This window comes from Pseudomonas sp. IT-P12 (assembly GCF_949767465.1).
Taxonomy (GTDB): domain Bacteria; phylum Pseudomonadota; class Gammaproteobacteria; order Pseudomonadales; family Pseudomonadaceae; genus Aquipseudomonas.
Map to the genome: position 1 here is coordinate 1,068,464 of NZ_CATKPY010000021.1, position 54,968 is coordinate 1,123,431.

Annotated in this window: 57 protein-coding genes, 1 tRNA gene, 1 pseudogene and 1 riboswitch (2 of these 60 running past the window's edge); of the genes and pseudogenes, 29 read left to right on the top strand and 30 right to left on the bottom strand. The window is 62.4% G+C overall.

Features of this window, described 5'->3' with window-relative positions:
• The 3 genes in view from ACM6IM_RS13915 to rpoE are tightly spaced (at most 31 nt apart) and all read right to left on the bottom strand, a layout consistent with a single transcriptional unit that may run on beyond the window.
• Window positions 1–833, bottom strand: the 5' portion of a protein-coding gene (locus ACM6IM_RS13915) for a MucB/RseB C-terminal domain-containing protein (RefSeq protein WP_414865416.1). 124 nt of this gene lie to the left of the window's left edge; 833 of the gene's 957 nt are visible here — the first part of the coding sequence; it begins with the start codon at window positions 831–833; its stop codon lies off the left edge, out of view.
• Between the two features lie 8 nt (window positions 834–841).
• Entirely contained in the window at window positions 842–1,429 is a 588-nt protein-coding gene (locus ACM6IM_RS13920) for a sigma-E factor negative regulatory protein (protein ID WP_192302332.1), read from the bottom strand.
• A 31-nt stretch (window positions 1,430–1,460) separates the two neighbouring features.
• Window positions 1,461–2,042 carry an RNA polymerase sigma factor RpoE gene (gene rpoE / locus ACM6IM_RS13925; RefSeq protein ID WP_003172477.1) on the bottom strand — a complete coding sequence of 194 codons (582 nt, stop codon included), beginning with the start codon at window positions 2,040–2,042 and terminating at the stop codon, window positions 1,461–1,463.
• Between the two features lie 557 nt (window positions 2,043–2,599).
• Here rpoE and nadB point away from each other — a divergent pair.
• Window positions 2,600–4,216 (top strand): L-aspartate oxidase, encoded by a 1,617-nt coding sequence (gene nadB, locus ACM6IM_RS13930; RefSeq protein WP_201196153.1) that lies wholly within the window; start codon window positions 2,600–2,602, stop codon window positions 4,214–4,216.
• Here nadB and ACM6IM_RS13935 read toward each other — a convergent pair.
• Window positions 4,185–4,637: a protein YgfX gene (locus tag ACM6IM_RS13935; RefSeq protein ID WP_201196155.1), complete on the bottom strand. Its 453-nt coding sequence runs from the start codon at window positions 4,635–4,637 to the stop codon at window positions 4,185–4,187. The two genes, nadB and ACM6IM_RS13935, sit on opposite strands and share 32 nt — an antisense overlap.
• Window positions 4,621–4,875 carry a succinate dehydrogenase assembly factor 2 gene (locus ACM6IM_RS13940; protein WP_007898624.1) on the bottom strand — a complete coding sequence of 85 codons (255 nt, stop codon included), beginning with the start codon at window positions 4,873–4,875 and terminating at the stop codon, window positions 4,621–4,623. Before ACM6IM_RS13940 ends, ACM6IM_RS13935 begins: the two co-directional genes overlap by 17 nt.
• A gap of 149 nt (window positions 4,876–5,024) precedes the next feature.
• Between ACM6IM_RS13940 and ACM6IM_RS13945 the strand changes: the two genes are divergently transcribed.
• Window positions 5,025–5,966, top strand: coding sequence for a YgfZ/GcvT domain-containing protein (locus ACM6IM_RS13945; protein WP_414865417.1), 942 nt, complete (start codon window positions 5,025–5,027; stop codon window positions 5,964–5,966).
• 34 nt (window positions 5,967–6,000) lie between these two features.
• Window positions 6,001–6,822, top strand: a complete 822-nt coding sequence (locus ACM6IM_RS13950) for an HDOD domain-containing protein (RefSeq protein ID WP_192302336.1) — start codon at window positions 6,001–6,003, stop codon at window positions 6,820–6,822.
• On the opposite strand, the gene ACM6IM_RS13955 is transcribed toward ACM6IM_RS13950, so the two are convergent.
• Both ACM6IM_RS13955 and ACM6IM_RS13960 read right to left on the bottom strand, forming a co-directional pair.
• On the bottom strand, window positions 6,816–8,228 hold the full coding sequence (locus tag ACM6IM_RS13955) for a sensor histidine kinase (RefSeq protein WP_414865418.1): 1,413 nt from the start codon (window positions 8,226–8,228) through the stop codon (window positions 6,816–6,818). The genes ACM6IM_RS13950 and ACM6IM_RS13955 overlap by 7 nt on opposite strands.
• A complete protein-coding gene (locus ACM6IM_RS13960) occupies window positions 8,221–8,892 on the bottom strand; it encodes a response regulator (protein WP_192302338.1) in 672 nt (223 codons plus the stop codon). Before ACM6IM_RS13960 ends, ACM6IM_RS13955 begins: the two co-directional genes overlap by 8 nt.
• Before the next feature lie 420 nt (window positions 8,893–9,312).
• On the opposite strand from ACM6IM_RS13960, the gene ACM6IM_RS13965 reads away from it, so the two are divergent.
• The 4 genes from ACM6IM_RS13965 to ACM6IM_RS13980 are packed head-to-tail and all read left to right on the top strand — an operon-like array spanning window position 9,313 to window position 13,350.
• A complete protein-coding gene (locus tag ACM6IM_RS13965; protein ID WP_414865419.1) occupies window positions 9,313–10,290 on the top strand; it encodes a Bug family tripartite tricarboxylate transporter substrate binding protein in 978 nt (325 codons plus the stop codon).
• Window positions 10,291–10,348: 58 nt separating this feature from the next.
• Window positions 10,349–10,807 carry a tripartite tricarboxylate transporter TctB family protein gene (locus tag ACM6IM_RS13970; RefSeq protein ID WP_201196161.1) on the top strand — a complete coding sequence of 153 codons (459 nt, stop codon included), beginning with the start codon at window positions 10,349–10,351 and terminating at the stop codon, window positions 10,805–10,807.
• 1 nt (window position 10,808) lies between these two features.
• The gene (locus tag ACM6IM_RS13975; RefSeq protein ID WP_192302341.1) at window positions 10,809–12,323 is read left to right on the top strand and encodes a tripartite tricarboxylate transporter permease; all 1,515 of its coding nucleotides are present in this window, start codon (window positions 10,809–10,811) and stop codon (window positions 12,321–12,323) included.
• Complete coding sequence (locus tag ACM6IM_RS13980; protein ID WP_414865420.1) at window positions 12,316–13,350, top strand: AbrB family transcriptional regulator; 1,035 nt, start codon at window positions 12,316–12,318, stop codon at window positions 13,348–13,350. Before ACM6IM_RS13975 ends, ACM6IM_RS13980 begins: the two co-directional genes overlap by 8 nt.
• An 87-nt stretch (window positions 13,351–13,437) precedes the next feature.
• Here the strand turns inward: ACM6IM_RS13980 and ung are convergent, their stop codons facing one another.
• Window positions 13,438–14,130 carry a uracil-DNA glycosylase gene (gene ung, locus ACM6IM_RS13985; RefSeq protein WP_192302343.1) on the bottom strand — a complete coding sequence of 231 codons (693 nt, stop codon included), beginning with the start codon at window positions 14,128–14,130 and terminating at the stop codon, window positions 13,438–13,440.
• 132 nt (window positions 14,131–14,262) lie between these two features.
• Here ung and ACM6IM_RS13990 point away from each other — a divergent pair, with 132 nt between their 5' ends.
• On the top strand, window positions 14,263–15,375 hold the full coding sequence (locus tag ACM6IM_RS13990) for an enoyl-CoA hydratase/isomerase family protein (RefSeq protein WP_414865421.1): 1,113 nt from the start codon (window positions 14,263–14,265) through the stop codon (window positions 15,373–15,375).
• Between the two features lie 54 nt (window positions 15,376–15,429).
• On the opposite strand, the gene ACM6IM_RS13995 is transcribed toward ACM6IM_RS13990, so the two are convergent.
• Together ACM6IM_RS13995 and ACM6IM_RS14000 are read right to left on the bottom strand one after the other, a co-directional pair.
• On the bottom strand, window positions 15,430–15,903 hold the full coding sequence (locus ACM6IM_RS13995; protein ID WP_414865422.1) for a hypothetical protein: 474 nt from the start codon (window positions 15,901–15,903) through the stop codon (window positions 15,430–15,432).
• A 167-nt stretch (window positions 15,904–16,070) separates the two neighbouring features.
• Complete coding sequence (locus ACM6IM_RS14000) at window positions 16,071–16,313, bottom strand: hypothetical protein (protein ID WP_192302349.1); 243 nt, start codon at window positions 16,311–16,313, stop codon at window positions 16,071–16,073.
• A gap of 281 nt (window positions 16,314–16,594) precedes the next feature.
• Window positions 16,595–16,695: riboswitch (guanidine-I (ykkC/yxkD leader) on the top strand.
• A gap of 61 nt (window positions 16,696–16,756) precedes the next feature.
• On the opposite strand from ACM6IM_RS14000, the gene ACM6IM_RS14005 reads away from it, so the two are divergent.
• From ACM6IM_RS14005 to ACM6IM_RS14070, 14 genes and pseudogenes are all read left to right on the top strand, one after another.
• Complete coding sequence (locus ACM6IM_RS14005; protein WP_414865423.1) at window positions 16,757–17,824, top strand: putative urea ABC transporter substrate-binding protein; 1,068 nt, start codon at window positions 16,757–16,759, stop codon at window positions 17,822–17,824.
• A gap of 15 nt (window positions 17,825–17,839) precedes the next feature.
• Window positions 17,840–18,655, top strand: coding sequence for an ABC transporter permease (locus ACM6IM_RS14010; RefSeq protein ID WP_192302351.1), 816 nt, complete (start codon window positions 17,840–17,842; stop codon window positions 18,653–18,655).
• Window positions 18,652–19,440, top strand: coding sequence for an ABC transporter ATP-binding protein (locus ACM6IM_RS14015; RefSeq protein ID WP_414865424.1), 789 nt, complete (start codon window positions 18,652–18,654; stop codon window positions 19,438–19,440). The genes ACM6IM_RS14010 and ACM6IM_RS14015 overlap by 4 nt, the downstream gene beginning before the upstream one ends.
• A 13-nt stretch (window positions 19,441–19,453) precedes the next feature.
• Window positions 19,454–20,179 (top strand): urea amidolyase associated protein UAAP1, encoded by a 726-nt coding sequence (locus ACM6IM_RS14020; RefSeq protein ID WP_192302353.1) that lies wholly within the window; start codon window positions 19,454–19,456, stop codon window positions 20,177–20,179.
• An 11-nt stretch (window positions 20,180–20,190) separates the two neighbouring features.
• Window positions 20,191–20,832, top strand: a complete 642-nt coding sequence (locus ACM6IM_RS14025; RefSeq protein WP_192302354.1) for an urea amidolyase associated protein UAAP2 — start codon at window positions 20,191–20,193, stop codon at window positions 20,830–20,832.
• Window positions 20,833–21,112: 280 nt separating this feature from the next.
• Complete coding sequence (gene uca, locus ACM6IM_RS14030; RefSeq protein ID WP_414865425.1) at window positions 21,113–24,748, top strand: urea carboxylase; 3,636 nt, start codon at window positions 21,113–21,115, stop codon at window positions 24,746–24,748.
• A 24-nt stretch (window positions 24,749–24,772) separates the two neighbouring features.
• Window positions 24,773–26,539, top strand: coding sequence for an allophanate hydrolase (gene atzF, locus ACM6IM_RS14035; RefSeq protein WP_414865426.1), 1,767 nt, complete (start codon window positions 24,773–24,775; stop codon window positions 26,537–26,539).
• A gap of 204 nt (window positions 26,540–26,743) precedes the next feature.
• Entirely contained in the window at window positions 26,744–28,231 is a 1,488-nt protein-coding gene (locus ACM6IM_RS14040) for a sensor domain-containing diguanylate cyclase (protein ID WP_192302357.1), read from the top strand.
• 6 nt (window positions 28,232–28,237) lie between these two features.
• Window positions 28,238–28,432, top strand: coding sequence for a cysteine-rich CWC family protein (locus ACM6IM_RS14045; RefSeq protein WP_414865427.1), 195 nt, complete (start codon window positions 28,238–28,240; stop codon window positions 28,430–28,432).
• A 56-nt stretch (window positions 28,433–28,488) separates the two neighbouring features.
• The gene (locus ACM6IM_RS14050) at window positions 28,489–29,181 is read left to right on the top strand and encodes a pseudouridine synthase (protein ID WP_414865428.1); all 693 of its coding nucleotides are present in this window, start codon (window positions 28,489–28,491) and stop codon (window positions 29,179–29,181) included.
• A gap of 314 nt (window positions 29,182–29,495) precedes the next feature.
• On the top strand, window positions 29,496–30,380 hold the full coding sequence (locus tag ACM6IM_RS14055) for an alpha/beta fold hydrolase (protein WP_201196197.1): 885 nt from the start codon (window positions 29,496–29,498) through the stop codon (window positions 30,378–30,380).
• Window positions 30,381–30,531: 151 nt separating this feature from the next.
• Window positions 30,532–30,605, top strand: a tRNA-Gly gene (locus tag ACM6IM_RS14060).
• Window positions 30,606–30,942: 337 nt separating this feature from the next.
• Window positions 30,943–31,121 (top strand): annotated as a pseudogene (locus tag ACM6IM_RS14065) (type II toxin-antitoxin system HicA family toxin).
• Between the two features lie 32 nt (window positions 31,122–31,153).
• Window positions 31,154–31,561 carry a type II toxin-antitoxin system HicB family antitoxin gene (locus ACM6IM_RS14070; RefSeq protein WP_414865429.1) on the top strand — a complete coding sequence of 136 codons (408 nt, stop codon included), beginning with the start codon at window positions 31,154–31,156 and terminating at the stop codon, window positions 31,559–31,561.
• 306 nt (window positions 31,562–31,867) lie between these two features.
• Here ACM6IM_RS14070 and tam read toward each other — a convergent pair whose 3' ends face one another.
• Window positions 31,868–32,638: a trans-aconitate 2-methyltransferase gene (gene tam, locus ACM6IM_RS14075; RefSeq protein WP_414865430.1), complete on the bottom strand. Its 771-nt coding sequence runs from the start codon at window positions 32,636–32,638 to the stop codon at window positions 31,868–31,870.
• Between the two features lie 149 nt (window positions 32,639–32,787).
• Between tam and ACM6IM_RS14080 the strand changes: the two genes are divergently transcribed.
• Window positions 32,788–33,198: a low affinity iron permease family protein gene (locus tag ACM6IM_RS14080; protein WP_414865431.1), complete on the top strand. Its 411-nt coding sequence runs from the start codon at window positions 32,788–32,790 to the stop codon at window positions 33,196–33,198.
• A gap of 61 nt (window positions 33,199–33,259) precedes the next feature.
• Here the strand turns inward: ACM6IM_RS14080 and ACM6IM_RS14085 are convergent, their stop codons facing one another.
• The 6 genes from ACM6IM_RS14085 to yiaY all read right to left on the bottom strand — a co-directional run bounded on the left by ACM6IM_RS14085 (window position 33,260) and on the right by yiaY (window position 37,980).
• Window positions 33,260–33,763, bottom strand: a complete 504-nt coding sequence (locus tag ACM6IM_RS14085; protein ID WP_414865432.1) for a DUF4142 domain-containing protein — start codon at window positions 33,761–33,763, stop codon at window positions 33,260–33,262.
• 74 nt (window positions 33,764–33,837) lie between these two features.
• Entirely contained in the window at window positions 33,838–33,996 is a 159-nt protein-coding gene (locus ACM6IM_RS14090) for a KGG domain-containing protein (RefSeq protein ID WP_157712152.1), read from the bottom strand.
• A 117-nt stretch (window positions 33,997–34,113) separates the two neighbouring features.
• On the bottom strand, window positions 34,114–35,463 hold the full coding sequence (locus ACM6IM_RS14095) for a diguanylate cyclase domain-containing protein (protein WP_414865433.1): 1,350 nt from the start codon (window positions 35,461–35,463) through the stop codon (window positions 34,114–34,116).
• A gap of 3 nt (window positions 35,464–35,466) precedes the next feature.
• The gene (locus tag ACM6IM_RS14100) at window positions 35,467–36,105 is read right to left on the bottom strand and encodes a LysE family translocator (protein WP_414865434.1); all 639 of its coding nucleotides are present in this window, start codon (window positions 36,103–36,105) and stop codon (window positions 35,467–35,469) included.
• A 66-nt stretch (window positions 36,106–36,171) separates the two neighbouring features.
• Window positions 36,172–36,588, bottom strand: a complete 417-nt coding sequence (gene fos / locus ACM6IM_RS14105; protein ID WP_414865435.1) for a fosfomycin resistance glutathione transferase — start codon at window positions 36,586–36,588, stop codon at window positions 36,172–36,174.
• Between the two features lie 243 nt (window positions 36,589–36,831).
• Complete coding sequence (yiaY, locus tag ACM6IM_RS14110) at window positions 36,832–37,980, bottom strand: L-threonine dehydrogenase (RefSeq protein ID WP_192302369.1); 1,149 nt, start codon at window positions 37,978–37,980, stop codon at window positions 36,832–36,834.
• 156 nt (window positions 37,981–38,136) lie between these two features.
• Between yiaY and ACM6IM_RS14115 the strand changes: the two genes are divergently transcribed.
• Window positions 38,137–39,156 (top strand): DUF4917 family protein, encoded by a 1,020-nt coding sequence (locus ACM6IM_RS14115; RefSeq protein WP_414865436.1) that lies wholly within the window; start codon window positions 38,137–38,139, stop codon window positions 39,154–39,156.
• A gap of 39 nt (window positions 39,157–39,195) precedes the next feature.
• Here ACM6IM_RS14115 and ACM6IM_RS14120 read toward each other — a convergent pair whose 3' ends face one another.
• The 3 genes from ACM6IM_RS14120 to ACM6IM_RS14130 form a co-directional block, all read right to left on the bottom strand.
• Window positions 39,196–39,540 carry a YegP family protein gene (locus ACM6IM_RS14120; RefSeq protein ID WP_201196290.1) on the bottom strand — a complete coding sequence of 115 codons (345 nt, stop codon included), beginning with the start codon at window positions 39,538–39,540 and terminating at the stop codon, window positions 39,196–39,198.
• A 122-nt stretch (window positions 39,541–39,662) separates the two neighbouring features.
• Complete coding sequence (locus ACM6IM_RS14125; RefSeq protein ID WP_414865437.1) at window positions 39,663–39,968, bottom strand: ribbon-helix-helix domain-containing protein; 306 nt, start codon at window positions 39,966–39,968, stop codon at window positions 39,663–39,665.
• Window positions 39,969–39,982: 14 nt separating this feature from the next.
• The gene (locus tag ACM6IM_RS14130) at window positions 39,983–40,564 is read right to left on the bottom strand and encodes a DJ-1/PfpI family protein (protein WP_192302373.1); all 582 of its coding nucleotides are present in this window, start codon (window positions 40,562–40,564) and stop codon (window positions 39,983–39,985) included.
• A 286-nt stretch (window positions 40,565–40,850) separates the two neighbouring features.
• On the opposite strand from ACM6IM_RS14130, the gene ACM6IM_RS14135 reads away from it, so the two are divergent.
• Window positions 40,851–41,756: a DMT family transporter gene (locus ACM6IM_RS14135; RefSeq protein WP_414865500.1), complete on the top strand. Its 906-nt coding sequence runs from the start codon at window positions 40,851–40,853 to the stop codon at window positions 41,754–41,756.
• 61 nt (window positions 41,757–41,817) lie between these two features.
• Here ACM6IM_RS14135 and ACM6IM_RS14140 read toward each other — a convergent pair whose 3' ends face one another.
• From ACM6IM_RS14140 to ACM6IM_RS14155, 4 genes are all read right to left on the bottom strand, one after another.
• Window positions 41,818–43,032 (bottom strand): class I SAM-dependent methyltransferase, encoded by a 1,215-nt coding sequence (locus ACM6IM_RS14140; protein ID WP_414865438.1) that lies wholly within the window; start codon window positions 43,030–43,032, stop codon window positions 41,818–41,820.
• 114 nt (window positions 43,033–43,146) lie between these two features.
• On the bottom strand, window positions 43,147–43,764 hold the full coding sequence (locus tag ACM6IM_RS14145) for a TPM domain-containing protein (RefSeq protein ID WP_201196303.1): 618 nt from the start codon (window positions 43,762–43,764) through the stop codon (window positions 43,147–43,149).
• 28 nt (window positions 43,765–43,792) lie between these two features.
• The gene (locus ACM6IM_RS14150) at window positions 43,793–44,545 is read right to left on the bottom strand and encodes a TPM domain-containing protein (protein WP_192302376.1); all 753 of its coding nucleotides are present in this window, start codon (window positions 44,543–44,545) and stop codon (window positions 43,793–43,795) included.
• A gap of 34 nt (window positions 44,546–44,579) precedes the next feature.
• Window positions 44,580–45,185: a LemA family protein gene (locus ACM6IM_RS14155; RefSeq protein WP_414865439.1), complete on the bottom strand. Its 606-nt coding sequence runs from the start codon at window positions 45,183–45,185 to the stop codon at window positions 44,580–44,582.
• A gap of 251 nt (window positions 45,186–45,436) precedes the next feature.
• Here ACM6IM_RS14155 and bglX point away from each other — a divergent pair, with 251 nt between their 5' ends.
• A complete protein-coding gene (gene bglX, locus ACM6IM_RS14160; RefSeq protein WP_192302378.1) occupies window positions 45,437–47,728 on the top strand; it encodes a beta-glucosidase BglX in 2,292 nt (763 codons plus the stop codon).
• Window positions 47,729–47,882: 154 nt separating this feature from the next.
• On the opposite strand, the gene ACM6IM_RS14165 is transcribed toward bglX, so the two are convergent.
• The 5 genes from ACM6IM_RS14165 to ACM6IM_RS14185 form a co-directional block, all read right to left on the bottom strand.
• Window positions 47,883–49,040, bottom strand: coding sequence for a phospholipase D-like domain-containing protein (locus ACM6IM_RS14165; protein ID WP_201196532.1), 1,158 nt, complete (start codon window positions 49,038–49,040; stop codon window positions 47,883–47,885).
• 1 nt (window position 49,041) lies between these two features.
• Window positions 49,042–49,632 (bottom strand): YceI family protein, encoded by a 591-nt coding sequence (locus tag ACM6IM_RS14170; protein WP_414865440.1) that lies wholly within the window; start codon window positions 49,630–49,632, stop codon window positions 49,042–49,044.
• Between the two features lie 90 nt (window positions 49,633–49,722).
• Window positions 49,723–50,052, bottom strand: coding sequence for an amidase (locus ACM6IM_RS14175; protein ID WP_201196538.1), 330 nt, complete (start codon window positions 50,050–50,052; stop codon window positions 49,723–49,725).
• The gene (locus ACM6IM_RS14180) at window positions 50,049–51,143 is read right to left on the bottom strand and encodes a serine hydrolase domain-containing protein (RefSeq protein WP_414865441.1); all 1,095 of its coding nucleotides are present in this window, start codon (window positions 51,141–51,143) and stop codon (window positions 50,049–50,051) included. Before ACM6IM_RS14180 ends, ACM6IM_RS14175 begins: the two co-directional genes overlap by 4 nt.
• 177 nt (window positions 51,144–51,320) lie before the next feature.
• Window positions 51,321–52,199 carry an acyl-CoA dehydrogenase family protein gene (locus tag ACM6IM_RS14185; protein ID WP_414865442.1) on the bottom strand — a complete coding sequence of 293 codons (879 nt, stop codon included), beginning with the start codon at window positions 52,197–52,199 and terminating at the stop codon, window positions 51,321–51,323.
• Window positions 52,200–52,354: 155 nt separating this feature from the next.
• On the opposite strand from ACM6IM_RS14185, the gene olsB reads away from it, so the two are divergent.
• Both olsB and ACM6IM_RS14195 read left to right on the top strand, forming a co-directional pair.
• The gene (gene olsB, locus ACM6IM_RS14190) at window positions 52,355–53,110 is read left to right on the top strand and encodes an L-ornithine N(alpha)-acyltransferase (protein ID WP_192302384.1); all 756 of its coding nucleotides are present in this window, start codon (window positions 52,355–52,357) and stop codon (window positions 53,108–53,110) included.
• Window positions 53,110–53,901, top strand: coding sequence for a lysophospholipid acyltransferase family protein (locus tag ACM6IM_RS14195; protein WP_414865443.1), 792 nt, complete (start codon window positions 53,110–53,112; stop codon window positions 53,899–53,901). The genes olsB and ACM6IM_RS14195 overlap by 1 nt, the downstream gene beginning before the upstream one ends.
• 124 nt (window positions 53,902–54,025) lie before the next feature.
• Here ACM6IM_RS14195 and ACM6IM_RS14200 read toward each other — a convergent pair whose 3' ends face one another.
• Complete coding sequence (locus tag ACM6IM_RS14200; protein ID WP_201196547.1) at window positions 54,026–54,604, bottom strand: ACP phosphodiesterase; 579 nt, start codon at window positions 54,602–54,604, stop codon at window positions 54,026–54,028.
• Window positions 54,605–54,761: 157 nt separating this feature from the next.
• Between ACM6IM_RS14200 and ACM6IM_RS14205 the strand changes: the two genes are divergently transcribed.
• Window positions 54,762–54,968: the 5' portion of an ArsR/SmtB family transcription factor gene (locus tag ACM6IM_RS14205; protein ID WP_414865444.1), read on the top strand. Its footprint extends 114 nt past the window's final position; 207 of the gene's 321 nt are visible here — the first part of the coding sequence; the start codon lies at window positions 54,762–54,764; the stop codon falls past the right edge of the window.

Genomic DNA, 54,968 nt, shown 5'->3' on the forward strand with positions numbered 1-54,968 from the left:
GCGACGGTCGGACCGAGCTGGGTACGGGCATCGGTGACAGGTGCACCGTTCAACGGCTCCAGGAACACCGAGAAACGCGCCAGACCATCGTCGTACATGAGGCTGCTGACCTGAATCTTGGTCTGCGGGTCCTTGTGCGATGTGCTGCTGGTCAGTTCGAAACCTGCTGGCAGCCAGTCCGAGCGCCAGTTCTGAGCGGCCTTGACGGCTGACGGCTTGTCGCTGTCGAGCGAGACGGCCTTGCAATCCGGGCCCGCCTGCAACTCATTGTCGGACGGTACGCCAGAGGTATCGAGCTGCGTGAACTGGAAACGCTCCAGCAACTGCCCCTTGTCATTGAGCAACAATGACTTGAGTGGCAAGCCGGTGTCTTTGTCCAGGTGCAGTTCAAAACCGTAGCGGTGTTGATCGCGAGGCTTGAGGGAAACGATGACGGCCGGACGCCCGGCCACGCGCGACTTGCCAATGATGGCAATGTCATACCAGTTTTTCAGCTTTTGAGGATCGAGTGCACGCGCCGCGGAGTTGGGAGAATCCCCAAGCCCCGCAATCAGGATGCCGCTGACGCATTGAGTATGCCCGTCAATGCGCACGACTTCCTGGGCAGAGCCATCGAGCTGGAGGATACGCTCGCGGACCTTGCCATCCTGGACGCGGTGCCAGATGTTGTGGGTAGAAAAACTACCGTTGCGCTCGTAAACGAAAGTACCGTGAAAGCTTTGCTGTTGCTCGGCCTGGCCAAGACGGGTCAACCAATCCTGGGCTTCATCGGCGTGGGCTGGAACAATGAACCAGCCACCGAGCAGAAGCGAAAGTAGAGGTATGGCGCGCATGATCCTCCTTAACGGTTTTCCAGGCTTGCCGCACGAGCGTAAGGAAGCGCGCTCTCAGTTCCTTTCATTGCAGCCTGTTGAGCATGTTGGCGCAAGTAACCTGGCAAACGCTGATCGTGCCAGCCTGGTTGACCTTGCAATACGCCGTTGGCCATTGGGCCAGTGGCTTCCGAACTCTCACTATAGCCTGCCAATACGGCTGGACCTTTGACCTGAGGAACGGTCAGACCCGGCTGAGTGGATTGCTGGGCCAGTTCGACACCGGCGATTTCGTCCTGGTTGTACAGGCGAACACCGGCCAGTACGGCAACGGTGACCGACGCTGCAACCGCCAGTCGACCCAGGCTGCGCCATGGACCACGAGAAGCTTTTGCCGGTACGGCTTCGTCAGCCAGCGCAGCGGAAACTGCCGCGGCGATATCCAGGCGTGGAAGCAGCAGATCCTTGTGCATCGCTGCCCGAGCGATCTGATAACGAGCCCAGGTTTCACGGGTTTCAACATCGTCGATGGCATTCAATACCCGACGCAATTCCAATTCGTCCGCTTCGTTATCCATCACTGCGGACAGCGATTCCTGCAGGGCTTCACGACTCATGGCGTTCCTCTCTTGGCTATCGCCGCTGTCTTTAGTTTTCCTGCAACAACGGCTGCAGGGCTTTATCGATGGCCTCCCGAGCGCGGAAGATCCGGGAGCGCACGGTACCCACCGGACATTGCATGACGCTCGCAATATCCTCGTAACTCAGACCATCGAATTCACGTAAAGTTAACGCCGTACGCAAATCTTCTGGCAGTTGCTGAATGGTCCGATGGACGGTGCCTTCGATCTCATCCCGCAGCAAAGCCCGTTCTGGCGACTCGAGATCCTTGAGGCCATGATCGCCATCGTAGAACTCTGCATCTTCGGAACTGACATCGCTATCCGGCGGCCGGCGGCCGCGTGAAACCAGGTAGTTCTTCGCCGTGTTGATGGCGATGCGGTAAAGCCACGTGTAAAACGCGCTGTCTCCGCGAAAATTTCCAAGTGCACGGTACGCCTTGATAAAGGCTTCCTGTGCCACATCCTGGGCTTCATGGGTGTCGTGCACGAAACGCACGATCAACCCGAGAATTTTGTGCTGGTATTTCAGCACTAGCAGATCAAAAGCTCGCTTGTCGCCGCGCTGAACGCGTTCGACCAGCTGCTGATCCTCTTCCTGGGTTAGCATGAACTCTCCTCGATAAGCTCGGAGGAAGCTTGCATAACTAAACGACCAGACTTGCAAACATAGACTCGGGCTTTTCGCAAAAGTTCTCCCCTCCAAGCAAGTTTCCTGCGGGCACCGTTTTGGCACGCACGAAAAGCGCAGCTCGGGATGACCCCGGCTGCGCGAATTATCTTGTCATCGGCTTCGACAGTCAGGATCGAGATGCAATCCTGCACTGGCACCGACGCTGTCCCTTGATTCAGGCAACGGTCTATTGATCTTGGGCCTTTGGCAAAAGTTCCAAATATTTGTAACAGTGCAACGCTGACATTGTGCGACCTTGAATGGAAAAAATCTGTTAAATCCACGATACAGTCGCTTTGTCGCCTAACCGGCCGAAAAAACATCCGACGAAGTGTCAGCTCCATCCTGTCACTGTAGTTTCACAATGCCATAACTGCCCGGCTATTGTGCCGATCCCCCCCTCTATATACTAGTGGGCTGTGTGGTCGCCCGACTCGCCGTTGTACACGTCCGGTGCCACCCCCGACCCGGGTCGTTTTGAGCGGAATCCTGAAATGAGCCAACAGTTTCAACACGATGTTCTGGTCATTGGCAGCGGTGCTGCCGGTTTGAGCCTTGCGCTGACCTTGCCCGATCATTTGCGCATTGCCGTATTGAGCAAAGGCGACCTCGCCAATGGCTCGACCTTCTGGGCCCAGGGCGGCGTCGCCGCTGTTCTGGATGACACCGACACCGTCGAATCCCATGTCGATGACACGCTCAACGCAGGCGGCGGCCTGTGCCACGAAGACGCCGTGCGCTTTACCGTCGAGCACAGCAAGGAGGCGATTCAGTGGCTGATCGACCAGGGTGTCCCCTTTACCCGCGATGAACAATCCGGCACCGAGGACGGCGGTTTCGAGTTTCACCTGACCCGCGAAGGCGGCCACAGCCACCGGCGCATCATTCACGCGGCCGACGCCACGGGGGCGGCGATTTTCAGAACGCTGCTCGACAAAGCCAGGCAACGGCCGAACATCGAACTGCTCGAACAGCGGGTCGCGGTCGACCTGATCACCGAAAAACGCCTGGGCCTTGAGGGTGATCGCTGCCTTGGTGCCTACGTACTGAATCGTGGCACCGGCGAAGTCGACACCTACGGGGCGCGTTTCGTGATTCTTGCCTCCGGGGGCGCGGCCAAGGTCTACCTCTATACCAGCAACCCCGACGGTGCCTGTGGCGATGGCATCGCCATGGCCTGGCGTTCGGGCTGCCGGGTGGCGAACCTGGAATTCAACCAGTTCCACCCGACCTGCCTGTATCACCCGCAGGCCAAGAGCTTCCTGGTCACCGAAGCCCTGCGCGGCGAAGGCGCGCACCTTAAGTTGCCCAACGGCGAACGCTTCATGCAGCGTTTCGACCCACGTGCCGAACTGGCACCACGGGACATCGTCGCCCGGGCGATCGACCATGAAATGAAGCGGCTGGGCATCGATTGTGTCTACCTGGACATCAGCCACAAGCCGGAAGCGTTCATCAAGTCGCACTTCCCGACCGTGTACGAACGCTGCCTCGAGTTCTCCATCGACATCACCCGGCAGCCGATCCCGGTGGTTCCCGCAGCGCACTACACCTGCGGCGGCGTGATGGTCGACCAGCAAGGGCGCACCGACGTGCCCGGGCTGTATGCGATTGGCGAAACCAGTTTCACCGGTCTGCACGGCGCCAACCGCATGGCCAGCAACTCCCTGCTGGAGTGCTTCGTCTATGCGCGTTCGGCAGCGACGGACATTCTTGAACAACTGCCGCAGGTGTCAATGCCCGTCGCCCTGCCCGTCTGGGACGCCAGCCAGGTGACCGATTCGGATGAGGACGTGATCATCGCGCACAACTGGGATGAGCTGCGGCGGTTCATGTGGGACTACGTCGGCATCGTGCGCACCAACAAGCGCCTGCAGCGGGCCCAGCATCGCGTGCAACTGTTGCTGGATGAGATCGACGAGTTCTACAGCAACTACAAGGTCAGTCGAGACCTGATCGAACTGCGTAACCTGGCCCAGGTCGCCGAGTTGATGATCCAGTCAGCCATGGAACGCAAGGAGAGTCGCGGCCTGCATTACACCCTCGACTACCCGGACATGCTGCCCGTGGCACTGGACACTATTCTGGTGCCGCCCACCTACGCCGGCTGAACCTGAGCCTGACCCGCAGGCGTCGGTGCACGTCCGGCGCCTGCGAGTCCCGTGGCACGCAAATCGCGCGGACTCGTCGCTCGCCGCGCAGACGAAAACGCAGCACCACGATCAACGGCAGGGCCAGGCTGTCCCGGCGCAATTGAACGGCCTGCCAGCCGTGCGCCTGATTCCAGACCTGCCAGCCATCCGCATCGCGACGCAAGCCGCGAAACGCCTGAGGGTGTGTCAGCAGGATCTGTCGTGGCAACACCCAGGCAGCCTGCGCCAGACAACACACGGCGGCCGGCAGACTGACCCAGAACGGTATGGCAAGAAGGCACAGCGCACCCAGCGCGAACAGCTGGGCCAGCAGATACGCCGCCAGCAACTGCCGTGAGGCATGCCAGCGGCATTCGAAGGCATTATTTGGGCTGGACACGATCCAGGATCATGCGAACCATGCGCTGCAGCTCCGGATCTTCGGATTCGGCGCGCTCCATGAACCAGCCGAACATGTCCTGATCCTCGCATTCGAGCAAACGGACATAGCAGGCACGATCAACCTCGTTGAGATGCGGGTAAACCTCTTTCACGAACGGCACCAGCAGCACGTCAAGCTCGAGCATGCCGCGGCGGCTGTGCCAGTAGAGGCGATTCAGTTCAACATCTTCGACCATGGAGCCCTCCTCAAATAGGCGGCAAGTATACAGCCCCGGACTGCGTCGAACAGTCGGCTTTGGTCGGTCACTACCGACCTTTTGCGAACTACCCATTTCATGGGCGCCCCCTTATGATGTCCCCCAGACTTTTCACCCTGCGATATCCCATGGCCGATTCTGCTTTTTTCTGCACCCTCTCTCACGAAGGCGTTCTCGCGGTCCGCGGCGTGGATGCCGCCAAATACCTGCAAGGCCAGCTGACCTGCAACCTCAATTACCTCAGCGACACCCGGGCCAGCCTGGGCGCGCGCTGCACGCAGAAAGGCCGAATGCAATCGAGCTTCCGCATCCTGCTGCAAGGGGATGGCGTGCTCATGGCCATGGCCAGCGAACTGCTGGAACCGCAATTGGCGGACCTGAAGAAGTACGCGGTGTTCTCCAAGTCCAAGCTGACCGATGAAAGCGCCGCCTGGGTACGCTTCGGTCTAGAGAAGGGTGATGCCGCTCTGCTCAGCCTGGGCCTTGAACTGCCGGCCGAAACCGACAGCGTCGTGCGCAATGACCCATTGATTGCCGTGCGAGTGTCGCCGGACCGCGCCGAACTCTGGGTGCCCGCCGATCAGGCTGACGCCGTCAAAGGCAAGCTGTCCGCCCTGTTGGCCGAGGGCGACCTGAACCAATGGCTGCTGGGCCAGGTCCGAGCAGGGATCGGCCAGGTCATGGCGGGCACCCGCGAACTGTTCATTCCGCAGATGCTCAACCTGCAGGCCGTCGGTGGCGTGAGTTTCAAGAAGGGTTGCTACACCGGCCAGGAAATCGTCGCGCGCATGCAGTACCTGGGCAAACTCAAGCGTCGCCTGTATCGCCTGAGCCTTTCGGGCGATCAGCTACCGGAGCCTGGAACCCCCCTGTTTTCGGCGACCCACGCCAGTTCCATCGGTGAAGTCGTGATGGCCGCGCACACCGGGCACAACGTTGAATTGCTGGCCGTGCTGCAAGCTGAAGCAGCGCAAAGCGGTGATGTCCACCTGGGCACACTCGAAGGGCCGGCCCTGCAGTTGCTCGACCTGCCCTACGAGCTGGACCGCGATCGAGAAATCCAGCACTGACGGCAGCATTTGTCGCAACACCTAGAGAAAAGAAATGAGTGAGCTGGCGGATAAGATCCAACAGGATTTGGTTGAGGCCATCGATAACGATGACCTGGTTCTGCCAACGTTGCCGGAAGTGGCCATGCAAATTCGCAAGGCCGCTGAAGACCCGGAAATCAGTGTCAGTAACCTGAGCAAGGTGATCGGCCGTGATACCGCGCTGTCCGCGCGATTGATCAAGGTGGTCAACAGCCCGCTCCTGCGCGCGACCCAGGAAGTCACTGACTTGCACACGGCCATTACTCGCCTGGGTGTCAATTACAGCAGTAACCTGGCGATTGGCCTGGTCATGGAACAGATTTTCCACGCACGCTCCGAGGTGGTGGAAAAAAAGATGCGCGATGTCTGGCGCAAGAGCCTGGAGATCGCCGGGGTCAGCTACGCGTTGTGCCGCAGCTACACGCAACTCAAGCCGGACCAGGCGGCGCTCGGCGGGCTGGTGCACCAGATCGGCGTGCTGCCGATCCTGACCTACGCCGAAGACCACTATGAGCTGCTGTCGGATCCGGTCAGCCTGAACCACGTGATCGACCACATTCATCCGGTGCTGGGCGAAAAACTGCTGCAGGTCTGGGAGTTTCCGGAAATGCTGGTACAGGTTCCGCGGCTGTACCTGGACTTCAAGCGTGAGTCCGCACACGTGGATTACATCGACCTGGTGCAGGTCGCCAGCCTGTATTGCTACAAGGACACCGACCACCCCATTGCCCGGATCGACCCGTTCAACGTGCCAGCCTTCAAACGACTGGGGATTGACCCGGAAAACAAGGCAATGTGCAGCGATCTCGAAGAGTCGCGGTCGATGTTCTACTGACAGACCGCATCGCCCCATCGCGAGCCGGCAATAAAACTCACCCGCACCTTCAATCCCGCCTGTTCGCCATCATGCAGGCTGATCTGCGCCAGGTGCGCACGGCAGATCTCCCCAACAATTGCCAGGCCCAAGCCGGAGCCGGCGACTTGCTGGTTGCGCCGGTAAAAGCGTTCGAATACACGGTCGCGCTCTTCCAGCGGGATCCCCGGCCCATCGTCCTCGACCTCCAGCACCGCCGGCGCCGAGACCCGCAGGATGACATTGCCACCGGGTGGCGTGTGAGCCAGCGCGTTATCCACCAGGTTGCTCAAGAGCTCGTTCAACAGCGTCGGCTCGCCGCGCAGCCATACCGGCTCGTCCGCTTCCAGCGCCAGGGCAACGCCACGGGCATGGGCCAGCGGCGCCATGGCCATGCCCAGTTCACGGGCCAACTGGCTCAGGTCCAGCAACTGCGCGCCACCTTCGGCGATCGCCCGGGCACCGTTCTCGACCCGCGCCAGCGACAGCAACTGGTTGGCCAGGTGAGTCAGGCGGTCTGTGCCCTGTGCAGCGGTGTCCAGGGTGTTGCGCCAGGTCTCGGGCTCGTTCGAACGCAGGCCCAGCTCCAGCCGTGCCTTGAGCGCCGCCAAAGGCGTGCGCAGTTCATGGGCCGCATCGGCGATGAACTGCGCCTGGCGCTCGAACTGTCCGCGCAGACGCTCGGTAAAGTGATTGAGCGCCCGCACCAGCGGCCACAGTTCATGCTGCACTTCCACCAACGGCAGCGGCCGCAGGTCGTCGGGCTGCCGCTCCTCGACCGCCGTGCGCAAACGTTCCAGCGGACGCAATGCGGCACTGACAGCGAACCACACCATCAGCAACGCACCGATCGCCAGCATCCCCAGGCGCAACAGGGTGTCGGCGGCCAGGCTGCGGGCCATGCTGACGCGCGCTTCATCGGTTTCCGCAACGCGGATTTCCGCCATGCCGTTCATGTTCGGCTCGCTGACGGGCTTGAGCAGGCTGACCACCCGCACGTTCTGGCCCTGGTACGTGGCGTTGTAGAACCGCGCCAGCGCCGGATAGTCGTCGGTGCGCGGCGTGCCTGGCGGTGGTGGCGGCAGGTTCTCGTAACCGGAAATCAGCTTCTGGTCGATGTCGTTGACCAGGTAGAAAATCCGCCCGGCGCTGTCATAGGCAAACGTATCGAGGGCCACGTAAGGCACGTCGGCGCTGAGGCTGCCATCGCGTGACGATACGCCGGCGGCGATGGTTCGGGCGGACGCCAGCAAGGTCCGGTCGTAGGCCGTGTCGGCAGCTTCACGCCCGTTCCAGTAGGCGCTCAAACCACTGGCCAGCATCAGCACCACCAGCAACAGCGCGAGGTTCCACAGCAACCGCCAGCGCAGACTGCTGGGCTTATGCATCGCGGCTTTCCAGCAGGTAGCCGAGCCCGCGGAACGTCACGATGGCCACCGGGTGCCCGTCGAGCTTCTTGCGCAGGCGATGGACGTAGATCTCGATGGCGTCAGGGCTGGCTTCCTCGTCCAGGCCAAAGACCTGGGAAGCGAGTTGCTCCTTGCTCATCACCCGGCCGGGGCGGGCGATCAGCGCTTCGAGCACCGCCTGTTCGCGGGAGGTCAGGGTGAGCAGTTCGTCGTTGAGGGTGAAACGTCGGGTGTCCAGATCGTAAGCCAGCACGCCGCAGGTCTGCTGGCGTTCGCCACCGAGCACGCTGCGGCGCAACAACGCCTTGACCCGGGCCTCCAGTTCGGTGAGTTCGAACGGCTTGGCCAGGTAGTCGTCAGCGCCAAGGTTCAGGCCATGGACGCGGTCCTTGACGTCGCTGCGGGCGGTCAGCATCAGCACCGGCAGGTTCTTGCCACGGGTTCGCAGGCGCGCCAGCACTTCGAAACCATCCATGCGCGGCAAGCCGACGTCGAGGATCGCCATGGCGTACTCCTCGCTGCTCAAGGCCAGGTCGGCGGCCACGCCGTCATGCAGCACATCCACGGTCAGGCCGGTGCTCTTGAGTGCCTGGGCGACACTTTCGGCGAGCTGCAGATGGTCCTCGACGAGCAGAACACGCATGGATTTTTTCCTCGTTCAGGGATGGTCGACGCCATTGTTTGGCGCGGAGTTTACCGCTGCATCCGTCGCTGTGAAGCCTGAAAATCGTGAAAACCCACGCAAAAGGTTGCTGAAGGTTTGTTGAAAGGTTAGCGAAAGGTTCGCTGGTTAGAGTCAAGTTACGGAATGTTTCAACCTGCCCATTCCAACCGTTGCACCTGCGTTGAATGTAGCGCCCGAAAAACGCCACGAAGCGTTTTCGCCAATAAGAACAATAACCGAGGTACTGCGCCATGCTGTCCACACAGCCCCAGGCTTGTCCGCCGCTCCCTTCTCTCCCGTTCGATTCGATGACGCGTGTCAGCGCCGTTTGCGGCTGCGCAACGCGAAACCGTCGCACCTGAAACATCCCCAAAAACAACAACTCCCGTGGAGAAAACCATGAACCGATCACTGCGCCGTTTCGCCCTCGCCGCCAGCTGCATGCTGTTTGCCGGCCAACTGATGGCCGAACCGAAACGCCCGGAATGCATTGCCCCGGCTTCGCCCGGCGGCGGTTTCGACCTGACCTGCAAACTGGCGCAAAGCGCGCTGGTCAATGAAAAACTGCTGACCAAACCGATGCGCGTGACCTACATGCCCGGTGGTGTCGGTGCCGTGGCGTACAACGCGGTGGTCGCCCAGCGGCCGGCCGATGCCGGGACGCTGGTGGCATGGTCCAGCGGCTCGCTGCTGAACCTGGCCCAGGGCAAGTTCGGCCGCTTCGATGAGAATGCCGTGCGCTGGCTGGCAGCCGTCGGCACCAGCTACGGCGCCATCGCCGTCAAAAGCGATTCGCCGTACAAGACCCTGGACGACCTGGTCAAGGCACTGAAGAAAGACCCAAGCTCCGTGGTCATCGGTTCCGGCGGCACCGTCGGCAGCCAGGACTGGATGCAGACCGCGCTGATCGCCAAGGCCGCCGGGATCAACCCGCGCGACCTGCGTTATGTCGCCCTCGAAGGCGGCGGCGAAATCGCCACGGCACTGCTTGGCGGCCACATCCAGGTCGGCAGCACCGACATCTCCGACTCCATGCCGCATATCCAGAGTGGTGACATGCGCCTGCTGGCGGTGTTCTCCGAAAAACGCCTGGACGAGCCGGAAATGAAAGACATCCCGACCGCCAAGGAACAGGGCTATGACATTGTCTGGCCGGTGGTTCGCGGCTTCTACCTCGGGCCGAAGGTCAGCGATGAAGATTACGCCTGGTGGAAAGAGGCGTTCGACAAGCTGCTGGTTTCCGACGAGTTCGCCAAGCTGCGCGATCAGCGCGAGCTGTTCCCGTTCGCCATGACCGGCCCGGAGCTGGACACCTACGTGAAGAAGCAGGTCGCGGACTACAAGGTGCTGGCCAAAGAGTTCGGCCTGATTCAGTGATCGTCTCTGTCTAGCGGCTGCGACTCCGCCTGGCGGGGTCGCGGCACAGGAGTTTGCCATGCTCTTACAACGTATTTTTGCCTCGGTGTTGTTGCTGGCCTGTCTGGGCCTGGCACTGATGGCGTGGCCTTATCAGGCCGATTACTCCTATGAACCGGTGGGCCCAAGGGCTTTTCCCTTGCTGATGCTCGGGCTGATGGGGTGCGCGCTGCTGTACATGGTGTTCCGTCCGACGCCCATCGTGCACAGCGAGGACGACCCGCAGCTGGACCGTGAAACCCTGAACAAGATCGGCCTCTGCGTCGTGCTGCTGCTGATCTTCGCCGGGCTGTTCGAGCCCCTGGGTTTCATTCTCAGCAGCATGCTGATCGGCATCCCCATGGCACGCCTGTATGGCGGTCGCTGGCTGCCCAGCGTGGTGGTCACCACCCTGATGGCGGTGGGTCTCTACCTTTTGTTCGACAAGTTGATGGACGTGCCGCTGCCCCTGGGCCTGCTCGACGTTCTGGAGAACTGATATGGATACGCTTGGCTATTTGGGCCAGGGTTTCGGCGTCGCGCTGAGCCCTTACAACCTGGTGACGGCACTGTCCGGCACCCTGATCGGCACCGTCGTCGGCCTGTTGCCGGGCCTGGGCCCGATCAACGGCGTGGCGCTGCTGATCCCGATCGCCTTCGCCCTCGGACTGCCACCGGAGTCGGCGCTGATCCTGCTGGCGGCGGTTTACCTGGGGTGCGAGTACGGCGGCCGGATCAGCTCGATCCTGCTGAACATTCCTGGCGAAGCATCCACCGTGATGACCACGCTCGATGGCTACCCGATGGCCCGCAAAGGCCTGGCCGGTGTGGCGTTGTCGCTGTCGGCGTGGAGTTCGTTCATCGGCGCGTTCATTGCCACCTGCGGCATGGTGCTGTTCGCGCCGCTGCTGGCGAAATGGGCGATTGCCTTCGGCCCGGCGGAATACTTCGTCCTGATGGTGTTCGCGATTGTCTGCCTCGGCGGCATGGCCGGCGATCGTCCGCTGAAGACCTTCATCGCGGCGTTGATCGGCCTGTTCCTGTCGACCGTCGGCATTGATGCCAACAGCGGCGTGTACCGCTTTACCGGGGACAACATTCACCTGACCGACGGCATTCAATTCGTGGTGCTGGTGCTGGGCCTGTTCTCCATCAGCGAAATCCTTTTGCTGCTGGAAAAAACCCATCGCGGCCAGGAAGCGGTGAAAGCCACCGGCCGCATGATGTTCAACCTCAAGGAAGCATCGGCGGTGTTCGTGGTGAACATTCGCTGCGGCGTGTTCGGCTTCATCATGGGCGTGTTGCCGGGTGCAGGTGCGACCCTCGCCAGCGCCGTGGCCTACATGACCGAAAAGCGCATCGCCGGCGCCAAGGGCACCTTCGGCCAGGGCGACATGCGTGGCCTGGCTGCGCCGGAAACCGCCATCGGCGCTTCGGCGTGCGGCGCGCTGGTGCCAATGCTGACCCTGGGCGTTCCGGGTTCGGGCACCACAGCCGTGATGATCGGCGCCCTGTCGCTGTACAACATCACCCCCGGCCCACTGCTGTTCCAGCAGCAACCGGACATCGTCTGGGGCCTGATCGCCTCGTTGTTCATCGCCAACATCATGCTGGTGATCCTCAACATCCCGATGATCCGCATCTTCACCCGCATCCTTGCCGTGCCGAACTGGGCGCTGGTGCCCGTGATCGCGATCATCACCGGGATCGGTGTCTACGCGGTGCATGCCACCACCTTCGACCTGTTCCTGATGGTCGGTATCGGTATCTTCGGTTACATCCTGCGCAAGCTGGATTTCCCGCTGTCGCCGGTGTTGCTGGGGTTCATCCTCGGTGGCCTGATGGAGCAGAACCTGCGCCGCGCCCTGTCGATTTCCAACGGTGCGCTGGAAATCCTCTGGTCGAGCCCGATCACCCTGGGCGTCTGGGTACTGACCGTGTTCATGCTGTCGCTGCCGCTGCTGCGGATCTGGCGCAAACGTTCGCTCGCTCGTCGCGCGGTAGCCGATGTCTGATCGAACACCGTTCAACGCCTGGTGGGGGACGCCGCTGGTGGGCGCGCTGGGCGGTTACCTGGCCAGCCTGGTTGGCTGGCCGCTGCCCTGGATGGTCGGCTCTTTGCTGGCGATCATCCTGGTGCGCTGCCTGACGCCGTGGCAACTGGCGGAAATCCCTGGCGGCCGCAAGTGCGGCCAGTGGATTGTCGGCATCGGCATCGGCCTGCATTTCACCCCGGTGGTGATGGAGCAGGTGCTGAGCCACTTCGGCCTGATCTTCTTCGGTGCGTTGGTCACCAGCCTGTCGGCCGTGGTCGGCGTCTGGTTGATGCGACGCACCGGCGAGGATCGCGCCACCGCCTTTTTCTCCAGCATGCCAGGCGGCTCCGGCGAGATGGTCAACCTCGGCGCGCGCAATGGCGCGGTCCTCAGCCGCGTCGCGGCGGGGCAAAGCCTGCGGGTGCTGGTGGTGGTGCTGTGCGTGCCGGCCGCTTTCAAATACCTGCTGGGTGATGGCGCGCCGATCTTTCATCCGGCGGCCGTCGACTGGCGCTGGCTGGCCCTTCTGTTTCCGGCAGGTGCTCTGGCCGCCTGGCTGTGGGAACGTCTTCGTCAACCCAACCCATGGCTGTTCGGGCCTTTGCTGGTCAGTGCAGCGGTGAGCATTGCCTGGGACCTGCACATCAGTCTGCCCAACGGCGGCAGCCAGATGGGCCAATGGCTGATCGGCAGCGGCCTTGGCTGTCATTTCAACCGGCAGTTTTTCCGGCGCGCGCCTTCCTTCATGGGACGGACCCTGATGGGCACCGTGCTGACGATGTTGATCGCCACGGCGGCGGCATTGGGCTTGAGTGCGCTGACGCATCTGGATTTGCGTTCGCTGACCCTGGGCATGATGCCGGGCGGGATTGCGGAGATGAGCCTGACGGCGGAAACCCTGCAATTGTCGGTGCCGCTGGTGACGGCAATGCAGGTGATGCGGCTGCTGTTTGTGCTGTTTCTGGCCGAGCCGTTGTTCAAGTACTGGAATCGCAACCCGGACTGAAGGACGAATCATCCCTTTCGCGAGCAGGGTACGCTTGCTCCTTATGGAAGCGAGCCTGCTCGCGAAGGGGCCATCCCGGTCAACACCTCAGACCGGCGGCAACCGCCACTCGATCGGCGTCTCGCCATGCTGCTCCAGGAACTTGTTGGTCCGGCTGAAGTGCCCGCACCCCAGAAAGCCACGATAAGCCGACAGCGGCGACGGATGCACCGAGGTCAACACCAGGTGTTTGGTCGCATCGATCAGCTTCTGTTTGCTCTGGGCATGGGAGCCCCAGAGCATGAACACCAGGTGTGGCTGCTGCTGGCTGACCACTTCAATGATCCGGTCGGTGAAGAACTGCCAGCCCTTGTCCTTGTGCGCGTTGGCATTGGCACGCTCGACCGTCATGGTGGTGTTGAGCATCAATACGCCCTGGTCGGCCCAGCTTTGCAGGTAGCCGTGATTGGGAATGTCGATGTTCAGGTCGCGCTTCAACTCTTTATAGATGTTCACCAGCGACGGCGGCGCCGGCACGCCCGGCTGCACCGAGAAACACAGGCCATGGGCCTGGCCCGGACCGTGATAAGGATCCTGGCCGAGGATCACCACCTTGACCTTGTCCAGCGGCGTGGAATTGAGTGCGTTGAAAATCAGCGGGCCCGGTGGATAGATCTCCTTGCCGGCCGCACGCTCCTGTTGCAGGAAATTGCGCAACTCTGCCATGTAGGGCTGGTCGAACTCAGCACGCAGTGCCTCCTTCCAGCTCGGTTCGAGTTTGATACGGTCGTCAGCAGTCATGGTTACACCCGGCAAAAACAATGGGGCGAACCCTAGGAAAGCCCATCACACTTGTCAATTGATCTGACGCAGATCCGGCACTTTCCCACACAGCGATCATACTGAACGCTCAAATTCCCGATCGAGGTCACGATGAATCTGCACTTCGAAGAACTGATCGGCACCGACGGCGCCCGCATCGCAGTCGCCAGCCTGGACGCCGAAAAGTCCCTGAACGCCCTGTCCCTGCCGATGATCAACGCCCTGCGCGATCGGCTCGACGCCTGGGCCAAGGATCCACAGGTGGTCTGCGTGCTGTTGCGCGGCAACGGGGCCAAGGCCTTTTGCGCCGGCGGCGACGTGCGCAGCCTGGTGGAAGCGTGTCGCGCACACCCCGGCGAAGTGCCGCCATTGGTGGCGAACTTCTTCGCGGCGGAATACCGTCTGGACTTCTACCTGCACACCTACCCGAAACCGCTGATCTGTTGGGGCCATGGTTATGTGCTGGGCGGTGGCATGGGCCTGCTGCAGGGCGCCAGCATCCGCATTGTCACACCCAGCAGCCGCCTGGCGATGCCCGAGATCAGCATCGGTCTGTACCCGGACGTCGGCGCCAGCTGGTTCCTGTCGCGCCTGCCCGGCAAGCTCGGCCTGTTCCTCGGCCTGACCGGCGCGCACATGAATGGCCGGGATGCGCTCGATCTGGACTTGGCCGACCGCTTCCTGCTCGATGAACAGCAACAGGCCTTGATCGAAGGTTTGCTGCAATTGAACTGGCAGGAACAGACGCCGGTGCAACTCAACAGCCTGCTCAAGGCCTTGCAACAGGAAGCCCTCGCTCAGATGCCCGATGCCCAGTGGCTGCCACGACGCCAGCAGATCGACGAACTGCTGGATGTCAGCGACGTGCGTTGCGCCTGGCAGGCCATCAGCCAGCAGCGCGACAGCAGCGACCTGCTGCTCAGCCGCGCCGCCCGCACCCTGAGTGAAGGCTCGCCACTGACCGCGCATCTGGTATGGGAGCAAATCGTCCGCGCTCGCCACCTGTCTCTGGCGCAGGTGTTCCAGATGGAATACACCCTGAGCCTCAATTGCTGCCGTCACCCCGAGTTCAGTGAAGGCGTGCGGGCGCGCTTGATCGACAAGGATCAGCAGCCGCACTGGCATTGGTCGGACATCAACCACGTGCCGCAGGCGGTGGTCGAGGCGCACTTCCAGAAAGCCTGGGAGGGGCGGCATCCGTTGGCGGATCTGCAGGATCACTGAACGAACGTGGGAGCGCTTTTGCTCGCTCCCACTCGGTCAGGCGTTTCACTCAAATCAGCGTCGGCCACCGCGGCCATCATGGTCACCGCGACCATTGTGGTCGCCTCTTCCACCCCGGCCATCGCGACCGCCATGGCCTCCCCGGTAATCGTTGTTCCAGCCTCCACGGTTGCGACCATCCCAGCCGCTGCGGCTGTGGTTGTCCCAGCCGCGATTCTGATGGGCTCGGTAATCGCCCCGTGGCGATGGCTGGTAATAACGCGGCGCTGGTTGATAAACCCGCGGCTGGTAGTAGTAGCGCGGGGTGGGCTGGTAGTACCGGGCCGGTGGCGAGTAGTAGCGGCGTTGCGAGCTGTAGTAGCCGCCGTTTGAATAGTAGGCCCCGCCACCGGAATAGTACGGCGCCGGGGACGAATACATCTCGGAACTGTAATAGCTGCCCCCATCGGCGTAGGGCACGCACGCACCGATGGTCAAACCCGAGACAGCAATCAGAAGAATTCGACGTAGCTGCTTTAGACAGTGCATGGCGGCCTCCTGGACCGCGAGTGAGCCACACCAGCGACGCTGGCGAGCGACAGTCAATTATTAGGAGACTGTCGAAAGATCAGACATCGAATCCGAAATCTGGTGCGGTCTTGCAACAAGTTGAAACATCTCGCCGATGAAAGGTTTTTCATCCATTCATGCGCTGGTTAATGGTGCCCTCCCCGATATCCACCGCCGTAATAACGCGGCGCGTGCCCTCCCCAATAGTAGTAGCGATAACCACCGTAAAAGCGCGGACCGTAGTAATAGCGCGGGCCGTAGTAGTAGGAGTAAGGCGCGTAGCCCGGGGAGTAATAAGGCGAGGAATACACGTCGTACGAACCGGCATAGTAGTAGCAGCCGGACAGCCCGACACCGAGCACGACACCCAACAACAGTCGACGAAACATGGCGGCCTCCTGAAAAGACCTGCAGCCGATACAGGAACAGCTGACTCCTGTATTGACTGTTTTTTGATCAGCGAGTGCAAGGCCTGCGGCGACCTTCGGATCGGCGGCCGTCGATGCTGCATCCCGGTGCGTTCGTGCACCATCACGACGCAACCAACGCCGACCTGCGGCCTGCCCTTGCACATCGATCCCCAGCGCAGAGGGCCTGGAGCGACTTGGCACGTCTCTCGCTTTAACAACCTCGTGCAGGAGTCATCACAGGTTCGCGGCACCACAATTTGCAAATGGCTGACTAGGGTTCCGGCTCGCCAAGGCGAGTGGCTGGTCCGAGAGTTGGCGACCTCCAGTTGAGGTTACACGGCGGGACAAAAGCCCGGGAGACAAGCCACCGTCAACGGTGCCGCATTGCCTCCTGTCCGCCCTTGATCAACTGGAGAACCACCATGCCCCAGCTTCGTTTACCCGCCCTGCTTGCCGCTGCCTTCGCAGCCTTCGTGAGCGTTTCGACCCAAGCCGCACAAAAAGACCACTTCAGCGTGTGCTGGACCATCTACGCCGGCTGGATGCCCTGGGAGTACGCAGGCAGCCAGGGCATCGTCGACAAATGGGCAAAGAAGTACGGCATCAAGATCGATGTGGTGCAGCTCAACGATTACGTCGAATCCATCAACCAATACACCGCCGGCCAGTTCGATGGTTGCACCATGACCAACATGGACGCGCTGACCATCCCGGCCGCCGGTGGCGTTGACAGCACCGCGCTGATCGTCAGCGACTTCTCCAACGGCAACGACGGCGTCGTCCTCAAGGGCGAGGGCAAGACTGTCAACGACCTCAAGGGCATGGACGTCAACCTGGTGGAGCTGTCGGTGTCCCACTACTTGCTGGCCCGCGCGCTGGACTCGGTCGATCTCACCGAGAAAGACCTGAAAGTGGTCAACACCTCCGACGCCGACATCGCTGCCGCATTCAACACTGCACAGGTCAACGCCGTCACCACCTGGAACCCGATGCTCTCGGACATCAAGGCCAAACCCGGCGTGACCGAAGTGTTCAACTCCAGCCAGATCCCCGGCGAAATCATGGACATGATGGTGGTCAACAGCGCCACCCTCAAGGACAACCCGGCCTTGGGCAAGGCCCTGACCGGCGCCTGGTTCGAAGTGGTCGAGTTGATGAACGCGAAGAACGCCGCCGGCCAGGCCGCACTCGAGCATATGGCCAAGGCCTCCGGCACCGACCTCGCAGGTTTCCAGGCGCAACTGGACACCACCAAGCTATTCGCCACCCCACAGCAAGCCCTCGCCTTCGCCACCAGCAAGCAATTGCCGGAAACCATGCGCCGGGTCGCCGAGTTCTCGTTCCAGCACGGCTTGCTGGGTGAAGGGGCCAAGGACACCAGCGCGGTCGGCATGGCCTTCGCAAACGGCGTGACCAGTGGCGACAAGAGCAATCTCAAGCTGCGTTTCGACCCCAGCTACGTGCAAATGGCCGCCGACGCCAAGCTGTAAGAAGAGGACCTGGCCATGCGCCTGATCAATCGTCACCCGGACCGCCCGAGTCGCCTGTTGCTGGTGATCCTGCCGTTCGCCCTGGTGCTGTTTGCCTACTTCATGGGCTCGGCCGAGCGGCTGACGGAAAACCCCAACGACAAGCTGCTGCCGAGCGCCGTGCAAATGGCCGACGCGGTCAAGCGCCTGGCCTTCGTGGCGGACACACGCACCGGTGAATACCTGCTGTGGCAGGACACCGCGTCGAGCCTGCAACGGTTGGCCATCGGTCTGGGTATCAGTGCGTTGGCCGGGCTGTGCCTGGGCATTGCCGCCGGCACCCTGCCGCTGTTTGGCGCACCGTTGTCACCGCTGCTGACGGTGCTGTCGATGGTGCCACCGCTGGCGATCCTGCCGATTCTGTTCATCGTGTTCGGGCTGGGGGAATTGTCGAAGGTGATGCTGATCGTGATCGGCATCACCCCGTGCCTGGCGCGGGATCTGGAACAACGGGCACGGGAAATTCCCGTCGAACTGCTGATCAAGGCCCAGACGCTCGGCGCCTCGACCTGGACCCTGATGCTGCGCGTGGTCCTGCCGCAACTGCTGCCGCGCCTGCTGATCTCGCTGCGGCTGATGCTCGGCTCGGCGTGGTTGTTCCTGATTGCGGCCGAAGCCATCGCCTCCACCGACGGTCTCGGCTACCGGATTTTCCTGGTGCGTCGTTACCTGGCCATGGACGTGATCCTGCCGTACGTGGTGTGGATCACCCTGCTTGCCTGGCTGATGGACTGGGGCCTCAAGCGCCTGACCCAACGCGCCTTCCCCTGGTATGAAGGAGCGCGCGCATGAGCTTCATCACCGTGAAGAACGTCTGGCAGCAATACGCTGATCAGGTGGTGCTCGAAGGCTTGAACCTGAACGTCAATGAAGGGGAGTTCTGCACCCTGGTCGGCGCCTCGGGTTGCGGCAAATCGACATTCCTGCGCCTGTTGCTCGGCCAGGAGCGCGCCAGTCGCGGCGAGATCCTGCTCGATGGCCAGACCCTGGCCAGTGAACCGGATGCGAGCCGTGGCGTGGTGTTCCAGCGCTACTCGGTGTTCCCTCACCTGTCGGTGCTCGACAACGTCGCCCTCGGCCTCGAACTGCCGCGCTCGCCGTTGCTCGGACGGCTGTTTGGCAGCGCGAAAAAACACGCCCGGGAGCAGGCTTCGGTGTTGCTGCACAAAGTCGGCCTCGGCCACGCGCTGGACAAATACCCGGCGCAGCTCTCCGGCGGCATGCAACAACGGCTGGCCATCGCCCAGGCACTGATCATGAAACCCCGCGTGCTGCTGCTCGACGAACCCTTCGGCGCGCTCGACCCGGGCATCCGCAAGGACATGCACGCTTTGCTCCTTGAGCTGTGGCGCGAGACGCAACTGACGGTGTTCATGGTCACCCATGACCTGTCCGAAGGCTTCAGCCTCGGCACGCGCCTGCTGGTGTTCGACAAGGTTCGACTCGACCCGCACGCCCCCGGCGCCTATGGCGCACGCATCACTTACGACATCCCTTTGAACAGCGACCGCCGCGCCCAACGCGCCGCCGTCGACGCCTTGCCGCCCACACTGGCAGGCGTGCTTCGCACCGCTTGAGAGGAGTTTTCCCATGACCGATTCGACCCAACTGTTCCCGCCCTTCGCCGAAGAAACCCTGCCCGGTGGCGGCCATCGCTCCTTCGTCCTGAAGCGCGGCCAACTGCTGCGCCTGACCGACCTGCGCGGCGGCGCCAACGTCAGCCTGACGCTGCTCAACGCCAACGAAAAAACCGAACGCCTGAACCTGCCCGACAGCCTCAAATGCCAACACACCGCCAAGCTCACCCGCGGCCACTGCCTGTATTCGGACATGGGCCGGGTGCTGGCGGCGATCACCGCCGACACCTGCGGCTGGAGCGACAGCCTCGGCGGTGTGCTGTGCGCTGAGGAAGTCGCAGAAAAATACGGTGCCGGGCGCTACCAGGAGCTGCGCAACGGCTTCTTCCGCAACGGCACCGACAACCTGCTGGTGGAGCTGGGCAAGTGGGGCCTGGGCCTGTCGGACCTGCTGATGACCCTCAACCTGTTCAGCCGGGTGAATGTCGATGAGGCCGGGCGGTTCCACTTCGTCGAAGGCCATTCCAGGGCCGGCGACTACATCGAGCTGTACGCGCCCATGGACACCCTGGTGGTGCTGACCGCGCTGCAACACCCGATGGACCCGTCGCCGGACTACGCCCCCAAACCGCTGAAGCTGAGCTGGATGAACGCCGACGCCAGCGTCGCCGAACACTGCCGTACCTCGCGCCCGGAAAACGAGCGCGGCTTCATCAACACCGACCGCCTGTTCGCCTGAGGATCGCTGCCATGTCACTTGCAATCGCTACCGCTCAAAAGCTCCCGGAAACAGCGGTCTACCGCGCCACCATCCCGGCCGGCGAACCCTGGCTGATGGAGGTCAAGGCCGGCCAGACCCTGCGCATCCTCGACCTGGAAGGCAACCAGGCGGTCGACACCCTGTTCTACAGCGTCGCCAACCCCAAGGAGCGCTACGACGTGCAGCGCACCCTGCGCCGGCAGAACAGCGTCTACCTGAGCACCGGCAGCGTGCTGTATTCCAACCTCGGCAAACCGATGCTGACCATCGTCGCGGACACCTGCGGACGTCACGACACCCTCGGCGGTGCCTGCGCACAAGAGAGCAACACCGTGCGCTACGCCCTGGAAAAACGCTACATGCACAGCTGCCGCGACAACTACCTGCGCGCCTGCGTCCACGACGGTCGCCTGGGCAAGGGCGACATCGGGCCGAACATCAATTTCTTCATGAACGTGCCGGTCACCGCCGACGGCGGCCTGACCTTCGAAGACGGTATTTCGGCTCCGGGCAAGTACGTCGACCTGCGGGCGGAGATGGACGTGATCGTGCTGATCTCCAACTGCCCGCAATTGAACAACCCCTGCAACGCCTACAACCCGACGCCTGCGGAGCTGCTGGTATGGAACTGAAAATGGTGCGCTTGCGTCGCTGGTTGTTCGTCCTGTGCCAGGCGCGTTCGGGGCAGTGCCTGAAAAAATAAACCCCTACGGTTTTTCCCCTGTGGGAGCGAGCCTGCTCGCGATAGCGGTGTATCAGGCGACCTCACGGAGGAATGTGCCGACGCCATCGCGAGCGGGCTCGCTCCCACAAGGAGCCAACGATGGTTTGAAGAGATTTTCCCGCCAGGGACGACCCCGGCGCTGATCGAAAAACTGCGGGACGGCCCGCATCCCCTCCAGGGGTTATGCCATGTTCGAAAAAGTCCTGATTGCCAACCGTGGCGCCATTGCCTGCCGCATCCTGCGCACCCTGCGCGACCTGCACGTCACCGGCGTGGCGGTGTACTCCGAAGCCGATGCCGCCAGCCTGCACATCCTGCAAGCGGATGAAGCCCACAGCCTCGGTGAAGGCGCGGCGGCCGGCACGTATCTCGCGGTCGAGAAAATCCTCGCCATCGCCAAAACCACTGGCGCCACGGCGATCCATCCCGGCTACGGCTTCCTCTCGGAAAACGCCGCGTTCGCCGAAGCCTGCGAAGCCGCCGACATCGCGTTCATCGGCCCGACGCCGGAGCAACTGCGCGTGTTTGGCCTCAAACACACCGCTCGCGCCCTGGCCAGACAACACGGCGTGCCGATGCTCGAAGGCACCGAACTGCTCGACAGCCTCGACGCCGCGCTGAAAGCCGCTGAACAGATCGGTTACCCGGTGATGCTCAAGAGCACCGCCGGCGGTGGCGGCATCGGCATGCGGGTGTGCCGCGACGCGGCGCAGCTGGGCGAGTCCTTCGACGCCGTGAAACGCCTCGGCCAGAACAATTTCAGCGACGCCGGGGTGTTCATCGAGAAATACATCCAGCGTGCCCGTCACCTCGAAGTGCAGGTGTTCGGCGACGGTCGCGGCGAGGTGATTGCCCTCGGCGTGCGCGATTGCTCGGTGCAGCGCCGCAACCAGAAAGTCCTCGAGGAAACCCCGGCACCCAACCTGCCCGACGGCATGGCCGAGGCCCTGTGCGCGGCGGCGATCAAACTGGCGAAAGCGGTGAACTACCGCAGCGCCGGCACCGTGGAATTCGTCTTCGACAGCGAAGACCAGCGCTTCTACTTCCTGGAAGTGAACACCCGCCTGCAGGTCGAACACGGGGTCACCGAACAGGTGTGGGGCGTCGACCTGGTGCGCTGGATGATCGAACTGGCGGCCGGTGACCTGCCGCCCCTGAGCGTCCTGGGCCAGGGGTTGAACGCCGACGGCCATGCGATTCAGGCGCGGCTGTACGCCGAAGATCCGGGCCGCGATTTCCAGCCGAGTCCGGGCCTGCTCACGGCCGTCGATTTCCCTGTCGCCGACGGCAAGCGACTGCGCATCGACACCTGGGTCGAGGCCGGCTGCGAGATTCCACCCTACTTCGACCCGATGATCGCCAAGGTCATCTGCTGGGCACCGACCCGCGAGCAAGCCCGTGCCGACCTGCACCAAGCCCTGGGCGCCAGCGTGCTCTACGGCGTGGAAACCAACCGCGACTACCTGCGCCAGATTGTCCTCGATACGCCGTTCGCCAGCGGCCAGCCATGGACCCGCTGCCTGGAAGACCTGGTCTATCGTGCCAACACCTTTGAAGTGCTTGGCGCCGGCACCCAGACCAGCGTTCAGGACTATCCCGGCCGCCTCGGCTATTGGGCCGTAGGCGTGCCGCCATCGGGGCCGATGGACAGCCGCGCATTGCGCCTGGGCAATCTGTTGCTGGGCAATGAGGAAGGCGCCGCCGCGCTGGAAATCACCATGAGCGGGCCGTTGCTGCGCTTCAATTGCGAAGCGGTGGTGGCAGTGACCGGCGCCGCGATCCCGTTGACGCTGAATGGCCAAGCGGTCGCGATGAACACCGCGCTGCTGATTCCCGCCGGGGCCACGTTGAGCCTGGGCACCCTCGCCGGTGCGGGCGCACGCAGCTACCTGTGCCTGCGCGGTGGCCTGCAGGTGCCGGATTACCTGGGCAGCAAAAGCACGTTCACCCTCGGCCAGTTTGGCGGCCACGGCGGTCGTGCCCTGCGCGCCGGGGACGTCTTGCATCTGCCGGCCCTGGCCGACCGCAGCGCCGGCCGACAACTGTCCGACGAACAGGTCACCGTGTTGCCGGCCGTTCGGCAGATCCGAGTGATCTATGGCCCTCACGGCGCGCCGGAATACTTTACCGAAGACTACATCGGCACCTTCTTCGACACCCGCTGGGAAGTGCATTTCAACTCCAGCCGCACCGGCGTTCGCCTGATCGGACCAAAGCCACAATGGGTGCGCGCCGACGGCGGCGAAGCCGGCCTGCATCCGTCGAACATCCACGACAACCCGTACGCCATTGGCGCGGTGGACTTCACCGGCGACATGCCGGTGATCCTCGGGCCGGACGGACCGAGCCTGGGCGGGTTCGTCTGTCCGGTGACGGTGATCGAGGCGGATCTGTGGCAACTTGGCCAACTGAAGGCTGGGGACAAGGTGCAGTTTGTCCCCGTTGATCTCGCAACCGCCCGCAGCCTCGCCTTGAACTGGAACGCCCCCTGTGGGAGCGGGCTTGCTCGCGATGGGGCCAGCCCTGACACCGCGTCCACTTCATCGCGAGCAGGCTCGCTCCCACAGGGGCTTACGTCGCCGGTGGTGCTGGAGTTGGGTCTGGGAGACACACGTTTGGTCGCAAGGCTGTCGGGTGACACGCACCTGCTGCTGGAAATCGGCGATCCCGAACTGGACCTCGTCCTGCGCTTTCGCGCCCATGCCCTGATGCAGGCGCTGCAAGGCAAACAGCTGCACGGCGTGATCGACCTGACGCCGGGCATTCGTTCGCTGCAAGTGCACTACCAGCCCGAACAACTGCCGCTGGCCGACCTGCTCGGCATCGTCGCCGGCGAATGGGACGCGGTGTGCGCCGCCCGGGACCTGCAAGTGCCGTCGCGCATCGTCCATTTGCCGCTGTCCTGGGACGACCCGGCCTGCCAGCTGGCCATCGAAAAATACATGACCACCGTGCGCAAGGACGCGCCCTGGTGCCCGAGCAACCTGGAGTTCATCCGCCGCATCAACGATTTGCCGAACCTCGATGAAGTGCAGCGCACGGTGTTCGACGCCAGCTACCTGGTGATGGGGCTGGGCGACGTGTACCTCGGTGCGCCGGTGGCCACCCCGCTCGACCCACGGCACCGCCTGGTGACCACCAAGTACAACCCGGCCCGTACCTGGACCGCCGAAAACTCGGTGGGCATCGGCGGCGCCTACATGTGCGTGTACGGCATGGAAGGTCCCGGCGGTTACCAGTTCGTCGGTCGGACCTTGCAGATGTGGAACCGCTACCGCGAAGTCGCCGCGTTCGATGGCAAGCCGTGGCTGCTGCGCTTCTTCGACCAGATCCGTTTCTACCCGGTGAGTGCCGACGAATTACTGCGCATCCGCCGCGATTTCCCGCTCGGGCGCTTCGACCTGAACATCGAGCACAGTCAGCTGAACCTCGCCGACTACCAGGCCTTTCTCGCCCGGCAGGCCGAGACCATTGCCGCGTTTCGCACCCGCCAACAAGGCGCGTTCAACGCCGAGCGCGAGCGCTGGCTCGCCAGCGGCCAGGCGCATTTCGACAGCGAAGAAGCGGCGCCGCCCACCACCGAGGACGCCCCCCTGGCCAGCGGTGAAATGAGCGTCGACAGCCACATTGCCGGCAACCTCTGGCAAGTCCAGGTGCAGGTCGGCAGCCGCGTGGCCGCCGGTGATGTGCTGGTGATCCTGGAGTCGATGAAGATGGAAATTCCACTGCTGGCGCCGATGGCCGGCGTGGTGCGCGAGATCCGCGTGCAACCGGGTTCGGCGGTACGCGCCGGACAGCGCGTCGTGGTGCTGGCACTCGACTGAACCCCTTTGAACAGGACTGACCCCATGAACTTCAATCTGCAACTCGACGCCCTGCGCAGCGCCTACCGCGATGGCAGCACTACGCCCCGAAAACTGCTGCTGGCCCTGCGCGAAAAAGCCGCGGCGCTGAACCCCGACTATCACCTGTTCATTCACCTGCTCAGTGTCGAGGAACTGGAACCGTACCTCGCCGCACTCGACGACCGTGACCTCGACAGCCTGCCGTTGTACGGCGTGCCGTTCGCGATCAAGGACAACATCGATCTGGCGGGCATCCCCACCACGGCGGCGTGCCCGGCGTTTGCCTATGTGCCGCAGGCGTCGGCGACCATCGTCGAGCAGCTGCTGGCATTGGGGGCGATTCCGCTGGGCAAGACCAACCTCGACCAGTTCGCCACCGGCCTCAACGGCAGTCGCTCGCCGTATGGCGCCTGCCCCAACAGCGTGCTGCCGGAGTATCCCTCGGGCGGCTCGAGTGCCGGCTCGTCGCTGGCCGTGGCGCTGGGGGTCGCGAGCTTTTCCCTGGGCACCGACACCGCAGGCTCCGGGCGCGTGCCCGCCGCGCTGAACAATCTGGTGGGGATGAAGGCCAGCAAGGGCCTGATCTCCACCGCCGGCGTGCTGCCGGCGTGCCGCACGCTGGATTGCGTCACGACCTTTACCGCTACCGCCCGGGAGGCCAGCCAGTTGCTGGCGCTCACCGCCCACTTCGATACAAAGGACGCGTACAGTCGCCGCAACCCGCTGTGGAATGACGGCTCGGCGTTCGGTACGCCGCGCCCTTTCCACTTCGGCGTGCCGCGTGCCCAGGACCTGGAGTTCTTCGGTTGCACCGAAGGGCCACGGTTGTTTGCTCAAGCGGTCGATCAGCTCAAATCTCTGGGTGGCGAAGCGATCGAGCTGGACATGACGCCGTTCTTCGAAGCGGCACGCTTGCTTTATGAAGGCCCATGGGTGGCTGAGCGCTACAGCGTTGCGGGCGAGTTGATGGAACAGAATCCGCAGGCGGTGCTGCCGGTGATCCAGGCCGTGCTGGCCAAGGCACCCGCCGTGAGCGGTGTGCAGACATTCCGTGCGCAGTATCGACTGCAAGCCCTGAAAGCCCAGTGCGACCAGGCCCTGGAAGGTCTGGATTGCGTCGTCACGCCCACCATCGGTCGGCCCGTCACGCTGGCCGAGCTGGAAGCCGAGCCGGTGCTGCGCAACTCGGAACTGGGTTACTACACCAACTTCATGAACCTGCTCGACTACGCCGCCGTCGCGGTGCCGAGCGGTTTCATGGGCAATGGCCTGCCCTGGGGCGTGACGTTGTTTGGCCGGGCCTTTACCGATCAGTACCTGTTGAGCGTGGCGGAGGCGTTCCAGCGTGGCTCATCGGCGCCGGCTTCCAGCGCCGTCGCCCGCCACGACCGCGCGCGGCTGGTGGTGTGCGGCGCGCACCTGGAGGGGCTGGCGCTGAACTGGCAACTCAAGCGGCGTGGCGCGACGCTGGTCGAGACCACCTTCAGCTCGCCGGACTATCAACTCCATGCCCTGGCCGGCGGCCCACCGTTTCGCCCGGGCATGGTGCGCGTCAGGGAAGGCGGCGTGGCGATTGCGGTGGAGGTCTGGGAGTTGCCGAGCAGCGAACTGGGTTCGTTCCTGACCGGCATTCCGGCGCCGCTCGGCCTGGGCAAGGTGCAACTGGCCGATGGCCGTTGGGAAAGCGGCTTCATCTGTGAGCAGTATGGACTGGAGGGCGCGGTGAACATCAGTCATCTGGGCGGATGGCGCGCCTACCTGGCCCAGTGATCCCTGCTGTGGCAGCGGGCTTGCTCGCGAAGGCGGTCTGACATTCGGCAGGCTGTCGCCTGCCAGGCCCATTCGCGAGCAAGCCCGCGCCCACAAGGACCCGGTAAGACCTGATCCGTGCCGATTCACCCTGCAAATCCCGCAGTTTTTTCCGCGCAGTGCCACTAGAATGCTGATCACGGAGTCATTGCCAACGGATTCGCCATGCCGCTTCACTCGCCGCTGTATACGCAACGTTCGCTGGTGCTCACGCTGATCGCGCTGCTGGGCGCCGGCTTTCTCGCCACGTCCCTGCTCAGCTACTACGCCTCGCGCGCCTCGATCCGCGACAACATCGTCAACACCGAACTGCCGTTGACGTCGGACACGGTGTACTCCGAAATCCAGAAAGACCTCGTCAGGCCGATCCTGATTTCTTCGATGATGGCCCGTGACACCTTCATGCGCGACTGGGTGGTCGGGGGCGAACAAAACCCCGAGCAAATGACCCGCTACCTCAACGAGGTCATGACCCACTACGGCGCCTACACCGCGTTCTTCGTCTCCAATTCCACGCTGACCTACTACCACGCCAAAGGCGTGCTCAAGCAGGTCCGAGTCGATGAACCGCGCGATGCCTGGTACTTCCGCGTGCGTGACATGGCCGATCCCTACGAGATCAACGTCGACCCGGACCTGGCCAACCGCGACAACCTGACCTTCTTCATCAACTACAAGGTCTTCGACTACGACAACCGTTTCATTGGCGCGGCGGGCGTCGGCCTGACCGTCGATGCGGTGATCAAGCTGATCGACAAATACCAGCAGCGTTATCAGCGCAGCGTGTTTTTCGTCGACAACTTCGGCCGCCTGGTGCTGACCGGCGCCGATGGCGGCCCGCAAGGTGCGCACATCGGCCAGACCCTGGGCGAAATCGAGAGCATGAAGAACCTCGTCAGCCAGCTGCCCAACCCTCACAGCGGCAGCTACGAATACTCCGGCCAGGGCCACGGACATTTCCTCAACGTGCGGTTCATCCCGGAGCTGAACTGGTACCTGTTCGTCGACAAGCGCGAAGATGGCGCCTTGAGTGAAATCCGCCAGTCGCTGTACCTCAACCTGCTGATCTGCCTGGTCGTCACCCTGATCGTCCTGGTCCTGCTCAACCGGGTGATCGGGCGCTATCAGGGCAAGATCCAGACGCAGGCGACGCTGGACAGCCTGACCGAGCTACCCAATCGTCGCGGCTTCGACCTGCTGGCGGCGCAGGCGCTGCAAGAGGCGCACCGGGAGCCACAGCCGCTGACAGCGATGCTGCTGGACCTGGATCACTTCAAGGTGCTGAACGACACCTACGGTCACCTGGCCGGCGACCAGGTGCTGGTCGGTTTTGCCCGCGACCTGGAAAGTTGCCTGCGCCACGCCGACATCGTCTGCCGCTGGGGTGGCGAAGAATTCATCGTGCTGCTCAAGGACACCGACGGTGAGACCGGCCTGAAGATCGCCGAGAAAATCCGCCACCATGTCGAACAGCAGCGTTACAGCTACAACGGGCAGGCCTTGCAGTTGACGGTCAGCATCGGCCTCAGCACGTTGCAACCGAATGAGACCTTGCACACCCTCATCTCCCGGGCCGATCATGCGATGTACCGGGCCAAGCAATCCGGCCGGAACCGCACCTGCGCGGAAATGCCCCAGACCAGTTATGCCTGAACCGACATGAACAAACCCGAATTCTGCCCGGCCTGCGGCGCCGCCAACGACTGCACCCTGGCCGACCCGCGCACCGCCGACCGGCCCTGCTGGTGCTACGGCGTCAGCATCGACCCGGCAGTCCTCGAAGCGCTGCCGGCCGAACTGCGCGACGCCTCCTGCCTGTGCCCGCGTTGCGCGCAGGTCGAAGCGCAGCTGTAAGCAGCCACCCGGCCGATCGCGTAAGATGCGCGGCCCTTTCCTGTCGATTTCCCTTCATGCGTGTTGACCGTTTTCTCAGCAACCTGCCGCGCTTCAACCGCAAGCAGGTTCGCCTGTTGCTGGTGGAAAAGCGCGTGCGCGTCGACGGAAAAATCGTCAGCGACCCGCACGCCGAGGTACTGGAATTCAGCCGTGTCGAGGTCGACGAAGAGCTGCTCCAGGCAGGCAAGCCTGCGCGCTATTTCATGCTGCACAAACCACCCGGCTGCGTGAGCGCCACCCGCGATCCGCAGCATCCGACCGTGCTCGACCTGATCGACGAGCCGGACAAGCATGACCTGCACATCGCCGGGCGCCTGGACTTCAACACCACCGGCCTGATGCTGATCACCAATGACGGCAGCTGGTCACGACGCCTGACCCAGCCGCAGACCAAACTGCCCAAGGTCTACTACGTCGAGACAGAGCAGGTGATCGGTCCGGACTGTGCGCTGAAGTTCACCGAGGGCCTGTATTTCGCTTTCGAAGACCTCACCACGCAGCCGGCGCAATTGCAGCTGCTGGGACCGAAGTCGGCGCGCCTGAGCATCGTCGAAGGCCGTTACCACCAGGTGAAGCGCATGTTCGGCCACTTCGATAACAAAGTGCTGCGCCTGCACCGCGAATCCATGGGCCCGCTGGTGCTCGACAGCGCACTAAAACCGGGCGAGTACCGTCCCCTGCGCACCGATGAGATCCAATTGATCTAAGCAGACGACCGCTCAGCAGATGTTGTCGAACAATTTACCAACGGCACTTGCGCGATCACGGCCCCCCTGCTTGAATCAGGACGTCGGCCAAAATGTGACCGATGAGTCACCCCATACCTCTAAGAAACTTTTTGTCGGTTAGAGAGCCATCAGGCTCCGCCTCAGGCCGACAGACTGCCCGCCAATAACAACACCCGTCGACCGGACTGCAATGGATCGACATGGGCCCGCAACATTCCAGGCATATGCCTACCTGTCACAAAGCTCGTGCAATCTCATTTGCGCGCATACCCGCTTGCCAGGAGTCTTATGACATGAGGCCAGAAATCGCTGTGCTGGATATACAGGGTCAGTATCGGGTTTACACGGAGTTCTATCGCGCAGACGCCGCAGAAAAGACCATTATTCTGGTCAACGGCTCGATGGCCACGACTGCGTCGTTTGCACAAACCGTGAAAAACCTCCATCCGCAGTTCAACGTGGTGTGCTACGACCAGCCCTACGCGGGCAAGTCCAAGCCCCACAACCTGCATGAGAAAATGCTCACCAAGGAAATCGAAGGGCAGATCCTCCTGGAGCTGATCGACCACTTCGCCGCCGAACATGTGCTGTCGTTTTCCTGGGGTGGCGCCGCGACCCTGACCGCCTTGTCACAGCGGCCACGGCGCATCGAAAAAGCCGTGATCAGCTCGTTTTCCCCGGTGATCAACGCGCACATGCTCGACTACCTCGAGCGCGGCGTCGACTACCTGGGCAGCCGCGACGGCGACCGGGTCGGGCACCTGGTGAACGACACCATCGGCAAGCACCTGCCGTCGTTGTTCAAGCGCTTCAACTACCGCCACGTCAGCTCTCTGGCCGAGCACGAATACGGGCAGATGCACTTCCACATCAACGACGTGTTGCACAGCGATCGCCAGTGCTATCTGAACGCGGCGAAGAAAGTCAACGTGCCGGTGCTGTTCATGAACGGCGAATGGGACGAATACACCGCCGCCAGCGACGCCCGGTTATTCGCCAACCATGTGCAACACGCCACGTTCACCACTGTGGAAGCGACCGGCCACTTTCTCGACATGGAACACAAAGCCGCTTGCCGGGACAGCCGCAACGCACTGCTCGACTTCCTGAAGCCTGAGCCGCAAGCCAGCCGAACGCGTTACCACTTCGTCCAGGACCACCATGCATTGGCCATCTGAAACAGCGTCATCGCGAGCAGCCTTTGCCCTACAGCGTTAACGGAATCGCTGTAGGAGCGAGCTTGCTCGCGAATGACCGTCAGTTGAGGGAAATACAAAGAAAAAAACTTCAATTCCGGGCGCGCATCTGGTACAAAGTCACCCGCTCTGAGCGGGTATAGTTTAGTGGCAAAACGAAAGCTTCCCAAGCTTTAGTTGAGGGTTCGATTCCCTCTACCCGCTCCACAAAATTTTGCTCCCACGTCACTTTCGACGGGGGATGCAGGTAAGAAAAAACCGGCCTCGATGGCCGGTTTTTTTATGCCCGGGATTTGGTTTGAACACCGCTGGCCGCCAAACGCGTTGCTTTGGGCTCAAGCCAATCGCTGGCTTACCTCCAGTGCTTACCTGGCAAAATCCTGCAATACAGAACACGGCTGACAAGGCCCTGCGCCCCCCACCCCCTCCTAAACTCCATCACTACCACCGTACCTTCTCGCATTGAACCGTTCGGTGGTTATAGTGTTGACCATAGGAAATGAGTAGGTATAGTAACCACCGAATCACACCACACGGAGGTGATGTGAATAGCCGTTTTTTGATAAGCCAAATCGTTGCGGATGGCTGGTATCTGGTTCGAATCAGAGGCAGTCATCATCATTTCAAGCATCCGAGCAAGCCTGGGTTGGTGACAGTTCCCCATCCGAAAAATGACCTGCTTAAAAAACGGCCGTGAGTATTTTGCAACAGGCGCTGCTCTGACACATGCGTGGCGTCTCTGGAGGACGATCAACATGCTTTACCCGATTGCGATTTCGATGGGCGATGAAGAACACGCCTGGGGCGTTGAAGTGCCGGATATCCCGGGGTGCTTCTCTGCAGGTGACGACCTGGATGATGCAATGACCATGGCGCGCGAAGCCATTGAAGGGCATTTCGAGATTCTGGCCGAAGACGGTCTACCGATCCCGCCCGCGAACAAGGTTACGCTGCATGCTGCCAACCCGCAGTACGCTGGATGCATGTGGGCGGTGGTGGACATCGATGTCACCAGGTATCTGGGCAAAGCACAGAAACTGAACATTACGCTACCGGGCTACTTGCTCAACCGCATCGACGAATACGTCTTGAATCATCCCGAAGAGAAAAGCCGTTCAGGCTTTCTGGCTTCGGCGGCCCTCAAGGTGCTGCAACAGCGGTGATGTGCCGGGTTCAACCCTGCTCGAACCGGCGCCCTGCGGCCGGTTTTCATGAGCAGGATCCGGCCTGCCGTATAGACCTCGTAAACTTCCTCGCAAGCGCATAAACACGGCGTATCTCGGCGCCCCTTCCGCCAGCGGATCCCCTACTCTCCCCGCTCACCTTCCACACGGAGAGCAGCATGGAAAACTCGGAGTTGGGGCTCATGATCGTTTCAATGATTGGGTTGTTCGGCTTTGCGTCGTTTCTTTTCGAGTACCTGAGCAGCAACAAAAAGGACCGATGACGTGATCGGTCCGTTTCTGGCATCAGCGCGTCGCAACAATGAACAACCGTGGAAACGGCAGCAGCACCGAGCCATCCGGTAACACCGGATACGCCTGCTCGACGGCGGCAAGGTATTGCTCGAGGAACTGTGTTTTTTCCGTGTCATTGAGCGGCTGCAGAAACGGCCGCAAACCGCTGCCCTTGAACCACTCGACCACGCCTGAAACGCCTTGTGCCAGCGGGTGATGGTAAGTGGTCAGCCATACATCGACCCTCGAACAGTGCGGTTTGAGCATCGAGTAATAATCGCTGGCACTGGCGATGTCCGTGCGTTGTCCGGCGGCATCGGCCAGCTTGCCGGCCCACGGACCGGCGGCGGCTACTTCGTGCATCAGGCGATGGGACGGTTGGTTGAGGGTGTCGGGCATCTGGATCGCCAGGCTGCCGCCTTCGGTCAGGCGCGCGACCAGCGAGGGCAACAATGTGTCGTGATCGGGCAGCCATTGCAGCACCGCGTTGGCGAAGATCACGTCGAACGGTCCGCTGTCGTTCCAGCTGCCGATATCGACGGTGTCGAACTGCACCTGCGGCAGGCGCTGGCGGGCCGCCTCGATCATGTCCGCAGAACTGTCGACGCCACGCACCGTGGCGCCGCTGAAGCGCTCGACCAGCAACTGGGTCGAATTGCCGGGGCCGCACCCGATGTCGATAGCCGAACGCACGTCCCCCGGCGGGAGGGCCGCCAGCAAGTCACGCGCCGGGCGTGTGCGTTCATCTTCAAAGGCAACGTATTGTTTGGCAGACCAGGTCATCGGGTTCTCCTGTCGGTGCGAAATACCGGTTCGCTAACATACCTGTTCAAGCGCGCTTTGCCCGCTCCTCAAGGCTGCAAATGTAAGCAGAATTTTCATCCCGCCCGCGCTGTCTCACCTTCAGGCGCATCCCTATAAGGAACACGGCAATGAAATTCGCAAAGATCTCGCAGAAGCTCGCCCTGTGGGCCGGTAGCCCCAAGACCTTCATGGGGGCGTTGATTCTCATTGGGTTGTGGGGGTTGAGCGGGCCGATTTTTGATTACAACGACACGTGGCAGCTGATCATCAATACCTCCACCACGATCATTACCTTTCTGATGGTGTTCCTGATCCAGAATACGCAGAACCGCGACACGGACATCCTGCACCTGAAAATCGACGAGTTGCTGCGGGTTAACAAGGAAGCGCAGAACGCCATGCTGGGACTGGAACTGCTCGATCTCAAGCAACTGGAGGCGCTGCGCAAACACTACCGCAGCATGGGCGAAAACGAGGTGCACGCGCTGGCGGGCCTGGCGACCAGTAGCAAGAAAAAAATCGACCTGAACGACTGCTGAGCACAAAAAACGGCGCCTGATGTCAGTCAGACGCCGTGGGTGTTTCAGGTATCGAGTGGGATTACCGAGTGGCTTGCAACGCCTTGGCCATCTGCAGGTGGTTTTGCAGCTTGGGCAGGGTTTCTTCGGCGAAGGCCTTGATTTCCGGGATGTCGGTGGTCTGCGCCTGCTGTTGCAGTTGCTCGATGGCTTCCTGGGTGGTCTTGACCTGACTGGCGGCGTAGGCCTGGTCGAATGTCGCGCCTTCCTTCACTTCAGGCATCAGGGCTTTGGCCTTGTCGACCACTTCTTCCCGTGGGGCCACGGGCAGATCCAGTTGCTTGGCGATCTTGGCCAGGTGCTGGTTGGCGGTGGTGCGGTCGTTGATCACCACGATGGTGTAATCCTTGACCTCCCGGGACTCGGATTTCTGGTGCGCCAGGCGACTGGCTTCGATGTCCGCCATGCCTTTGGCCGAGGCATCGTTGATGAATTCGGCAGGGGACTGGGCAAAGGCATTGCAGGCAAACAGGCCCAGTAACGTGGCAAAACCGGCGTTGCGTAATGGGGTGGCCATCCAGCTCATGGTCGCGCCCTCCTTCAGTGAACATTCAAACGGGAGCTTTCGCTCCCGCCTCTCAATCAAAACTACTGTCACCACTACTTGGATTTCTGACCACCTTTGCGGCCCATGTCGGGTTTCGAAGGCTCTTTATCGACGGTCGTGGTGGTAGTTTTCCCACCTTTGCGACCCGCTTCAGACGCCTTGGTTCGATCGTTGGCGAAATTGCCCGAGTTCGAGTTTCTTGAGTTAGGCATGATTCTCTACCTCTTGGTGATGATCGCGGCGAGCAGGAGCCCGCCTTAGTTGAGAATTTTCATCACGGCAAAGGTTTAGAAAAATCACGGCATGAAGCGACGAACGGCGCGGCGCGCTCAGACCTTGTCACCGAGATGATGCTGCCGCTTGGCGCAGTACATGGCCTCGTCGGCATGACGGAACAACTGCTGTTCCTCGGTGCCGTGTTCGGGGAAATGAGCCACGCCAATGCTCGGCTGGATGTGCAGACTGTGGCCCTCCAGCCGCAAGGGTTGTGCAAGGACCACTCGGATCTTGGCGGCGACACTGTCGGCGTCTTCGGCCGCCCGGATGCTGTGCAGCAGCACCACGAATTCATCACCGCCGATGCGCGCCACGGTGTCGGTTTCGCGCACGCAGCCCTTGAGCCGATTGGCCACCGCTTGCAACAGCATGTCGCCGACCGCATGACCGTGGGTGTCGTTGACCTCCTTGAAGCGGTCCAGGTCGACGTACAGCAACGCCATGCGCCCGCTGTCCAGTCTGGCCAGGGTCAGCGAGGCCTTGAGCCGATCACGCAGCAGCTCGCGGTTCGGCAGCTGGGTCAGTTGATCGTATTGGGCCATGTGCTGCAGCCGTGCGTGCAATTGCTTGCGCTCGATCGCGGTCGCGACCTGGGCACAGACGAATTGCAGCATTTCCTTGTCCTGCTCGGTATAGCGCTGGCCGCCGGCCACGCTTTTAACGATCAACGCGCCGATGGTGCCTTTCTGCGAGTTCAAGGGCACGCCCAGCCAGCACGGCGCCTGCTGGCCTGCGACCAGTTGCTCGAACCCCGGCGGTGCATCCTCCTGACCCGGCGTCAGCAGGATCGGCTGGCCACTGCGGATCACTTCGGCGCACAGCCGCCCGGTGGCCGTTCCGGGCTGTTCGGGTTGTTGTTCGTGGTCGTCGACGTGATAAGGGAAGTTGATCCGGGCGCCGTGTTCGTCATACAGCGCGACGGAGAAATTCAGTGCCGGCAGCCATTCGCCAATGATCAGGTGGATGCGCTTGAACAACGCCAGCAGGTCTTCCGCTGCGTGGGCCGCTTCGGAAATCGCATACAACGCCGCCTGGCGGGACTCGGCCTGCTTGCGGTCGGTGATGTCGCGAGCCACGGCGATGCGCAACTGATCGACTTCCGACCAGCGCGCCGACCACAGGATGTGCACCACCCGGCCATCCTTGCGCAGGTAGCGGTTCTCGAAATTGAGCTTGGGCTCGCCGCCCATGATCTCTCGCGCGGCGTCGAGCGTGCGCTGCCGATCGGCGGGATGCACCATTTCGATCATCGGCTGACCGATGAGCTCGTCCGGCGCATAACCGAAAATACGCTCGCAGGCCGCGCTGACAAACACAAAGCGGCCCTGCTTATCCACCGCACAAACGGCGTCCAGCAGCAGATCGATGTAACTCGCCAGCGGCGCGGAGTTCCTGGTGGTCATGCCTCAAGCCTTGTTCGGCATCAGCCCCGGCAGGGCATGCACCAGGGCGTTGATGGCGAAGCCGATGAACATCACCCCGCACAACCGGGTGATCAGTAGCTCATGCCGTTGATAAAGGCTGCGGACCTGCTGCGCACCGACAATGCCAACAAGGATCGCGTAGGCTGCCAGACCACCGACGAAGCTCAGGACGATCAGCCATGGCAGCATCGCCCAGTGCAGCAGTTCTGCCCGGCTGGACAGCAGCGCGGTGAAGGTCGCCACCGCCACCGGATACGCCTTGGGGTTGGTCAGGCCGAACAGCACGCCATGCCAGAACGGTTGCCGTGCCGGGCCCTGGGGTTGCTCGGCGCTGCTGCGTCTGGCCCGCACGGCGCGCAGCCCGAGCCAGAACAGGTACAAGCCACTGAGCACGCCCAGCACGTCAAACGCGGTACTGCCGATTTCCCGTGCACCGACAATCGCGATCAGCGCCGTGCTGCACCAGACCACGTCGCCAAGCAAATGCCCGCACAAAAAGCCGGCCCCGGCCCGTCGCCCGCGCGCCGCGCCAATGCCGAACACCGCCAGCACACCCGGCCCAGGCGTGATGCCATAGATGAAGCCCGAGGCGAGAACGGCCATCAACAGCGAGGGGGTCATCGGGAAAATCCTTTCGAACGGACGGGTGAGTGGGCGCAAGTCTATATCAGCTCTCGGGAAATCGACTCACTGCTCGTCGAAGAACTTCATTCCCGCATACGGCTGCTGCCGGCAGGCCGCCAGGCGCGACGCCAGATCCCCGACATGCACTTCGAGCTTGTGGCCATCCGGGTCGAGGAAATAGAACGAGTCGCCTTCGCTGCGGTTGTCGCGCCACGCCGGGACATTGGCGGCACGAAGGCCGGCGACGAGCGACGGGAAGTCCGAGGCGTCGCAGGTAAAGGCGTAATGGGTGTAATCGGCGGCGGGCGCGGCGTTGCGCAGCGGATCCCGGGAAAGACACAGCCACAGGCCGGGCAGCGATAAATAGGCGCCGTCGTCCCACGTGGCGTGGAGCTGGAGTTGCAGCAGGTCGCGGTAGAACGCCACGCTGCGAGCCAGGTCGGTGACTGCGAGGGTCAGATGATTGAGGCCGGTGAGCAAGCTGGGGCACCTCGGGTTTTGGGCGATATCGGCGGCTCGATCCTAATGGGGTTGGATCAATCGCGCGAGTGCTGTTCCCGAATCCCCGTGTGGGAGCGGGCTTGCTCGCGAAGACGGTGGGTCAGGCAAATGTGCATCGACTGACACGGCGCCTTCGCGAGCAAGCCCGCTCCCATAGGGTGCCCTTTCACCCAAAACGCTGCCGACCCCGATCCATCCATGGGTGTTCGGGGCTGGCTCGGGTCAGAACGCGCTGAGGAAAATCTCCTCGATCTGGCGTTGATCCGCCGCACGCGGGTTGGTCAGGCCACAGGCGTCTTTCAAGGCGTTGCTGGCCAGGGTCGGGATGTCATTGAGGCGAGCGCCGAGTGCTCGCAGGCCGGCAGGAATCTCGACGTCCCTGGCCAGGCTGCGGATCGCCGACAGGGCGGCCTGGGCCCCCTCTTCCGGGCTGAAGCCGCGGATGTCGGCGCTCATGGCATGGGCGACATCGGTCAGACGATCGGCGCAGACCATCGCGTTGAAGCTTTGCACATGGGGCAGCAGCACGGCGTTGCACACGCCATGTGGCAGGTCGTAGAAACCGCCCAATTGGTGAGCCATGGCGTGCACGTAACCCAACGACGCGTTGTTGAACGCCATGCCGGCCAGAAATTGCGCGTACGCCATGTTCTCCCGGGCTTCGATATCGCTGCCGTCACGCACGGCCAGGCGCAGGTTGTTGCTGATCAGGGTGATCGCTTTCAACGCGCAGGCGTCGGTGATCGGGTTGGCTGCGGTGGACACATAGGCTTCGATGGCATGGGTCAGCGCGTCCATGCCGGTGGCGGCGGTCAGGCTCCTGGGCATGGCCACCATCAGCGCCGGGTCGTTGACCGACAGCAGCGGCGTGACATTGCGGTCGACGATGGCCATTTTCACGTGGCGCGTTTCGTCGGTGATGATGCAGAAACGGGTCATCTCGCTGGCGGTACCGGCGGTGGTGTTGATGGCGATCAGCGGCAGTTGTGGCTTGCTCGACTGATCGACGCCTTCGTAATCGCGGATCTGCCCGCCGTTGGTCGCGCACAAGGCAATGCCTTTGGCGCAGTCATGGGGCGAACCGCCGCCCAACGACACCACGAAATCACAGTGGCTTTCCTTGAGCAGGCCCAGGCCGCTCTCGACGTTGGCAATGCTGGGGTTGGGCTTGGCGCCGTCGAAAATCACCGAGTCGATGTCGCGCATCCGCAGTTTTTCGGCAATCATCGCCGCCACCCCGGCCTTGGCCAGCCCCACGTCGGTGACGATCAGCGCCTTGCGAAAGCCGTAGTTGCGGATAGCGTCCATTGCTTCGTCAAGGCAACCGTTGCCCATGATATTCACGGCGGGGATAAAAAAGGTGCTGCTCATGCGCGAGTCTCCAGGTCTGGGCCGTATCGCCTGTTCGATCCGGCGGCCACCGACAGCATCGACCCATCGGCCAATGATTGACTTGATCTGGCTCAAGGACGGGTCGTGATAAAGTCGCCACCCATCTGACCTTTGGCTTTTTGAGACGACCCCGCAATGACCGATTTCCAGGATGTCGATGCCCAGCTTGAAGACTGGAACGCGCTGCGCGCCAGCGCCTCGTTCAGCGGCTTGCTGCTGGGTAACGGCGCCAGTCGCGCGGTGTGGGACGACTTCGGCTATGACTCGCTGTTCGAAAACGCCCGCACCGTCGAAGAAAAGCCGCTGAGCCCCTCCGAACTGAGTGTGTTCGATGCCTTGCAGACTCGCAGTTTCGAGCAGGTGCTGGGCGCGCTGAAAACCACCAGCCGGGTGAACAAGGCCCTGGCCGTCAGTTCCGCCGCACCGCGCAATCGCTACTACGCGATCAAGGAAGCACTGATCAACAGTGTGCACGCCGTGCACATTCCCTGGCGACTGGTGCAGCCCGCAACACTGGCGACCATCAATCAGGAGCTGGGACGCTACCGGACGGTGTTCAGCAGCAACTACGATCTGCTCACCCATTGGGCGCTCCAGCATCAGCCCGGCACCCTCGACGATCTGTTCCAGGGCGCCGAGCCGGGCTTTGACCTGAGCGCCACGGCTACCGATAAAACCCGCGTGCTGTACCTGCACGGCGGCCTGCACTTGGTGCGCAACCAGGACGGCACGGCGCGCAAACTGACCTCCACCGAGGCGACGTTGCTCGGCAGCTTTGCGATCAACAACACGATCAAGACGCTGGACGATGTGCCGCTGTTCATCAACGAAGGGTCGAGCGCCGACAAGCTCAAGACCATTCGCAGTTCGGATTACCTGTCGTTCTGCTATGAGCAGTTACTGGCGCATGGCGAAGGGTTGTGCCTCTTCGGGCATGCGCTGGGTGAGCAGGACAGCCACCTCATTCACGCGTTGCGCCAGGCAAAACCGGCACGGGTGGCGATCTCGATCTACCCGCGCAGCAAGGCGTTTATCCAGCACCAGAAGCGGCACTATACGAAGGTGTTCGAGGGGACCGGATCAGAACTGCGCTTCTTCGATTCAAAGACCCATGCGCTGGGCGATCCGAAGCTGGCGGTTCCTGTCGAGGTTTAAGTCGACGGGTGGGAGCGAGCAGGCTCGCTCCCAGGGTCTTTACAGCACCGGCAAGGTCTTGTCCTTGATCACCGTGGTCGGGCCATTGGCCTTGACACTGGCGATGCCTTTGTCCCGCGCCGCCTCGGAAGAATAGGCTTCGCTGCTGCCAATGATTTCGTGGTTGGCCGCCTTGAGGTTGAAGTACGGATGACCGTCCTTGGTGGTCTTTTTCTCGTAGCGCTCATCCAGCGGGCTGTTCTTCTGCACCGCGGCAATGCCGTTTTCCGCGGCGCTGCGGGTGGTGTAGTGCTCGCTGTTCAGAATGGTTTCGGCGTTTGCCGCCTTCAGCACGAAGCGAAACTGGCCAATGCTGGTTTTGCTCAACTCATACCATCCGGACATGGTGCTGCTCCTGTGGATTGATCCAGTGAACGTTGCCTGACAGTAAAGACCGTCCGCGCGGTTTCGCCACGCCTGCCTCATGGGAAGGTGCTTCGATCGTTCCGGGGCTGAGTCGGCCCAGGTTACTTCGCCACCGCCCGCACCACCGACAACTCCGGCGCCTGCACCCGGCGCTGCGACAGATATCGCATGCAACTGACCCGCAGGAACGAGGCGAAATTCACCACTTCGCCGCGATAGTCCATCACCTCTTCATACAGCTTGGCGATCAGCTGGTTGGTGGTCATGCCGTCGACCTCGGCAATTTCGCTGAGGATGTCCCAGAATTGATTCTCCAGCCGCAACGTGGTCACCACGCCGCAGATGCGCAGCGAGCGGGAGCGCGACTCATAGAGAATCGGATCGGCCTTGACGTAGAGCTCGCACATGCAAAAGTCCCTCGCTACAGCGTGATTCGGGTGCCCAGCAGGCCAAGGAAGCCGGCGAGCCAGCTCGGATGCGCCGGCCACGCCGGGGCAGTGGCCAGATTGCCTTGAACGTGACCTTCCGTCACCGGGATATCGACGAACTTGCCACCCGCCAGGCGCACTTCCGGCGCACAGGCCGGGTACGCGCTGCATTCGCGACCTTCAAGAATGCCTGCCGCGGCGAGCAGTTGCGCACCATGGCACACCGCCGCGATCGGCTTGCCGGCCTTGTCGAAAGCCCGCACCAGCGCCAGGACGTTCTCGTTCAGCCGCAGGTATTCTGGCGCCCGACCGCCGGGTATCAGCAACGCATCGTAGTCGGCCTCCGCGACCTGGGCGAAATCGAAGTTCAACGCAAACAGGTGGCCCGGTTTTTCGCTGTAGGTCTGGTCGCCTTCAAAGTCGTGGATCGCCGTACGCACCGTCTGGCCGGCGGACTTGTCCGGGCAGACGGCGTGCACCGTGTGACCGACCATCAACAGGGCCTGGAAGGGCACCATCACTTCATAGTCTTCGACGTAATCACCGACCAGCATCAGGATTTTCTTGGCAGCCATGGGGAGGACTCCTCTGGGAAATGCTTGGGAGTATTCAAGGTAGTCCCAATACGGGGAGGTGGGTAATAACCAGCTACTACCTCGGGACCGCGTTATCGTTCATCGCGAGCAGGCTCGCTCCCACACTGGACTTGCGTACGACACCTAACCCTTGTGGGAGCGAGCCCTGCTCGCGATGGGGCCCTCAAACTGTACGGATAACTCTGCACCTAGCTGTAACAGCGAAAAGCCGCGGGTTTATGGCTAGATGAACACTGTCCCCGTCACCCTGATTCTGGTTGCCATCATGTCCTCGCGCGAAAACACCGGCATGGCCCTCGGCCTGCTGGGCGTTGTGATTTTCAGCCTCACCCTGCCCTTTACCCGGGTTGTCGTGCAGGAACTGCACCCGCTGTTGAACGGCCTCGGTCGCGCCCTGTTCGCGGCGGTTCCGGCCGCGCTCCTGTTGCTCTGGCGCCGGGAAAAGTGGCCGACCTGGAAACAGTTCAAAGGCCTGACCCTGGTCATCGCCGGGGTGATCCTCGGTTTCCCGGTGCTCTCGGCCTGGGCCATGCAAACCTTGCCGGCGTCCCACGGCGCACTGGTCAACGGCCTGCAACCACTGTGTGTGGCGCTATACGCCGCCTGGCTGTCCCACGAACGACCGTCGAAAGCCTTTTGGGCCTGCGCCGCGCTGGGCAGTGCACTGGTACTCGGTTACGCGCTGATCAGCGGTGCCGGCAGCATTCAGGCGGGCGATCTGCTGATGCTCGGCGCAATTGGCCTGGGGGGCCTGGGCTATGCCGAAGGTGGTCGGCTGGCCCGGGAAATGGGCGGCTGGCAGGTGATCTGCTGGGCACTGGTGCTGTCGACGCCGCTATTGATCGGGCCGGTGCTGTACCTGGCGCTGCAACACCAGGGCGAAGTCTCGGCCAGGACGTGGTGGGCGTTCGGCTACGTCGCGCTGTTCTCGCAGTTCATCGGCTTCTTTGCCTGGTACGCCGGGCTGGCGATGGGCGGGATTGCCCGGGTCAGCCAGATCCAGCTGCTGCAGATCTTCTTCACCATCGCGTTTTCAGCGCTGTTTTTTGGCGAGCATGTCGAGCCGATCACCTGGCTGTTTGCGGTCGGGGTCATCGTCACCGTGATGCTCGGTCGCAAGACCGCAGTGAAACCTCATGGGGGAGCGAGCCTGCTCGCGAAGTCGGACTGACCGTCAACGACAATGTTGGCTGGGGCGGCCCTTTCGCCAGCAGGCTCGCTCCGACAGAGGACTAGAGAAAACCGTCGGCGCGCAGCAGGGTTTCCAGGCAATGCTCGGTGATGCGGTAGAAATCCTTCAGTTCCTGGATTTTCACCAGCAACTGGGCCGGGTCCACCGGCTCGGCGCGCTTGACCGCCAGGATCATCTTGTTCTTGTTGGTGTGTTCCAGTGAGATGAACTCGAACACCTTGGTCTCGTAACCGCAAGCTTCCAGGAACAGCGCACGCAAGCTGTCGGTGACCATTTCCGCCTGCTGGCCGAGGTGCAAGCCGTATTGCAGCATCGGCTTGAGCAGCACCGGGCTCTGGATTTGCAGGCGGATCTGCTTGTGGCAGCACGGCGAGCACATGATGATCGACGCGCCGGACCGAATGCCCGTGTGGATCGCGTAGTCGGTGGCAATGTCGCAGGCATGCAGGGCGATCATCACCTCCAGCTCGCTCGGCGCGACGCTGCGCACGTCACCGCACTTGAACACCAGCCCCGGATGATCGAGCTTGGCGGCCGCGGCATTGCACAGGGTGACCATGTCTTCGCGCAGCTCGACACCGGTCACCTCAGCCTGGGTGTTCAAGGTGTTGCGCAGGTAGTCGTGGATCGCGAACGTCAGGTACCCCTTGCCCGAACCGAAGTCTGCCACCCGCACCGGCTGGTCCAGCGCCAGCGGCGAGGACGTCAGCGCATGGCTGAAGACCTCGATGAACTTGTTGATCTGCTTCCACTTGCGCGACATCGCCGGGATCAGCTCATGCTGGCTGTTCGTCACCCCGAGGTCGGCGAGAAACGGCCGGCCGAGGTCGAGAAACCGGTTTTTTTCGCGGTTGTGCCCGGTGGAGGGCACTTCACGCAATTGCTGGGGTTTGCTCTTGAACAGTGAAGACTTGCCCTTTTTGCTGTATTCGAGCTGGGCTTCGTCGGTCAGCGACAACAAATGCGCATTTTTGAACGAGGTCGGCAACAGCGCGGCAATGCTCGCCACGCCTTCGGCCAGCGGCAGGTTCTTGGTGATGTCACGGGTCTTGTAGCGGTAGACGAAAGACAGGCACGGCTGGTCCTTCACCGTCAGTTGCTTGATGATCAGCCGCTGCAGGTCCGCTTCGCCGCCAACGTACTTGGCCAACACCAGTTTGATGAAGGCGTTGGCGTCGAGGCTTCCTTGCAGCAGGTCGATGAACTGGGCGTGGTGGTCCGGCGCGAGGCTGGCGGGTGTGGCGGTGACGGACATGGAGAAAACGGCCTCGGGCGGAGCGAATCGGGAATGGCGGGCATTTTAGGGGGGATGGCGGCTCAGGACACGCAGTTATTTACGAACGGCGCGTTCCCACAGGGGAATCCGGATTCAGCCCAGGACCACCAGGCGATTGGGCAGCTCGTTGCGCACGTGGGTGACCGGCACATGCACCTTGAGCAACTCACCGCAGGCCTCGACGCAGGTGACGAAGCCCTGCAACGTCTGGCCCTGCTTCACCTGCCGGGTGAAGGCTGCAACGATGGACGCCCAGTGCTGGTTATCCAGCCGGCTGGAAATGCCCTCATCCACCAGGATTTCCACATAACGCTCGGCTTCGCAGACGAAAATCAGCATGCCGGTGCTGCCCACAGTGTGGTGAAGGTTCTGCGCCAGGAACTGCCGACGCGCCAGGTTCGAGGCACGCCAGTGACGCACGGAACGCGGGACCAGGTGCGTGGTGACCTTCGGTAGTCGAAACAGCAGGCACAGCACGATGAAGGTGATCCACTGCACCAGCAGCAGGCTGTTCATGGTCAGCCATCCCGTCAGGTAATGCACGACACCCGGCACCACCAGCGCCAGCAGGCTGGCCCACAGCAACGGGATGTACGCATAATCGTCGGCACGGGCCGCGAGTACCGTCACCAGTTCGGCGTCGGTGTCACGCTCGACCCGGGCAATCGCCTCGGCGACTTTGCGCTGTTCGTGTTCGGTCAGTAATGCCATGTCTGAAAGTGCCCATCGATTATTGTGATCACCAGCCGCCCGACGACCCGCCGCCCCCGAAACTGCCCCCGCCGCCGCTGAAGCCCCCGCCGCCCCCGCCGCCACCAAAACCACCACCGCCAAAGCCACCACCGGAACCGCCTGAACCTCCCCGGCCGGCCGGCAGGATGCCGAGCATCTGCAGGACGAAAATCGTCAGGATGAACAGCATCACCAGAAACACGAAAATCCCCGGATGCCGGGACACGAAGTCGCCCTGGTCACCGTTCGACTCATAAAGGGTCGACGGCTCGTCCAGCGGGTTGCCGCCCAACACCACCAGCATCGCCGCGACCCCGTCGCTGATGCCCTTGCTGAAGTTGCCGGCTTTGAACGCCGGGGTGATCACCTGGTTGATGATCACCGAACTCTGCGCATCGGTCAGGCGCTCTTCCAGGCCGTAGCCGACTTCAATCCGCAGCTTGCGCTCATCGCGCGCGACGATCAGCAGCGCGCCGTTGTTCCTGTCCTTCTGGCCGATGCCCCAATGGCGGCCGAGCTGATAGCCGAAATCGGCGATCTCGGCGCCCTGCAGGTCCGGCAACGTCACCACCACCAATTGCTCGCCGGTGGCGCTTTCATGGGCGGCGAGCTGTTGCGTCAGTTGCTCGCGCACCGCCGGTTCGATCATCCGGGCGTTGTCCACCACCCGCCCGGTCAGTTCGGGAAACTTCAGCTCAGCCTGGGCCGTCAGGGCAAACACCCACAGCAACAGCACCAGGCCCACTTTCAACACGCGCATTGGCAACCTCGTCCGTGGTGACGCTTCAGGCCGGTCAGAACTTCACTTCAGGCGCTTTTTCGGCGCCAGGGCTGGTGGCCTCGAAGGTTTCACGGATCGGCAGGTTGCTGTACATCACGGTGTGCCACAAGCGCCCCGGGAAGGTACGGATTTCGGTGTTGTAGTTCTGCACCGCCAGAATGAAGTCGCGACGGGCCACGGCGATGCGATTCTCGGTGCCTTCGAGCTGCGATTGCAACGCCAGGAAATTCTGGTTGGCCTTGAGGTCCGGATAACGCTCGGACACCACCATCAAGCGGCTCAGGGCGCCGGTCAACTGGTCCTGCGCCTGCTGGAACTGCTTGAGTCGTTCGGGGTTGTCCAGGGTGCTGGCATCCACCTGGATGGACGTCGCCTTCGCCCGCGCCTCGATCACGGCGGTCAGGGTTTCTTCCTCGTGCCTGGCGTAACCCTTGACGGTCTCCACCAGGTTGGGGATCAGGTCGGCACGACGCTGGTACTGGTTCTGCACCTGGCCCCAGGCGGCCTTGGCCTGTTCGTCCAGGGTCGGAATGTTGTTGATGCCGCAACCGGCCAGCAAGGTGCCCAGCAGCAGGACGGTGACCTGCAGGCCCGATCGGGTGTGGTGTCGTGCATTCATTTGATTTTGCTCCCTTGCCTCATCCATTGAACCGTCGACCTTCAAGCCGCAACCAGCGACCGTCCGATCCACTCTTCGGGCATAATCTGCCACCGCACTGGATTGCATCCAGCCGATGGGCTAAAAGATGCACCAGCACAAAAAAACCCTGCAGAAGTTTGCTGCATTTACCTGAACAACAATAGTCGCTCCCTAACTTTTGGCTGATCGGCGTGTATCGACTGCCGTTTAGGCCCTTGAGAAAACTATTCATGAAGAAGCTGTGTTTGCTGGGACTGCTCGTCAGCCTGGCCAGTCATAACGTATTGGCCGCCACGACACCCCCGCCGCTGGAGAACAAGGACGCCTTCATCAGCAACCTGATGAAGCAGATGACCCTCGATGAAAAAATCGGCCAGTTGCGCCTGATCAGCATCGGCCCGGAAATGCCCCGGGAGATGATCCGCAAGGAGATCGCCGACGGCAACATCGGTGGCACGTTCAACTCGATCACCCGCCCGGAAAACCGTCCGATGCAGGACGCCGCGATGCGTAGCCGGCTGAAGATCCCGATGTTCTTCGCCTACGACGTGATCCACGGCCACCGCACCATTTTCCCGATTCCGCTGGCGCTTGCCTCGAGCTGGGACATGGACGCCATTGGCCGCTCCGGGCGCGTTGCCGCCAAGGAAGCTGCCGCCGACAGCCTCGACATCACCTTCGCGCCGATGGTCGACATCTCCCGCGACCCGCGCTGGGGCCGTACCTCCGAAGGCTTTGGCGAGGACACCTACCTGGTGTCGCGCATTGCCGCAGTGATGGTCAAGGCGTTCCAGGGGGCCGGCGCCAACGCAGCCGACAGCATCATGGCCAGCGTCAAGCACTTCGCCCTGTACGGCGCGGTCGAGGGCGGCCGCGACTACAACGTGGTCGACATGAGCCCGGTCAAGATGTACCAGGACTACCTGCCACCGTACCGCGCGGCCATCGACGCCGGTGCGGGTGGGGTGATGGTGGCGTTGAACTCGATCAACGGCGTGCCGGCCACGTCCAACACCTGGTTGATGAACGACCTGCTGCGCAAGGAATGGGGCTTCAAGGGCCTGGCGGTCAGTGACCACGGGGCGATTTTCGAGCTGATCAAGCACGGCGTCGCGCGCGACGGTCGCGAGGCCGCGAAGCTGGCCATCAAGGCCGGCATCCACATGAGCATGAACGACACCCTGTACGGCAAGGAACTGCCGGGGCTGCTCAAGTCCGGCGAGATCCAGCAGAGCGACATCGACAACGCCGTGCGCGCGGTGCTCGACGCCAAGTACGACATGGGCCTGTTCAAGGACCCGTACCTGCGCATCGGCAAGGCCGAGGACGATCCGGTCGACACCTACGCCGACAGCCGCCTGCACCGCGCGGATGCCCGTGACGTGGCCCGTCGCAGCCTGGTGCTGTTGAAAAACAGCAACGAAACCCTGCCGCTGAAGAAAACCGCGAAGATTGCCCTGGTCGGTCCGCTGGCCAAGGCGCCGATCGACATGATGGGCAGCTGGGCCGCCGCCGGTCGTCCCGCGCAGTCGGTGACCCTGTTCGACGGCATGAGCCATGTGATCGGCGACCCATCGACGCTGATCTACGCCCGTGGCGCCAACATCACCAGCGACAAGAAAGTCCTCGACTACCTGAACTTCCTCAACTTCGATGCCCCGGAAGTGGTGGACGATCCGCGCCCGGCCAACGTGTTGATCGACGAAGCGGTCAAAGCGGCCAAGGACGCTGACGTGGTCGTTGCCGCCGTGGGCGAGTCCCGTGGCATGTCCCACGAATCGTCGAGCCGTACCGAACTGAACATCCCGGAAAACCAGCGTGAACTGATCCGCGCCCTGAAAGCCACGGGCAAGCCGCTGGTGCTGGTGCTGATGAATGGTCGTCCGTTGGCGCTGCTCGACGAAAACCAACAGGCTGACGCGATCCTGGAGACCTGGTTCAGCGGCACCGAGGGCGGCAACGCCATCGCCGACGTGCTGTTCGGCGACTACAACCCGTCGGGCAAACTGCCGATCACCTTCCCACGCTCGGTGGGGCAGATTCCCACCTACTACAACCACCTGAGCATTGGCCGGCCGTTCACACCGGGCAAACCGGGCAACTACACCTCGCAGTACTTCGACGACACCACCGGCCCCCTCTTCCCGTTCGGCTACGGCCTGAGCTACACAGGTTTCAGCCTGAGCGACATGGCCCTGTCATCGACCACGCTGAACAAGACCGGCAAGCTCGACGCCAGCGTCACGGTGAAAAACACCGGCAAGCGTGACGGCGAAACCGTGGTGCAGCTGTACATCCAGGACGTGACCGGCTCGATGATCCGTCCGGTCAAGGAACTGAAGAACTTCCAGAAAATCATGCTCAAGGCCGGTGAAGAGAAAGTCGTGCACTTCACCATCACCGAGGACGACCTGAAGTTCTACAACACCCAGCTCAAGTACGCAGCGGAGCCGGGCAAGTTCAACGTGCAGATCGGCCTGGATTCACAGGATGTGACGCAGCAGAGTTTTGAGTTGCTGTAGGCCGAAAACGACACCATAACGGTGGAATCTGTGGGAGCGAGCCTGCTCGCGATAGCGGACATTCAGTCGACATCATCGTTGACTGATACGCCGCTATCGCGAGCAGGCTCGCTCCCACAGTCATTTTATCCCTCTCCGGTTGTGGCGGGGACGGCTAGCCGCGCCGATCCAGCAGGTTCACCACCACCCGATCCACCCATCCCCAGATCCTCTGCTTGACCCGCCGCCACAATGGCCGGCGCTTCCAGGCTTCCAGACTGACTTCCTGGCTCAACGCGAAATCCTGCTCGAAACTGGCCACCACCGCCCGGGTCAGGCTCGGGTCCAGCGCTTCGAGGTTGGCTTCGAGGTTGAAGCGCAGGTTCCAGTGATCGAAGTTGCACGAACCGATGCTGACCCAGTCATCGACCAGCACCATTTTCAGGTGCAGGAAACACGGCTGGTACTCGAATATTTTGACCCCGGCCCTGAGCAGGCGCGGGTAATAGCGATGCCCGGCGTAGCGCACCGACGGGTGATCGGTGCGCGGACCGGTCAGCAACAGCCGTACATCGACCCCGCGACCGGCCGCCCGGCGCAGTGAGCGACGCACTTTCCAGGTCGGCAGGAAGTACGGCGTGGCCAGCCAGATCCGGCGCTGGCCGCTGTTCAGCGCGCGCACCAGCGATTGCAGGATGTCACGGTGCTGACGCGCATCGGCGTAGGCCACGCGCCCCATACCCTCGCCCGTGGACGGCAGGCGCGGCAGTCGCGGCAAGCCGAAATGCGCGGCGGGTTTCCAGGCGCGCCGGTGACGGTTGGCGATCCACTGGCGATCGAACAGCAACTGCCAGTCGATCACCAGCGGGCCGGTGATTTCCACCATCACTTCATGCCATTGGCTGGTGTTTTCACTCGGCGACCAGAACTCATCGGTGACCCCGGTCCCGCCCACCACCGCCAGGCTTTGATCGACCAGCAACAGCTTGCGGTGATCGCGATAGAAGTTACCCACCCAGCGCCGCCAGCTCAGGCGATTGTAGAACCGCAGTTCCACCCCCGCCGCCATCAGCCGCTGCCGCAAGGTCAGGGTAAACGCCAGGCTGCCGTAATCGTCGAACAGGCAGCGCACCCGCACGCCACGCTCCGCCGCCTGGACCAAGGCCTGGACCATGGCTTCGGCGCACTCGCCCGCTTCCACCAGATACAACTCCAGCTCGACCTGTTCCTCGGCCCGGGCAATCGCCACCAGCATCCGCGGGAAGAACTGCGGACCGTCGATCAACAGTTCGAAGTGATTGCCTTCACGCCAGGGAAAAATCGCGCCTTGCATGTCAGCGCGCCGTGAAAATCAGCACCGCACCCACCGGCACCGACAGGCTGATGGCCGATAAACCGGCGGTCTTGCGCAATGCATCCAGGCCCGGCGCCAGATCGAAGTCCGCCGCATTGATCACCAGCGGTTCCAGGGTCACCACCTGAAAACGCCGGTCGTCGAGGCGGGTGGCCAGCAGTTCGGCGTTGTATTGATGCTGTTTGCCGTGGAGATTGACGGTGACCGGCAAGCGCAGTTCCAGTTGCGCGCCGGAGGCCAGATCGTTGATCGGGCGCAAATCGATCTGCGCGGAAATCAGCGCTTCGGGGAAGCGCTCGATCTCGAACAAATCCTTGCGCATGCGCTCGTCGCGCAGGGGGATGCCGCTGTAGATCGAATCCAGCTCGACCTCGACCTCAGCCAGCCCCTTGGGGCTGACCTTGCCATGCAGCACCAGAAAACGCTGCACCTCGGCAACGTTGGCGTTTTTGGTACTGACGAACGACAGCCGCGAGGACTCGCCGTCCAGGTACCAATTGGCCTGGGCCGAGCACGTGGCTCCTGCCAACAGCACAGCGGCGAGGGTTTTGGAGAGGGACCGTTTGCACATAGAGACTCGTGGGGCAGATAAACCTGCACGAACCTTAACCGCCCGCGAGCCCGTTGCAAACCGCCAGCCGTTACCGCGGGTATCGAGTCTTCAGGGATTCAAGCGACAACCCCGGCGCTCGCCGAGCCATTGCGCAGTGTGACTGCGTCCCAGGCCGCTCACCGACACGCGCTGTTGAACGGGGTCATCGTGGAAATCGCTGACGGGCAGCCACTGCTTCACATAACCGCGGCAATACCCGGCATCGTTGTTCATCACATAGCGGCACGAGCAGTATTCCTTGGCGGTGTAGGCGCTGATGATATCGGGGAAGGCCCACAGCGCCACGCGCTCCTGCCAGATCCAGCCGAACAGGGCGAACAGCAGGATCAGCCCCAGTGTGGCAACTGGGTGACGGCGCACAAAATGACGGCGCGTCATGGCCGTGCCGCCCCGGCGAATGCCTGGCGGGTCAGCTTCAACAGCTCGTTGTGACGATAACTGCCGTCGCGATCATCGCCGTAGCGCACGATCACCAACTGTTCGCCGGGGATCACGTACAAGGCCTGGCCCCAATGGCCCAGTGCGGCGAACGTGTCGGCCGGGGCGTCGGGCCAGGGACGGGACGCGCCGTCCGCCGCGCGATTGAGCCACCAGTGACCACCTGGCACCGCTTCGTCCTGATGGGCCCGGTAGCGCTCGAACGGTTGGCGGTTGAAGGTCACCCACTCCCTGGGCAGCAATTGCCGGTCGCCCCAACGACCGTCGCGAGCCATCAACAGACCGACCCGCGCCAGGTCCCGCGCGGTGAGGTAGGCATAGGACGAAGCGACGAAGGTGCCGCTAGCGTCGGTTTCCCAGATCGCATGACGAATGCCCAGCGGCTCGAACAGGGCGCTCCAGGGATAGTCCGGATAACGCGCCGGGCCGACGATGTTTTTCAGCGCGGCGGACAGCAGGTTGCTGTCGCCGCTGGAATAGCGAAAGGCCTGACCGGGTTTGGCGTAGTCGGCGTGACCGGCGGTGAACCCGGCCATGTCGTGCTGGCCCCGGGTATAGAGCATCGCCACCACCGAAGACTTCAACGGCGCGTATTCGTAGTCCTCCTGCCAGTCCAGGCCCGAGGCCCAGTGCAGCAGGTCGGCCAGGGTCATCGCCGGGCGGCTGGCCAATGCCGGGTAGAACTTCGCCACGGGATCCTCCAGCTTGAACAGGCTCTCGCCATAGGCCACGCCGAGCACCGTGGCCATCAGGCTCTTGCTGATCGACCAGGTCAGGTGCGGGGTGTCGACGGTGGTCGGGCCGGCGTAGCGTTCGTAGATCAACTGGCCGTCGCGGATCACCAGCAAGGCGTCGGTGCGGATGCCTGTGCGGTGTGCGTCGTCACGGGGCGGGAAGGCGTAGGCTTCAAGCGCCTGGAGGGCCGGGCCGGCCGGAGCCGGCACGGTGGACCATTGCTCGCCGGGCCAGGTGTCGGCGTGGACCGTGAGGCTCAGTAGCAGCAGGACAATCAGGGACACGCCTTTGAACATGGCGGGGGCTCTGGGGAATGGGCGGGGTGAGGTTAGCTGAGGTTGATGACAGTTTCGGAATGTGTATGTGTATGTGTGTAGTTCATCCCGCCGCCATCGCGAGCAGGCTCGCTCCCACATGGAGTAGGTGGCGTACACAAGTCATTGTGGGAGCGAGCCTGCTCGCGATGGAGCCCTTCAGGTCAAGGCGAGTGCCTTGGCCAACCGTTTGGCTCTGGCCCCCGCCGCCAGGTCCATCACCGCCCGATCGCGCTGCCACATCGTCGCCCACTGCGGCGGTCCATCGGCCAGTGCCTGCTCAAGCTCAGCCTTGAGCCCGTCGAACTGCGCAAACAACCCGCCCAGCAAGACATGCCCGGACGGGTTGTTCGGCGCCTGGCGGCTGACTTCCGCACAGCCGGCCAGCAACGCCAGCAGACGCAGTTGCAAGGTCTGCGGCCAATTGCAGTCCTGGCCGACACCATACAGCCAGGCGCCCATGGCGCTCAGCACATAGAGATCTTCGAGGGTGCGGAACGGTTTGACGTACGCGTCCCAGCCATCCCCCGCGAGCAATTCACACAGCGCATTGTCCAGGACCAGACGCCCGTGGCTGAGGTCCGGCATCAGCGGCATGGGCGGCAGTGTTTCCACGTGCACGCCGGGCTCGCCGGGGTAGACCACTGCCAGACTCAGGCGCGGATCGGTGCCGGGCGCTTCGCTGCGGGCGGCGACCAGCAGCCAGTCGGCAGCATCGCCAGCGGTGACGAAATCCTTGCGCCCACTCAGGCGCAGGTCGTTCAACCGGGTCTGCATGTCCGCCGCCCGCAGGCTGCGCTGCTCGGTGGCACACAACGCGCCCAGGCTGAGCGGCGCGCTGGGCCAGAGCATGCGCAACGCCGCCTGATAACCCACCAGGAACGCCAGCCCCGGGGTCGCCATCAGGCGCCCGCCGGCCACCGCCAGCTCGAACGGCGTGACCGTCCCCAACTCACGCAACAAGGCCGCGAACCCCTCCCCCGGGTCCGGCTGGGCAGGCAAGCGATCACGGCGTTGCAACAGGGTATGCCAGGGCATGGGAGGCTCCTCAAGGGCTGTCATATAAGCATCACCAAAGCTTAACGGCGATGACACCGGGGCTACATAGCCTGACTTTGCACAACAAGGCTGGATAAAGAAAGTCGATCCGCTGTAACCCAAAGACGGGTGAGCAGCCCGCACGGAGAATCGCCATGACTCAGATCGCCCGCATCAGCGACACCGGCAATGAACGCCGCCTGCAAGCCGAACGCCTGGTCGGCGCCCACGCCCTGCAGGAGGCCCAGGCCTTGCGCTTCAACGTGTTCAGCGGCGAATTCGACGCCAAGCTCAAAGGCGCGGAGCTGGGGCTGGACATGGATGACTATGACGTTCACTGCGCCCACATCGGCGTGCGCGACCTGAATACCGGACGCCTGGTGGCGACCACCCGCCTGCTCGACCACACGGCCGCCAGCAGCCTGGGCAAGTTTTACAGCGAAGAAGAATTCAGCCTGCACGGCCTGGTCCACCTCAAGGGCCCGATTCTGGAAATCGGTCGCACCTGCGTCGACCCGGCCTATCGCAACGGCGGCACCATCGCCGTGCTCTGGGGGGAACTGGCCGAAGTGCTAAACCAGGGTGGCTACAGTTACCTGATGGGGTGCGCGAGCATCCCGATGCAGGACGGCGGCGTCCAGGCCCATGCGATCATGCAGCGCCTGCGCGAGCGCTACCTGTGCACCGAACACCTGCGGGCCGAACCGAAAAAGCCGTTGCCGGCCCTGGACATCCCTTCCAACGTCATCGCCGAAATGCCGCCGCTGCTCAAGGCCTACATGCGCCTGGGCGCGAAAATCTGCGGCGAGCCCTGCTGGGACGAAGACTTCCAGGTCGCCGACGTGTTCATCCTGCTCAAGCGCGACGAACTCTGCCCGCGCTATGCCAAGCACTTCAAGGCGGCGGTGTAATGAGCCGCCTGCGGGTGTACGCGCGGGTCGCGCGAGTCCTGGCGGTGGTGACACTGGGGTTGGCCATGGCCAGTGTCTTTGATGTGTTCGAGCGTCTGGGCATGGCTCATTCGATGGCCCGTCGGCAGCGCTGGTCGCGTTTTTTCATGGCCCGCCTGACCAACGCCCTGCCCTTTCGCGTGACCGTACACGGTGAACTGCCGAAGGAATCGATGCTCTGGGTCAGCAATCACGTGTCCTGGACCGACATTCCACTGCTGGGCATGCTCACGCCGCTGTCGTTCCTGTCCAAGGCCGAAGTGCGCACCTGGCCCGTGGCGGGCTGGCTGGCGGCCAAGGCCGGCAGTCTGTTCATCCGTCGCGGTTCGGGCGACAGCCAGTTGATCCGCAAGCAGATGACCCGGCACCTCGAACACGCCCATCCGCTGCTGATGTTTCCGGAGGGCACCACCACCGACGGACGTTCGTTGCGCACTTTCCATGGCCGGCTGCTGTCGGCGGCCATCGATTCCCAGGTGAAGCTGCAACCCGTGGCCATCCGTTATCTGCGCGAAGGTCACGTGTGCTCGCTGGCGCCGTTCATTGGTGACGATGACTTGCTGTCGCACCTGATGCGCCTGTTCGCCAACGACCGTGGCGACGTGGAGATTCACCTGCTCAAGCCGATTGTCTGCGAAGGCCGGGAGCGCGCGGTACTGGCGTTCGAGGCGCAGCAGGCGGTGCAGAAGGCATTGTTCGGCGCGACGGCGGAACACCAGCCAGCGCCAATGCGGCCGGCGATTGCGGCTTGAAGCATCGAGCCGGGAAAATGCAAAACCCTGTGGGGGCGAGCCTGCTCGCGATGACGGTCCAACATTCAACAATGATGTTGAATCAGAGGATGTCATCGCGAGCAGGCTCGCTCCCACAAGGCATTCAGAGCGTCTCAGGGCTTTGCGCAAACAGCTGCAACTGTGGATAAAACAACCTGAAGTCTTCACTGAGCGGCTCATACAGCGCGCGCAACTCCTGCATCGCCCCCGCCAGTTCCTCAGGCCTGCTCAGGCGCCTCGAAATACCCCGCAGCACCTGTTCCAGCACGTCGAACTCGCGGTAAGAACCCAACCAGTCGTCCGCCACCATATAAGGTGCGATCCGCGCCAGGCGGTCCGGCAGTTGCGGCTCACTGGACAGCGCCCGATACACGTCGGAGGTGAACACCTCCAGCGGCCGGTCGGCGTACAGCGCCCAGTCCCGGGCCAGGCAGTGGTCGAAAAACACATCCAGCACAATCCCGGCGTAGCGCCGACGGGTCAGTGAAAAGCGCGACAGCGCCACATCCACCAGCGGATGGCGATCGGTAAATACGTCGATACGACGATGCAGCTGGATGGCGGCTTCGACCTCCGGGGCAAACTGACCTTGCAGCCGTCCCTTGACGAAATCGCCATACAGGCTGCCGAGCAATTGACCGGGACGCTGGCCACCGAGGTGCAGATGTGCGAGATAGTTCATGCCGCGCAGTCTAGCACTGCCGCACTCGTATCGTTATAACCCGATATACCGATTTATGCGGTTGTCAGAGCAAAATCATATTGGTATATCGCGAAGTACCGATTTAAAGTTCGCCTCATCGCGATATAGCGTTTTACTCATCACGAGCCCAAATACCATGACCATCGACCTCGACGAAATAATAAAAGCCCTGGCACACCCAGTACGCCGAGACATCCTCACCTGGCTGAAAGACCCCAAGGTCCAGTTCCCGGAACAGATCCACAACCACGAGCACGGCATTTGTGCCGGGCAGATCGATCAACGCTGCGGCCTGTCGCAGTCGACCGTATCGGCCCATTTGGCGACGTTGCAACGTGCGGGT

Coding starts and splice junctions, on each gene's coding strand:
- ACM6IM_RS14090 (WP_157712152.1), bottom strand. CDS start 33,996: ATGCCTAACTCAAGAAACTCGAACTCGGGCAATTTCGCCAACGATCGA.
- atzF (WP_414865426.1), top strand. CDS start 24,773: ATGAACTTCAATCTGCAACTCGACGCCCTGCGCAGCGCCTACCGCGAT.
- ACM6IM_RS14015 (WP_414865424.1), top strand. CDS start 18,652: ATGAGCTTCATCACCGTGAAGAACGTCTGGCAGCAATACGCTGATCAG.
- ACM6IM_RS14140 (WP_414865438.1), bottom strand. CDS start 43,032: ATGTCCGTCACCGCCACACCCGCCAGCCTCGCGCCGGACCACCACGCC.
- ACM6IM_RS14170 (WP_414865440.1), bottom strand. CDS start 49,632: ATGTGCAAACGGTCCCTCTCCAAAACCCTCGCCGCTGTGCTGTTGGCA.
- olsB (WP_192302384.1), top strand. CDS start 52,355: ATGACTCAGATCGCCCGCATCAGCGACACCGGCAATGAACGCCGCCTG.
- bglX (WP_192302378.1), top strand. CDS start 45,437: ATGAAGAAGCTGTGTTTGCTGGGACTGCTCGTCAGCCTGGCCAGTCAT.
- ACM6IM_RS14045 (WP_414865427.1), top strand. CDS start 28,238: ATGAACAAACCCGAATTCTGCCCGGCCTGCGGCGCCGCCAACGACTGC.
- ACM6IM_RS14005 (WP_414865423.1), top strand. CDS start 16,757: ATGCCCCAGCTTCGTTTACCCGCCCTGCTTGCCGCTGCCTTCGCAGCC.
- ACM6IM_RS14145 (WP_201196303.1), bottom strand. CDS start 43,764: ATGGCATTACTGACCGAACACGAACAGCGCAAAGTCGCCGAGGCGATT.
- ACM6IM_RS14175 (WP_201196538.1), bottom strand. CDS start 50,052: ATGACGCGCCGTCATTTTGTGCGCCGTCACCCAGTTGCCACACTGGGG.
- ACM6IM_RS14185 (WP_414865442.1), bottom strand. CDS start 52,199: ATGCCCTGGCATACCCTGTTGCAACGCCGTGATCGCTTGCCTGCCCAG.
- ACM6IM_RS14080 (WP_414865431.1), top strand. CDS start 32,788: ATGAAATTCGCAAAGATCTCGCAGAAGCTCGCCCTGTGGGCCGGTAGC.
- ACM6IM_RS14055 (WP_201196197.1), top strand. CDS start 29,496: ATGAGGCCAGAAATCGCTGTGCTGGATATACAGGGTCAGTATCGGGTT.
- ACM6IM_RS14095 (WP_414865433.1), bottom strand. CDS start 35,463: ATGACCACCAGGAACTCCGCGCCGCTGGCGAGTTACATCGATCTGCTG.
- ACM6IM_RS13950 (WP_192302336.1), top strand. CDS start 6,001: ATGAGTGAGCTGGCGGATAAGATCCAACAGGATTTGGTTGAGGCCATC.
- ACM6IM_RS14120 (WP_201196290.1), bottom strand. CDS start 39,540: ATGTCCGGATGGTATGAGTTGAGCAAAACCAGCATTGGCCAGTTTCGC.
- ACM6IM_RS13970 (WP_201196161.1), top strand. CDS start 10,349: ATGCTCTTACAACGTATTTTTGCCTCGGTGTTGTTGCTGGCCTGTCTG.
- rpoE (WP_003172477.1), bottom strand. CDS start 2,042: ATGCTAACCCAGGAAGAGGATCAGCAGCTGGTCGAACGCGTTCAGCGC.
- ACM6IM_RS14155 (WP_414865439.1), bottom strand. CDS start 45,185: ATGAATGCACGACACCACACCCGATCGGGCCTGCAGGTCACCGTCCTG.
- ACM6IM_RS14010 (WP_192302351.1), top strand. CDS start 17,840: ATGCGCCTGATCAATCGTCACCCGGACCGCCCGAGTCGCCTGTTGCTG.
- ACM6IM_RS14100 (WP_414865434.1), bottom strand. CDS start 36,105: ATGACCCCCTCGCTGTTGATGGCCGTTCTCGCCTCGGGCTTCATCTAT.
- ACM6IM_RS13945 (WP_414865417.1), top strand. CDS start 5,025: ATGGCCGATTCTGCTTTTTTCTGCACCCTCTCTCACGAAGGCGTTCTC.
- ACM6IM_RS13960 (WP_192302338.1), bottom strand. CDS start 8,892: ATGCGTGTTCTGCTCGTCGAGGACCATCTGCAGCTCGCCGAAAGTGTC.
- ACM6IM_RS13920 (WP_192302332.1), bottom strand. CDS start 1,429: ATGAGTCGTGAAGCCCTGCAGGAATCGCTGTCCGCAGTGATGGATAAC.
- ACM6IM_RS13955 (WP_414865418.1), bottom strand. CDS start 8,228: ATGCATAAGCCCAGCAGTCTGCGCTGGCGGTTGCTGTGGAACCTCGCG.
- ACM6IM_RS14125 (WP_414865437.1), bottom strand. CDS start 39,968: ATGTGCGAGCTCTACGTCAAGGCCGATCCGATTCTCTATGAGTCGCGC.
- ACM6IM_RS13995 (WP_414865422.1), bottom strand. CDS start 15,903: ATGCACTGTCTAAAGCAGCTACGTCGAATTCTTCTGATTGCTGTCTCG.
- ACM6IM_RS13980 (WP_414865420.1), top strand. CDS start 12,316: ATGTCTGATCGAACACCGTTCAACGCCTGGTGGGGGACGCCGCTGGTG.
- ACM6IM_RS14180 (WP_414865441.1), bottom strand. CDS start 51,143: ATGTTCAAAGGCGTGTCCCTGATTGTCCTGCTGCTACTGAGCCTCACG.
- ACM6IM_RS14195 (WP_414865443.1), top strand. CDS start 53,110: ATGAGCCGCCTGCGGGTGTACGCGCGGGTCGCGCGAGTCCTGGCGGTG.
- uca (WP_414865425.1), top strand. CDS start 21,113: ATGTTCGAAAAAGTCCTGATTGCCAACCGTGGCGCCATTGCCTGCCGC.
- ACM6IM_RS13940 (WP_007898624.1), bottom strand. CDS start 4,875: ATGGTCGAAGATGTTGAACTGAATCGCCTCTACTGGCACAGCCGCCGC.
- ACM6IM_RS14085 (WP_414865432.1), bottom strand. CDS start 33,763: ATGAGCTGGATGGCCACCCCATTACGCAACGCCGGTTTTGCCACGTTA.
- ACM6IM_RS14050 (WP_414865428.1), top strand. CDS start 28,489: ATGCGTGTTGACCGTTTTCTCAGCAACCTGCCGCGCTTCAACCGCAAG.
- ACM6IM_RS14115 (WP_414865436.1), top strand. CDS start 38,137: ATGACCGATTTCCAGGATGTCGATGCCCAGCTTGAAGACTGGAACGCG.
- ACM6IM_RS14070 (WP_414865429.1), top strand. CDS start 31,154: ATGCTTTACCCGATTGCGATTTCGATGGGCGATGAAGAACACGCCTGG.
- ung (WP_192302343.1), bottom strand. CDS start 14,130: ATGACTGCTGACGACCGTATCAAACTCGAACCGAGCTGGAAGGAGGCA.
- ACM6IM_RS14020 (WP_192302353.1), top strand. CDS start 19,454: ATGACCGATTCGACCCAACTGTTCCCGCCCTTCGCCGAAGAAACCCTG.
- ACM6IM_RS14025 (WP_192302354.1), top strand. CDS start 20,191: ATGTCACTTGCAATCGCTACCGCTCAAAAGCTCCCGGAAACAGCGGTC.
- ACM6IM_RS14135 (WP_414865500.1), top strand. CDS start 40,851: ATGTCCTCGCGCGAAAACACCGGCATGGCCCTCGGCCTGCTGGGCGTT.
- ACM6IM_RS14200 (WP_201196547.1), bottom strand. CDS start 54,604: ATGAACTATCTCGCACATCTGCACCTCGGTGGCCAGCGTCCCGGTCAA.
- ACM6IM_RS14150 (WP_192302376.1), bottom strand. CDS start 44,545: ATGCGCGTGTTGAAAGTGGGCCTGGTGCTGTTGCTGTGGGTGTTTGCC.
- ACM6IM_RS14000 (WP_192302349.1), bottom strand. CDS start 16,313: ATGTTTCGTCGACTGTTGTTGGGTGTCGTGCTCGGTGTCGGGCTGTCC.
- ACM6IM_RS13975 (WP_192302341.1), top strand. CDS start 10,809: ATGGATACGCTTGGCTATTTGGGCCAGGGTTTCGGCGTCGCGCTGAGC.
- ACM6IM_RS13965 (WP_414865419.1), top strand. CDS start 9,313: ATGAACCGATCACTGCGCCGTTTCGCCCTCGCCGCCAGCTGCATGCTG.
- ACM6IM_RS14130 (WP_192302373.1), bottom strand. CDS start 40,564: ATGGCTGCCAAGAAAATCCTGATGCTGGTCGGTGATTACGTCGAAGAC.
- nadB (WP_201196153.1), top strand. CDS start 2,600: ATGAGCCAACAGTTTCAACACGATGTTCTGGTCATTGGCAGCGGTGCT.
- ACM6IM_RS14040 (WP_192302357.1), top strand. CDS start 26,744: ATGCCGCTTCACTCGCCGCTGTATACGCAACGTTCGCTGGTGCTCACG.
- tam (WP_414865430.1), bottom strand. CDS start 32,638: ATGACCTGGTCTGCCAAACAATACGTTGCCTTTGAAGATGAACGCACA.
- ACM6IM_RS14165 (WP_201196532.1), bottom strand. CDS start 49,040: ATGCAAGGCGCGATTTTTCCCTGGCGTGAAGGCAATCACTTCGAACTG.
- yiaY (WP_192302369.1), bottom strand. CDS start 37,980: ATGAGCAGCACCTTTTTTATCCCCGCCGTGAATATCATGGGCAACGGT.
- ACM6IM_RS13990 (WP_414865421.1), top strand. CDS start 14,263: ATGAATCTGCACTTCGAAGAACTGATCGGCACCGACGGCGCCCGCATC.